The sequence below is a fragment of the Campylobacter sp. CN_NE2 genome (assembly GCF_027797465.1).
Classification (GTDB): domain Bacteria; phylum Campylobacterota; class Campylobacteria; order Campylobacterales; family Campylobacteraceae; genus Campylobacter_B.
Genome location: NZ_CP115608.1, coordinates 1,095,414 through 1,152,705, shown reverse-complemented (window position 1 = coordinate 1,152,705; position 57,292 = coordinate 1,095,414). Strand labels below are relative to the sequence as shown.

Sequence of the window (57,292 nt, the reverse complement as noted above, 5' to 3'; positions counted from 1 at the left end):
GCGGTCTATCTCGTCCATTTCAGCAATGCCAACGGCAAATCCTGCTAAATCAAAATCTTTTCCTTCATACATCGAAGGCATTTCGGCTGTCTCGCCACCGATTAATGCGCAATCAGCCAACTTGCAACCTTCGCTAATGCCCTTTACAACGCGTTTTGCGCTTTCTATGTCAAGTTTAGCCGTGGCGTAATAATCCAAGAAAAAAATCGGTTTAGCAAAGTTGCAGATGAGATCATTTACACACATTGCGACTAAATCAATGCCCACGCCGTCAAGTTTGTTTGTGTCGATTGCAAGGCGAAGCTTTGTGCCAACCCCGTCAGTGGCACCTAAAATAGCAGGTCGCTTGTAGCCTGAGGGAAGCTCGTAAGCCCCTGAAAACGAGCCGATCCCGCCGATGACATTTTTATTAAAAGTAGATTTCACAAAAGGTTTTATCGCTTCAACAAAGCTATTTCCCGCGTCAATATCGACACCCGCTTCTTTATAACTAATCAATTTTTATCCTTATAATTTGAAAATTTGCAAATTTTAGCTAAAATTGAATAAAAAAAGGCTTTGAAATGGATAAATTTAAACACGCTTTTGTTATCACAGGCTCCATTGGTTCGGGCAAAAGCACGGTTTGTAATATTTTAAAATTATACGGATTTAAAGTGATTGACGCCGATGAAATTTCGCACCGAGTTTTAGATGATTTGCATAGCGAAGTAGCTTTGGAATTTGGCTCGGAATTTGTCGAAAACGGAAAAGTTTTGCGAAAAAAGTTAGGAAATTTGGTTTTTAACGACAAGGCAAAAATGCAAATTTTAGAAAATTTGCTCCACCCGCGCATTAAAGCTGAAATTTTGCAAACTTGCAACGAGCTTGAAAAAACGCAAATTCCTTATTTTGTCGATATTCCGTTGTTTTTTGAAAAAGCAAATTACAGCGAATTTGACAAGGTCGTGGTCGTTCATGCGCCAAAAGAAGTGCTAATTAGCAGAATTTCAAAACGAAATTCACTAACAGAAAGTGAAGCGTTAGTTAGGATAAATTTGCAAATCGATACCGAAAAAAAGAGAGAATTAGCAAACTTTGTAATCGACAATAGCTCCGATTTTAAGGCATTAAACAAAGAAATTGATAAATTTTTACTAACGCTAAAAAGCAGTTATAAAAATTTGAAAATTTAGCACTAACAAGATTTTGTTAGTTAGTGTTAGTTTAAAAAATTTAGTAAATTTTAGCAAATTTAGAAACTATTTACCGCATTAGTGCTAAATTTGCAGGATTTTTTTAAAAGAGTGAAAATGAAATATTTAAGACAATTTACCATCATCATCGCCGTTACATTTCTCGCAGAAGTCCTAGCGTGGCTGATTCCTGCGCCGATTCCGGCTAGCATTTACGGGCTTGTGATTATGTTTTTGGCGTTTTATTTTAAAGTCGTTAAAGTCGCGTGGGTGCGTGAAACGGCGACATTTTTTATAGAGATTATGCCTGTGATTTTTATCCCTGCGGGAGTAGGAATTTTAGTTGCAGGGGATTTGTTGGTTAAAAATTTGTTTCCGTTTGTTGTTATTACGCTGGTTTCGACCATCGCCGTTATCGCAAGTTGCGGCGTCATCGCGCAATATTTTTACAATCAAACGCTAAAAAAGGAAAAAGAAAGACTTTATAAAAAATTTGAAAATTCGCAAAACGAGCCGTCAAAAAATGGCGAAAATTCGCTAAATTCTGCACCTAAAAAGGACGAACTATGAGAGAAGTTTTGTTAAATTCGGTCTTTTTTGGCGTGTTTTTGTGCTTGGCAGCATTTCAAATCAGCTTAGTTTTAAAAAAACGCTTCAAATTTGCGATTTTAAATCCGCTTTTGGTTTCAAATTTGCTAGTTATCGGTGTTTTGCTCGTTTTTGATATACCTTATGAAAACTTCAACAACGGCGCAAAATATATCAGTTTTTTTCTTACACCGCTTACGATTTGCCTTGCTGTGCCACTTTACGAGCAGTTAAATTTGCTAAAAAACAACCTAAAAGCGATTTTTGCAGGTCTCATCGGTGGCGTTATCGGCGGTTTAGTTAGCATTTATATTTTGGCTTTGATTTTTGGATTAAATCACGAATTTTTTGTAACTCTACTACCAAAATCCGTAACCGCGCCAATCGGTATGGGCGTTAGCGAAAAGCTAGGCGGAGTAGTAACCATAACGGTAGCTTCTATCATCATAACGGGCATTTTTGGAAATATGTGCGGTGCGTTTTTCTTAAAGCTTTTTCGTGTGAAAAATAGCGTTGCAAAAGGATTGGCGCTTGGCGCAGCAAGTCATGCAATGGGCGTAGCAAGGGCAATCGAAATGGGAAGCATAGAAGGCGCTATGGCTTCACTTGCATTAGCTGTTACGGGGCTTTTAACCGTCGTCGGAGCAAGTATTTTTGCGATGTTTTTGTAGGTAAATTTGGTATAATTCTTAGAATTTATATTAAGGAAATGATATGAAACAAAATTCAAATTGGAAAATATTGAGAGATAAATATCCATTTGATAAACTTATAGAAGCCACATTTTTAGCTTTAAAAGCAAAAGGAAATTCTGCTTCGAATACCGAAATATTCAGCAAAACTATTGAAATATTAAATGTTGATGATAATTTTTTAGAAATTACGCATTTAGATACTCAAAGAAGTGAGCTAGACTATCAATTAGCTTGGGCTAGAACATATCTTAAATCTTTTGGTGCCATAACAAATAGTAGTCGCGGAGTATGGTCTATAACGCCGGAATTTGCAAAATTGGAAAATATAAATCCGCAAGAAATAATCGAAGAATTTAATAAAAATAAAAAAATAAAAGAAAATAAACAAAACGATAAAGTTTTGGAGCAAAAACTAGAATATGCCGAAGAAAATGAAGAATTTCAAACTTGGAAAAACAAACTATTAAATATATTAACGAATATGAATCCTTTTGCTTTCGAAAGACTTACGCAACATCTACTTAGAGAGTGTGGTTTTGTGGAAGTTGAGGTTACTAAAAAAACTGGTGATGGCGGCATAGACGGAACAGGAAAATTTAAACTAAATGGAATTTTTACATTTAATGTTGCATTTCAGTGCAAACGATATAGTGGCTCTGTTGGCGCTTCTGCGATACGGGATTTTCGCGGTTCTTTGACAACTGATATAGAAAAAGGTCTATTTATAACTACGGGAAGTTTTACGCGAGACGCCAAAGAAGAAGCTATGAAATCAGGCAAAAAACAGATTGATTTAATCGACGGCGAAGAATTTATGGAAAAATTGGCTCAATATGGGCTTGGTTTAAAAGAAATAAAAGATTATGAAATTGACGAAAAGTTTTTTAATAATATTTGAGCAAATTTAAGGGATAAGAAATGATAATCTCAATCGGTAGGCAAACAGGTGCAGGGGGCAGGGAGCTAGTCGTAAAACTAGCCAAAAAGCTTGGTTTTGAGTATTTAGATCAAGATAGATTGCTAAAAAAAGCAGACGAGTTTGGGTATTTTGAACAAGCGTATCGTTTTTACAATGAAACGCCCGTAAATTCGCTACTTCAAGCCATTTCAGGTAACGAAATGGCAGACGAGCAAAGCACAAAATTTATAAAAGAAATTTATCAAAAACTGCTTGAAAATGGCGATTATATCATTATGGGGCGTTGTGCGAACTGCTTTTTGCGTGGCAAAAAGGACTTTTTTAGCGTATTTTTGCACGCACCTAGCGAATTTAAGCAAAAACGGCTCATCGCTTCCGGTATTTCGCCGAGTAAAGTCGCCGAGTATATGAGCGAGAGCGACAACGGCAGAGCGAGATTTCATCGCTATTATACAGGCGAAGAGTGGGGCGGTTCGGCGTTTTATGATTTGTGCATAAACACGGGCGTTTGTGGCGTGGATAATGCTGTGGAGTTAATCGAGTTTTTCATTTCGCATAGGTTGTAATTCCCCCAGATTGAGGCGCAAATTTAGATGAGCAAATTTAAAAACTTTGTAGAATTAAGCAAATTTATGCTTGATACTTACGGCGTAAAGGCTGATTTTCCTTTTAGTAATAACAATGAAATTGGCGTATTTCGTCATAAAAAAAGCGGGAAATGGTTTTGCCTTTTTATGCAAATTCCACAAAGTTCTCTTGGAGTAATAGGCAATAAAACCATAAGCGTAATAAATCTTAAATGCGACCCCGAACTTGCCGTCATTTTGCATGATAATAAAGGAATTTTTCCTGCCTATCACATGAATAAAAAACACTGGATAAGTGTAATTTTAAATGTCCTGCCAAAGTCGCAAGTAGAAGATTTGATTGATGAGAGTTGGAATTTGACAAGATGATAGAAAAATTAAAAAATTTAAAAGAAAATTTTGAACCAAATATCGACGCCGTCAAATTTAGCCAAAATTTGCCAAAAATAAAAAGGCTGTTTTTGATTGAATTTATGGTTATGTTTGTTATATTTTTGTCGCTATTTTTTTTAAAATTTACTGATGACACCAAAAGTTTGGCATTCATTGTGGCACTTTTTGCAATTAGTTTGCGACTTATTTTTCAAAAAATTATCTATTATCACGCATATCGTGCAAAATTTAGACTGAATATGGAAAAATTTTTAGGAATTATTATACTATTTGCCATTATTACTTTTACTATTCCATTTATTGTAGAATCATTTGACTTAAAATTTTTATTTCTTAAATTCTTTGTATTATCCCCATATCTAGTGATGCCGATTTTCCACAAAAACCAAATTTTGCTTTTTTCTATGAGCAAAAATTACGCTTTTGTTATTTCAGCGATTTTTTCATATATTTGTATCGGATTTATTGTGCCAACCTGTATAATATCCGTGCTTAGGGTAATATTGAGTTCTCCCGCTCCATTAGAAAATCCATTAGAAAATTTATGGTCTTTCATAGTTATTATTTTGTCGGCTTTGTTGGCAAGTTTATTCGATTTAATCGGTATTTTAACCGCCACTACAAAAAAAGTTACAAAAAGATTTTTATATATAACTTTTTCTCTCGTTTATATTTTTGCTTTTTATATTTGGATATTTTTATGGGGACTCCCAAGTTTTATAAAAAATTTAAATTGGCAACTATTTGACTTTTTAAAAGAGCTATTTATAAAACTATTCTTTTAAATTTGCATTTTTTGGTTTGAAAAAGGGCGAGAAATTCAGTATAATTTCATATCTCATAAAAAGGAAAAACAATGCCCAATTCAAAAGAGTTAATCGCAAAATATATGGAAGTTTTTAACGCTAAAAACGCCGAAGCTTTGGGCGAATTTTACAACAAAAACGCAGTTATCCAAAGAACGAACGGCGAACCGATGTTTGGTTGGGACGAACTTTTTGGCTATATCAAAAAAGATTTGCAAAGCGCAAAAGCTAGAAAAGCCGATAATATCTTTGAAGATGGCGAGTGGGTGATTTTGGAGTGGAGCGAAACAGGCGGAAAACGGGGTTGTAAAATTTTTAAAATCGTAGCCGAAAAGATTTTGGTTCAAAAAAATTATCAATCAATCTGATTTTGTAAATTTATTATTTTGTCACGATAATTTTGTAAATTTATTATATAAATGTAGCCAAATTTATATAATTTTCTTGCCTAATTCTATAAATTTACTTTAACTTAAATTTAAAATTATATAATTTTAAAAATTTTAAGGAGCCAAAAATGGAAAATAGCGTAGAATTTTATAGAAAAGAAATTTATAATTTTATCACTTCAAAGTTTGATTTTAGCGGTATTTTAGAAACAGAAATTCCGTCTTTGAGTTTTTATAAAACGCTTGAAACTACAAATTTTTCTTGCTCTATTTATGAGCCGTCTTTATGCATAATTCTACAAGGTTCAAAAGAGGTTAGTTTTGGCGACGAGCTTGCAAGTTATGGTCGCCAAAGGTATCTACTTTCGTGCGCTCATTTGCCGATAAATGTTAAAATTCAGGAAGCTTCAAAAGATGAGCCTTTTGTATCTTTGGTTATCAAATTTAGTCTTGCCGATGTCTATGATGTCATCAAAAGTGTCGGAGAATTTAGAACTAGCACAAATGCGAAAAGCGAAAAAGGAATACTTTTAGGCACTATAAATTCGGAGCTTTTAGAGCTTGTTTATCGTCTTGTTAGCTTGTGTGGAAAAGATAAAAAATATGTCAAAAATATGTCAAATTTGATACTCAAAGAGATACTTTATCATTTAGTTTTGAGCGAAAATAGTGGTGATTTTTTGGCTAAATTTGCCGTTAGCGGAAGTATTCCAAACAAAATTTCTATGGCTGTTGCTGAAATTCGCACGAATTTCAGCGAAAAACTTAACATAAAAGAACTAGCAAATTTGGTCGATATGAGTGAATCGTCTTTGTATCAAAATTTTAAAATCGTAACTTCGCTCTCGCCGATACAATTTCAAAAAAGAATTCGTCTTGAAGAGGCGCGAAATATGCTAAATTCACAAAAAGCAAAGGTTTCTGACATTGCCTTTGCGGTGGGCTATGAAAGTCCGTCGCAGTTCAATAGAGAATACGCTAGAATGTATGGAATTTCACCGAAAGCCCACGCTAGTTTAGGTTTGTAGGCTAAATTCCATAGCAAATTTGCTATGGAATTATCTCTTTTATGATAAGTTCAGGCGTGATGACGCCTTTAAAGTTATTTTTCGTTACTGATACGACCGCTCGTATGCTTTCGCCGATTTGTGGCATATAATCATAATGAAAAAATAGCGCTTCTGCCTGATTTTCGTTTTTTTCAAGTAAAATTTTTATATGTTTTCCGTCTCGTCCGATGGGCCTTACACTTTTGACAACGGCATTTTCTACCGAAAAAATAGGTCTTGGGTTTTTTTGTCCGTAAGGTTCAAAAAACTCCAAAATATCGAGCAATTCGTTGTCTAATTCGCCTATGTCAAGTTCGCCTAATAAATCATCTTGTGACGAAAAATCGTCTAAATTTTGTAAAAAACAACTCGAATTTACCCGTTTTTTAAACTCTTCTAAATTCGCAGGTTCTATAACAAGTCCTGCTGCCCCCTTGTGTCCGCCAAAACCGATCAAAATATCTTCTTGCGAAGCAATCAAATCCAAAATATCAAATTTTCCTACACTTCTAGCGCTTCCTTTGGCTCTGTTTTCATCTATACTAAAAACGATTGCAGGTTTTTTGTATGTTTTACTTAGTCTGCTAGCGACTATGCCGATGACGCCTTCGTGCCAGTTTTGCCCCCAAGTTACGATAATATTGTCATTTTCGTTGATTTCGATGAGAGAATTTTCATATAAATTTTTCTCTTCTTCTTTGCGTGAATTATTGATTTCGTTTATCATTTCAAGGTAATGATTTGCTTCTCTAATATTTTTTGAGCAAAGGAATTTATACGAAATGGTCGCATCGTCCATTCTGCCTGTTGAGTTGATTAAAGGTGCGATTAGATAGCTAATATCGTCAAATTCAAAGCTTTTTTTGAAATAATGCTCTTTTATGGCTTTAAAACATGCTCGTTTGGACGAATTTAGCTTTTTAATGCCAAATTTAACTAACACCCTATTTAGATCCCTTAGCTCCATCATATCGGCGATTATGGCGATGATTAAAATGTCTAAAACATCGCTCATATCGTAGTTTATTTTTAGTGTTTCTTTTAATGCTCCGATTAGATACCATGCCACTTCTGCACCGCAAATTTCGACATTTGGAAATGTGCAGTCTTCTTGCTTTGGATTTATAATCGCATAGGCATTTGGTAGCACCGGTGGTGGCATGTGATGATCTGTGATGATAAGATCAATGCCTTTTGCTTTGCAAATTTCGGCTGCTTCGTTAGCCGAAATTCCGTTATCAACCGTGATTATCAGGCTAACGCCGTCTAGTTCGTTTAGAATTTCAGGGTTTAAGCCATATCCGTCCGTGAAGCGATTTGGAATCTTAACGACATAATCAACGCCAAGTTCATCGAAAAAATCGCTAATAACAACGCTACTGACAATCCCATCAACATCGTAATCACCCACAATGGCGATTTGCTCGTTATTTTCAATGGCAGTTTTTATACGAGCTGCTGCCTTGTAGGTGTCTTTTAAATCCTTTGGTAAGGGAATTTCCGAAAGCTTCGTATGAATATCTTTACTAAATCTACTTTCTAAAATTTCCCTTATCTCTTTTTTACCTAACATTGTCGTGTGAGGCTTTGATAAAGCCCAAAATCGCAGGATTTGGGCATACTAAACGGCTAGTAAATTCAGGGTGAAACTGCACACCGAGAAAAAACGGATGATTTTTTAACTCAACTGCTTCGATTAGTCCGTCGCTTTCGCCACTGACAATCATACCTTTGTTTTCAAATTCGGCTCTAAATTTAGGATTTGCTTCGTATCTGTGGCGGTGGCGTTCTTTGATTTTTTTCGCTCCGCCATAAACGCTACTTAAAAGCGAACCGGCTTTTATATTGCAATTATATCCGCCAAGCCGCATAGTGCCACCTAACGGGCTTTGATGAGTGCGAATTTGCTTTTTGCCGCTACTATCGATAAAACTATCGATTAGATAAATAATCGGATTTTTGGTATTTTCATCAAATTCGACAGAATTTGCGTCTTTTAAATTTAGCTCATTTCTTGCAAATTCAACCATCGCAAGCTGCATGCCAAGACAAATTCCTAAAAACGGAATTTTGTTTTTTCGAGCGTAGTTTATCGCCGTGATTTTGCCTTCTACACCGCGACTGCCAAAACCGCCTGCAACCAAAATTCCATTTACATCTTTTAAAATCTCATCTGCGTTGCCTTCTTCGATTTTTTCGCTATCGCACCATTTGAGATTTACTTTTATGTCCAAATTTGCACCTGCGTGGATAATGCCTTCGGTTAGACTTTTGTAGCTTTCTTTAAGATCGACATATTTGCCTACAAATGCGATCGTGGTCTCGCCGGTAGGGGCGATAACTCTTTTAACAAGGCTATCCCATTTGCTCATATCTGGTTTTAACTCGCCTAAATTTAGAGTTTGGGCAATCGGCGTAAGAATATCTTGTTTTAAAAATGCTAAGGGAATTTGATAAATACTTGCGCTATCAGGACTTTCGATAACGCAGTTTTTATCCACGCCACAACTCGCTGCGATTTTATCTTTCAAGCCCCTATTAAGCGGCATTTCAGAACGACAAATAATCATATCCGGGCTTATACCTATGCGTCTAAGTTCGCCAACGCTGTGTTGGGTTGGTTTTGTTTTTAGCTCACCTGCGACTTTGATATAAGGAACAAGCGTTAAATGGATATTCATCGTATTTGTTCTGCCAAGCTCCACTCTCATAGCTCGAATAGCTTCTAAAAACGGCAGTCCTTCGATATCGCCGACCGTTCCGCCGATTTCGACAATCAAAATGTCATGCCCGTTTCCTGCTTTTTTGATTCTTCGAACGATTTCGCCGACGATATGAGGAATAACTTGAATAGTTTTTCCCAAATAATCGCCCTTGCGTTCTTTTTCGATAACCGTGCTATAAACTTTTCCTGTTGTGAAATTGTTATCTTGCGATAAATTTTCATCTAAAAATCTTTCATAATGCCCCAAGTCCAAATCAGTTTCTGCTCCGTCATCGGTTACAAAAACTTCGCCGTGCTCTAACGGACTCATGGTGCCTGGATCGACATTTATGTAAGGATCTGCTTTTAGCATACTAACTTTTTGACCCGAATTTTTAAGAAGCGTAGCAATCGAAGCTGCCGCGATTCCCTTTCCGAGCGAACTTAAAACCCCGCCTGTAACGAAAATATACTTCGTTTGTTTCGTTTGATCTTTCGCCATAGTTTTCCTATTCTTTTTAAATTATTTAATGGCGTGATTATACCTTTTTTAAGGTTATAAAAGGTTTATATTGGAAATTTATAAAATTTTAGTAAAATTATGGCTTCAAATTTAAAAAAAGGAAAATGATGAAAAAAATTCTTGCCGTTGTGGTTGTTTTGGTTTTATTAGGTCTTGGTGCGACATATTTTTTGGGCGGTGGCGTGCAAAATGAAGTCGAAAATTTTATCACTCAAAATAGCGAATTTGAAGTTAAAAAAAGCGAATTTAATCGCGGTTTTGGTGCGTCAGAGGGCGTAGTTGAGGGCTTGGTAAAAAAAGAAAAAATTTATGCTGTAATTGACGAAAATGTGGAAAAATTTTTAATGGGCGAAGAAAAAGAGATTGTAAGCGAAATAAAAAACGAAATCAAAAGCTATTTTAAAGACGACTTTGAATTTAGATATGATTATGAAGTAAATCACTCTATTTTGGGCGTTGCAAACGGATTTGAAAGCAAAGGAAAAGTTACGATTTTAACGCCAAGTTATGCAAAAATTTCAAACGAGCTTTTTAATACTGCCACGCCGTTAGAAATAAATTCAAAAGTAGGCGTAAGTGGAAGTGAAATTTTAGCAAATTTAGCCGATTTAAAAAGCGATAAATTCGCATTTAGCGGCATTTCACTTTTATCAAATTTAAATACTAACAACGAACTAAAAGATGTCAAATTTATGCTAGAAGATGGCGAATTTAAGCTTAGTGATTTAGGCAAAGAATTAGGTATAAAAGAGAGTAAAATGGCATTTGGCGGGGTGGATTACGCAATCAAATTTGCAAATCCTGAGAGTTTGGCAAATTTAAGCAATGATTTAATTCCTATGGGAAATTACGAATATGATATTAGCGCAAAAAACTTTGGCATAATCGCAGATAACAGCAATCTTTTTATGTTAAAAGATATTTCAAGTATCGGTAAAAGCGAGATTGGTAGCGAATTTGGCATTTTAAATGACAAGAGCAAAATCGGCTCATTTGAGCTTTACGGCACCGAGATAAAAAATATAAATTCAGATATAAATTTTCAAATCGATAAAAATTTTATCGAGTATATTGCCAAAAACGGCGTGAATTTTAAAGAATTAGGCAAGGAAGAAACTGAAAAAATCATGGCTGAGATTTTCAAAAAAGGTATGAAAATTTCGCTAAATAACCTTAGCCTAGAAAATACAAAAAGCGATAAATTATCGCTAAAATCGGATTTTGATATGAGTAATTTTGTAGGCGGAGAGAAAATTTTTGATAACATAAATTTTAAAGGTTCGTTCGTTTCTAGCGCAAGTGCGAGTGAATTTTTAAGTGCTTATCCGCATTTGGCACTTTTTGGAATTTTGGTAGAATCTCAGCTTAAAGAATTTGCAAAACCGCAAGGCGATGGATTTATTATAGATTTTTCGCTAGATCCAAAAACAAAAGAATTTATCGTTGGAGATAAGCGAATTCCTTCGCCGTTAAATGAATACAACGACGATAAAATCGTAGCTCTTAGCGTAGGCGATTTTATGGCGATGAGAAATGATTTGTTTGCGTATCATCTCTCACAAGGCAGATTTGCCCAAAGTTTTGATAAGATGACAAATGTTAAATTTGAAGCGATTTCAGCGAATTCGGTGCATTTATTGACCAAAAATAAAAAGTGCATAAAAATTTCGATTTTTGAAAAAACAGATGAAAAAGAGGCGTATATAAAATTTGAAAAAGGCGACGACGAAGAAGCGCAAATTTGCCAAAAAATTTATGAAAGCGAAACTATAAAATCCAATTTAGAACAATCCGAAGTAGAAGTTTTTTAAAGATAAAATTTGCAAATTTGGCATAAATTTTAAAGCCGAATTTGCAAATTTGCTACAAATTTACTCAAATTCTTTTTATTTAAATCTAAATTATCCAAAAAAATAACAATTTTTTTTTAATAAAAAATTTATAATTGACTTTAAAATTTTCCAAAGTGTTACAATTTGTAATATTTAAAATTAAATTTTGCTTAAATTGATTTAAATTTATTAGCAAATTAGTATTTGTTTTATAGAATTTGATTTAAAATTTTACGAAAGGAAAAAAATGGAAGAAAACAAAAATGAAAATTCTACTGTCTCTGCTATGGAGATCGATAATTCTCCGCACGGGGTAGAAGAAATGGTTCATGAGACGCATTATTCTCGACCATTTCCAGTTCGCAGTATCGTTATAATGGCGATTGCGGCGGTTTTGTCGTTTGGTTTGTATGCGATTTTGCCGTTTGAACCAAATCCAAGCAAGGGTTTAGCGTTGTTGCTATTTATTGCCATTATGTGGCTAACTGAGGCTGTGCATATTACGATTACTGCGTTGATGGTGCCAATTCTTGGCGTTTTAATCGGAGTTGGTAAGGTAACTGATGGCAAATTTACGCCAATGACAATAAAATCGGCCATGGCGACATTTGCAGATCCTACGATTTATGTATTTTTTGGCGGTTTTGCACTAGCGGCAGCTCTTCATGTTCAAAAACTAGATCGCAAACTTGCAATGTGGCTAATCTCAAAAGCAGGTGGCAGACTTGGCGTTTCTGCGATTTTAATCTGTATCGCAACTGCGTTTTTGTCAATGTGGGTTTCAAATACCGCAACTGCTGCGATTATGCTTCCTTTGGCTTTGGGAATTTGTTCAAATATGGACGAAAAAGATAGAGGCACAAAACTATTTTTGCTAATCGGAATTGCATATTCTGCTAGTATCGGCGGGCTTGGAACGCTAGTTGGCTCACCGCCAAATATGATTGCTGCAAAAGAGCTTGATTTTAGCTTTTTTGACTGGTTCAAAGTTGGTTTGCCGATAATGTTGATTTTATTTCCAACAATGCTTGCTGTTATGTATTTTGCGTTTAAACCAAATTTAAACTATAAAATCGAAATGAAAATCGAGCAAATTCCTTGGAATAGAGATAGGGTTTTTACTACAATAGTATTTTGCATAACTGCATTTTTGTGGATATTCTCAAAACCGTTAAACGGCGTTTTAACAGATATGGGTGTACCATTTAGACTAAGTGATGCTTGGATTGCTATTGCTGCTGCCATTAGCGTTGTAGTAGGAGGACTTGCAACTTGGAAGGAAGTTTCAGATAATACCGAGTGGGGCGTATTGTTGCTATTTGGCGGCGGTTTAACTCTAAGTGCGATTTTGGGTCAAACAGGAGCTTCATTTGTGCTAGGAAATGCCGTTGCTAGCGTTATTGGTGGCTTACCAAAAATCGTTGTAATCTTCTGCGTTGCTCTATTTATCATCGGAACGACTGAATTTACAAGCAATACTGCCAGTGCCGCGCTTTTGGTGCCTGTTTTTGCGGCGATTGCAGATTCTCTTGGAATGCCAAAAGAAACGCTTGTTATCATTATCGGAATTGGAGCAAGTTGTGCATTTATTATGCCGGTTGCAACTCCGCCAAATGCACTTGTATTTGGAACGGGCGAGATAAAACAAAGAGATCTTAGAAGATCAGGTCTTCGCCTAGCACCTTGCGCAGCGATTATTTTAACACTTTATACTTACATATTCTTTGCATAATATGCAAATTTTCGGGCGATTAAATTCGCTCGAAAATTTAAATTTATTCGAGAATTTATCATTGAAAAATAGAAAAAATAATTTGTGAAAATAATTTAAATTAAAAATTTAGAGTGCAAAAATTTGCACTCTAATGCAATTTATTTAAGGATATTTTTGTAAATTTGTAGTTACGAGTTGCAACTACATGCACAACCGCAACTTCCGCCGAGTGCTTGTTTGATAGCGTCATAGTTTGGCTCTGAACTTACTTCGCTAACGATTTCTTTGTGGATAATCTTTCCGTCTGTATCGATAACAAAAATCGCTCTTGCTAAAAGCCCTGCTAGTTTTCCATCGCTCATCAAAACGCCGTAAGCCTTGCCGAAGTCTTTATTTCTAAAATCACTTGCAACGCTTATGTTTTCGATACCTTCTGTTGAACAAAATCTACCCATAGCAAACGGCAAATCCATAGAAATCACGCTTAGTGCGACATTTTCTTTTCCTGCCATATTTTGGTTAAATTTGCGAGTTTCTGTTGCGCAAACGCCGGTATCAAGAGATGGAACTACGGCTAAAATTTGAATTTTATCGCTTTTTCCGCCTACTTTAATAGTGCCTAAATCTTTTCCCACAACTTCAACCACAGGGGCATTATCGCCAACTTTTAGTTCTGTTCCGCTCAAATTTACGGTATTTCCACCGACTGTTACAGTTACCATTTCTTCTCCTTTACAAAAATTAGAGTAATTTTATCCAAATAATTTAAAAATAAGATTAAATTACTATGATTTTTTGATTACAGGTGCAGTTTGTGTGAGTAGATCGTGTAAATTTAGCTTGTCTTTGCGGAAAAAACATAAAAATAATCCCACAATGCTAAATCCTGCTAAAATAAAACAAACAAAGCGTAAAAATGCCTTTAAAAAGCTGATTTTTCGCCCTGTTTTTAGATCTATTAGATAAATTTGCGAAAATTTATATCCCGGAGTTTGGGCTGATTTTGCGATGAAAATGGAAGTTATAAAGCCGTAAATTGCCCACACGATTGCGATTGCGAATTGGTTTTCTTGAAAGGCTTCTTTTGAGCCTAAAATGAGATAAGTCGTGATATACAAAAGTGGCATTGCGATGAAAAACATATCGACGATGAACGCTTTTATGCGTAAAAAAATCGGTGCAATGCCTGCTTTTGTCTTTGCCAAATTTGCTCTTTCTTCGTTTAGTTTCCGCGACTGCCCGGTTTTACGGCAACTGAGCCTGATTTACAAAGCGGACAGGAACCCGGTTCATAAATGTCAAAATCGAAATTTCCAAGCGTAAAAAGCGGTTTATCAAAAGGAAGTTTGCAACTTTCTTTACGAGAATTTCCTAAATTTGCAACCGCACAAAATCCGCGATTTGCAAGGGCTGCGTAAGCCACCACTTCGCCGCCTAGGCTTTCGATGATTTTAGCGCTTTCCAGTGCCGATCCGCCTGTTGTGATAATGTCTTCGCAAATGATAAATTTCTCGCCTTTTTTGACTTCAAAACCGCGACGGAGAGTCATAATTTTATCAACTCGCTCGGTAAAAATAAATCTTTTTTTGGAAGATTTCGCAAGTTCGTATCCTGCTAGAATTCCACCCAAAGCAGGAGAGCAAACGCTATCAAATTTAATGCCTGAATTTGCTATTATTTTAGCAAGTTCGTCGGCTAGTTTTCCTGCAAGTTCAGGGTATTCTAGCACTTTTGCGCTTTGGAGATAAAACTCAGAGTGATTTCCGCTACTTAGCAAAAAATGCCCTTGCAGATACGCTCCGTTTTCTAGGTAAATTTTTTCAATATCCATTATCAAACCTTTAAAAGTTCGGCTTCTTTTGCTTTGACGGCGTCATCGATTTTAGCTGAGTAATTATCGGTGATTTTTTGCACTTCGTCGTAGCCTTTTTTAGCTTCATCTTCGCTGATAGCCTTATCTTTTTCTAGTTTTTTAATCTCGTCGTTTGCGTCTTTTCTGATGTTTCTAATGCTAATTTTTGCTTTTTCGCCCATTGCTTTGGCTTTTTTAGCATTTTCTTGTCGTTGCTCGACTGTCATTGGTGGGAAAAATAGTTTTATGCTTTCGCCGTCGTTGTTTGGATTTACGCCGATATTTGCCGCAGCGATTGCGCTTTCTATCGTTTTTAGCATAGGTTTTTCCCATGGGCTAATGGTGATTGTTACGGCATCCGTTGCTAAAACTGTTGCGACTTGGTTTAGCGGGGTTTGACTTCCGTAATAATCAACCGTGATATGATCTAAAATATTTATATTTACTTTGCCTGTTCGTAGTGTTGTAAAGTCCTTTTTAAGGGCTTCCATAGCCTTTTCGCCACCTGCTTTTTGGTTAGCATAAATTTGATCTAACATTTGTATCCTTTTTGGTAAAAATTTTTTAATTATATCATTAAAAAAATAAGAATTTAATAATTTAAAAGTGCCGAAGCACTTTTAAATTTAGAATTTAATTATTTGTTGAGTTTGTTTCGATTGAAATAGCAGGTGCGATTGTGGCATTGATTTCAGATATGATTTCATCTGCTTTTTGTTCTGCTTTATCGATTTGTGTAGTTACGGCTTGATTGATTTGATTTGCTGTATCGTTAGCTTCGCTCATAACTTTTTCTGCTACTGAATTTGCCGTATCTTTTGCTTGTTCTATTGTTTGGTTGGCTTCTTCTACTATTTTCTCCACCGTTGCATTAAATTCGGCTACTAAATTTTGAGCGGTTTCGTTTGCTTCTGCTACGACACTATCTATAACAGGTGCGATTGGAGCAATCGGCGAGATACCGCTTTGTGGTGCCATAGGAGCACTAGGTGCGTTTGTCTGTGGAACACTTGGCACACTTGGGCTGCTTGGAACGGCATTTTGTTCTATCATTTTACTTGTATCAACGCTATCAATAATCGAACTTTTTGCATCTTTTTGATAAAAATATGCCAAAGCCAAAGTATTTATAACAAATAAAATTCCCATAACCGCCGTAAATTTAGCCAAAAATCCCGCAGGTCCTTTTGCACCAAATAGACTTTCGTTACTTCCGCTGTATTGTCCTAGCCCGATAGATGAGCTTTTTTGTAACAAAACTGAAATCGTAATCACGATAACAAGTATAACTTGAAGAATTAATAACAATGTTGTCACGATTGAAACCTTTTAATTTTAAATTGAACCTGTGATTATACAAAAAGTAAGATAAATTTAAGTTAAAATTTAAGTGCCGTTTGTGAATTTAAAACGGCACTATCAAATTTAATCTCTATTTGTAACACCCAAAATGTGTAGTAACGACATAAAAAGGTTGTAGATATTTAGATACATACCAACAGCTGCCATGATAGGTGATGTGTATTCGCCTCTGATGATTTTTTGTGTATCAAAAAGTATGTAAGCTGAAAATAGCACAGCACAAACAGCTGAAACGCCAAGAGCTAAAACGCTGCTTTTAAACAAAAATACATTTAAAAGGCTAACAACGACAACGCCGATAAGCGTCCAAAACAAAGGCTTTGTCCAAGAGCTAAAATCTGCCTTTGTTCTCATCGCATAGATAGTTAGTGCGCCAAATGCAACCGCAGTGGCAACAAAAGCTTGTGTTACGACATGACCAGCTCCGGCGCTCACAAAGGCTGTTATTATCGCTCCAACCGTCATACCTGTGATAAATGTAAATGCAAAAAGTAGCACAAGCGCTAGTGTGTTTGCGCCACGACTTACTGCAAATTGCATACCAAGGATTAAACCAAAAATCACAACTAGATAAATAAGCGGACTAGTGGCAAGTGAAATGCCTGTATTCATCGCTACAAAAGCACCCGCTGCTGCTGCTATCATAGAAGCAGTCAAAAGCGCATAAGTGTCTTTGATGATAGTTGAAATTCTCGAACTATCATATTCGGCGTAGTTTTCATATTTTTCGCCTAGCACATCGATGTTTTGTAGGTCTTTTCCATAGTCTTTGTTGAAAAGTGCCATATTTTTCTCCTTTTAGATTTAAATTTGCGAGTGAGTATATCGGAAAAATGGTAAATAATAAATTAAAATAAAATAAATTTAGATGAATTTGACAAGACAAAAAGCAAATTTATTCAACATTAATTCTAAATTGTTATAATCCTACACTTTTAAAGGAGAACTATGAACGACAGAATCATTAGCGGTGCCGTTAAATTTATGGAAGAAAACTTTTTAGAACATAAGGAACTTTTTGAAAATTTGGCAAATCATCAAACTCCACACACGCTTTTTGTGGGCTGTGCCGATTCTAGGGTTGTGCCAAATTTGATAACTTCCACGCTACCGGGAGAGCTTTTTGTCGTGCGAAATATCGCAAATATCGTTCCGCCGTATCGTGTGAGTAATGACTTTGTCGCTACAACGGCCGCGATAGAATACGCTCTTTACGCGCTAGAAATCAAAAATATAATCATCTGCGGACATAGCAACTGCGGTGGTTGCGCGGCACTTTATTATGAAAGTGAAAAGTTAGAAAAAATTCCAAATGTCAAAAAGTGGCTAAATTTGTTAGATCCTGTTAAAAAGGAAATTTCAGAAATCAAAAATTTAGAAATTTCCAAAAGAGAGTGGATAACAGAACGGCTAAATATCATAAATTCGATAAAAAATTTGCTAACTTTTCCAAATTTAGCAAATTTGCACGAAAAAGGCGAGATAAAAATTTACGGCTGGCACTATATCATCGAAACGGGCGAACTTTTTGACTACGATCACACCAGCGGACATTTTAAAATTTTAACAAAGGAAAAGGATTATGAAAAAGTTTATAATCAGCTTTTTAGCGATTATTAGTTTTATTTTTGCAGATACAAATTCTAGCGATACAAACATAACAAAAGAAGAAGTTATAGAAGCGATTTCAAAAAATTCAGATAGCAATGAAAGTGAAGTTAGAGATTTAATAGTTGAAAAAATTGAAAAAAGCGAGAACTCTGATTCGCTCGATAATGATACTATTAGGCTTTCAGCTGTGGTAAATGATATTAGAAAATTAAACGCTATACATAAAACTCTTCTAGCCAAAGGCGATACGAACGCTACCGGCGAAGAAGCAAAAAATTTAGCTAAAAGCAAAGAAGCACTTTTTGATACAATTCCTTATGCTATAACGAAACAAAAAATTAATAAAGAAGGTATTGTAAAATATTTAGAGCACAAAAATTCGTTATTAGAAAGTATAGAAAAAAATAAAAACAAACAAGGCTCAAAAGAGTATATTGAAGCTTCATTTTCACTTGAAAATATGAATTTAGCCGAAATATTTTATGGTTCTTTGCTAAAAGTAGATGATTTATTTACCAAAGGCTCAGGAAGCAAGGCGCTCGAAAAAGAGTTACAAAGTTCGATTTTAACGCTTCAAACGCTTGATTTTTCGAATTTATTGCTTTTAAAAGAAAAATTAAAAACAGACGAAGAAAAATTAAATTTCGATAATAAATTTGGCGAACTTGAAAACAGCAAACAAACCTATGAAGAGGTATTAAATTATCTTTTAACAAATAAGGATTTACTAACTAGCAATGCCATTGTTACAAGGCTAAATTTAAACACTGCGATTGATTATATCAATGAAAAAAGTCCAAAAATCGGTAAAATCAATGTCGGAAAAACCATTTTGGTGCTTTTTATTATCGGATTTTTCTATTCGCTTAGAAGGTTTTTAGCGAATTTGCTATATTTCATCTTTAAGCCGTTTTCAAAAAACCAAAGCATAGATTTAAAAACGCAAGTTGTTGATATTTTGAAACGACCGCTTGGAATTTTGCTGATTGCTTATGCGATAAGCATTTGTTTAAGCATTATTTCGTATCCTGCGCCGCTTCCTGTAAAAGTGGCAAATGCTTTATCGATAGCCTATATTATCTTAAATGCTTGGTTGATTTTGGTTATTATTGACGGATACGGCATTATTTTGCTTGGAAATCTTGCCAAAAAAAGTGCAAGAAAAGAAATCGTAAATTTGATGATAAAAATTTTATATATATTTGTCGTAATCGTAGCGATTTTACTAATTTTAAGACGACTTGGATTTAATATCTCTGCACTTTTGGCTTCTCTTGGAATCGGAGGTTTGGCTATCGCTCTTGCTACAAAAGATATAATCGCAAATTTCTTTACTTCGATTATGCTTTTGTTTGATAACTCATTTTCGCAAGGCGATTATGTCGCAATTAACGGTGTAGAAGGGCATGTTGTGGAAATCGGCATGCGAAAAACTACCATTAGGACAATGGATAACGCACTAGTTTCGGTGCCAAATGCAAACATTGTAGCACAAAATATTATAAATTGGAGTAGGCGAAAAATCGGCAGACATCTTAAAATCGTTATCGGTGTAGAATATTTATCGCCGAAAGATAAAATTCAAAAAGCTATTAGTGAAATAAAAGATATGCTAGAAGATCACCCTGAAATCGCCGCAACGCACGATAATGCAAAAAATGCAAAAGATCATCGCATAAGACATAAACAAAAAATGGTTTCGATTGATGATTTGGCAGGTTATAAAAATTTGCTTTATGTTGTTTTGGACGAATTTGCAGATTCGTCGATAAATATTTTGATTTATTGTTACACAAAAACGACGAATTTTGGCGAATTTTTGGAAGTAAAACAAGATATTTTATTTAAAATAATGGAAATTTTAGAGCAAAATTCGCTAAGTTTTGCATTTCCGTCACAAAGTTTATATGTTGAAAAGTTACCAAAATTTGAATATGATAACAAAACAGAAAATTCTAACAACAAAGGAGCACAAAATGGCTGAATTTGATGATGAAATGGAATTTGACGAATTCGACGACGAAAACGAAAACGATTTCGATATGGACGATTATCGCTACTCTTACGATGAAGATGATTATAGCTTCGATGAAGATGACGGCGAAGATGAATTTTATGAATAAATTTAGCCAAATTTGCTAATTTATTTTCAAAGGAGCAATTTATGTTTAAGTTACGAACACTGCCGTTTGACGGCGCAAAAAATGCAGTTATAAGCGAAGAAGCCTGTAAATTTCACTACGGAAAACATCATCAGGCTTATGTTACAAATCTAAATAATCTTATAAACGATACGGAATTTAAAGATTGTCATCTATTTGACATTATAAATAAATCGCAAGGAGCGATTTTTAATAACGCAGCGCAAATTTACAACCACGATTTTTATTTTGATTGTATCGCCGAAAAAAGCGAAATTTCAAACGAACTAAGAGAAGCTTTGCGTGAAGAATTCGATGATTTTAAGGCTAAATTTTTAACCGTCGCAACTACTCTTTTTGGGAGCGGTTGGTGCTGGCTAGTTTATGATTTAAATGATAGTAGGCTAAAAATCGTGCAAACGCAAAATGCCGCTACGCCGATAATAGAAAATCAGGTTCCGCTTTTGGTGGTTGATGTCTGGGAGCATGCTTATTATATTGATTTTAAAAATGCAAGGGCTAGTTATTTGGAAAAGTTTTATGAAAATATCAACTGGCATTTTGTTAGTGAAGCATACTCTTGGGCGATAAAAGAAGGGCTAAATTCGGTGAGATTTTACATAGATGAAATTCACCCAGAGTGCAAAAAATAGCAAATTTAAGGATAAAAAATGAAAAAAATTTTAGTTTTTTGTGCGGTTTTGGCTTTTGCTTTTGGAGCTGAATTTACTGCTGTGAAATTTAGCCCTGAGCAGACCGAAAAAATGATGAAAGAGCTTCGCTCTCGTTTAGAAAAGTGCCAAACTGATGAACGCACAAAAAAGCTTATACGCGATTTAGAAGATGCGTTTTATCCGCTTGAAGATATGGATTTTTCGCATGATTATGACCCACAAATAATCGAAAAACTCCGCAGACTAAATGCGCAAAATCAGCGATTTTTGACGCATTTTGTTTTGACTTCGGGTTGTAAATTGGATTAGAGATTTATAAATTCGGCAAATTTGCTTTTAAATTCGCCGAATTTTGGAATTTGTGGTGTTAAGCTTTTAGCGAACGCCAAATTTATTTTTTTATAAATTGGCAAATTACCCCATTTCGCGTTATGAAAAGCACTTTTCCTTTGGCTTTTTTCTTAAATTTATCATAAAGTCTCCCGCCGCTTACACTCTCGCCAATAACCGTTTTAGTGCTATTTGCAACATAACCGATGGTTCCAAGACCTTTTAAAGTTACTTTGATTGCCTCTTTATCATACCTATTTTTAGGCTCTTTTTTCAGTTTTACACGCATACCTTTTTTAAGAAAATCATCGCCATAGTAAAAATTAAGCCCCGTGATTGTAAAAAATATTTTTTTCATCTCTTAATCCTTTCTTTTAATATTTCATATTCAAATATAACGATTTAAATATGTTAAAAACTATAACAGATAAAACTAGGCTGGAATTTAAAGTAAAATAATCCCCAAAAGCAAAAGCCTTCGGGGTTTGAAGTTTAAAAATTTATTTTTTAAGTGCGTCTTTTGCTTGTTTTGCAACAACAGCAAAGGCGTCGCTATCGTTCATAGCAAGATTTGCTAGAACTTTTCTATCTAGCTCGATTCCTGCTAATTTTAGTCCGTTCATAAATTTAGAATAGCTTATGTCATTTAGTCTGCAAGCCGCATTTATACGGATAATCCATAGTCTTCTAAAATCTCGCTTTTTCGCTTTTCTATCGCGGAAAGCATAGACTAAACTTCTTTCTAATTGCTCTTTCGCTTTTCTAAAATGTTTTCTGCGACCGCTATAAAAACCGCGCGCTAGTTTTAGAACTTTTTTGTGGCGTCTTCTGCGAACTACGCCTGTTTTAACTCTTGCCATAATTTTTCCTTTTTAAAATTTGGCGTCCGCCTTGCGGAACTTTTCCTAAATTTGGCAAATTTAGGAGGTTTGAATGACTTTTTTCGTCAAAAACTTATTTGCAAAGCATTTTTTTGACAGCTTTTTCGTTTGTGCTATCTACAAAATGCGGGCCTCTTAAATCTCTTTTGCGTGTGCTAGACATTTTTGTCAAAATGTGGCTTCTAAAAGCTGAGCCTCTTTTGATCTTATTTTTGCCTACTTTAAAGCGTTTAGCAGCACCGCGAACTGATTTCATTTTAGGCATACTAATCCTTTGTTTAAAGTGAAATTGTGATTATACAAAATTTATTCTTTGAAATTTTTGAATTTTGTAAAATTTATGAATTTAGGCGATAAATTTTGCCTAAATTCATTTTTAAATTTGAAAAATTTACGCTTTTTTCGGCGTAATAAGCATACTTACATATCGCCCTTCTAAAACAGGAGCTTTTTCTCGCTCAGCTGCTTCAAGTAGATACTCTTGCCAAATTTTTTCTAGCAAATTTACACCGATTTCCGGCGTATTCATCTCTCTACCTTTTAGAAAAACGCGAAGTTTTACATGTTTTCCGCTTTGCAAAAATTCAATCGCATGTTTGATTTTGTAGTTAATATCGTTTTGAGCGATCTTAGCAGATAGCTTGATTTCTTTGATTTCAATGCTTTTTTGCTTTTTCTTGGCTTCTTTTAGCTTTTTTTCTTGTTGATAGCGAAATTTGCTATAATTCATAACTTTACAAACCGGCGGTTTTGCATCAGGGGCGATTAAAACCAAATCCACGCCGTTTTTGTTTGCTATTTCTAGTGCTTCGTCCAATGAGATAACGCCGTAAGCTTCGCCATCATCTCCAATACACCTTACCTCGTCAAAAGGTATGTTTTCGTTGAGTAAAACCTCTTTTTCTTTGCTCAAAAATTCACCTCGCTTGATTTTTGTTTGCATAAATTTAAAAACTCTTCAAGACTTAAATTTGACTGAGTTCGCTCTCGTCTGTCCCTTAGAGCAACGCTTTTTTCATTAACTTCATTATCCCCAAGAACGATTATCATAGGGACTTTTTGTTTTTCTGCTGTTCGAATTCTTTTATTTAGCGTTTCGTTTTTGCTAAAAATTTCACTATCAATCTCTAAATTTCTTAGTTTATCGGCGATTTCGTTTGCGTAAGCTAAATGATTTTCGCTAATCGGAATTATTGCGATTTGAGTTGGACATAGCCAAAACGGAAGCTCGCCGGCAGTGTGTTCGATCAAAATACCAATAAATCTCTCAAAGCTACCTAAAATCGCTCTATGAAGCATGACAGGTTGTTTTTTCTCATTATTTTCATCGATATAGCCTAGCTCAAAGCGATTTGGCAGATTAAAATCCACTTGCACGGTGCCGCATTGCCATTTTCGTTTTAGGGCATCTGTGATTTTTATATCGATTTTTGGTCCATAAAATGCACCGCCGCCTTCGTCAATGCCGTATTTTAAGCCTCTCTCATCAAGTGCGTCTTTAAGTGCTTGTGTGGCGATTTCCCACACTTCATCGTCGCCGACAGCTTTTTCCGGCTTAGTTGAAATTTCCATTTCGTAGTTAAAACCAAAAGATTTCATAAGCAAATCAACAAAATCTAAAATTTCATAAACATTTTCTTTGATTTGGCTTGGCATACAAAAGATATGAGCATCATCTTGTGTAAATTCGCGCACTCTAAATAGTCCATGTAAGACGCCTGATTTTTCGTGTCTATGCACGACGCCATATTCGCAAAATTTAAGCGGCAAATCACGATATGAGCGAATTTCGTTTTGATAAACTTTGATATGACCTACGCAGTTCATCGGCTTAATGCCGTATTCTTGCTCTTCAATCATCGTAAAATACATATTTTCTTTGTAATTTGCATAATGTCCGCTAGTTTTCCAAGCGTCTGATTTTAGGATTTCAGGACCTCTGACTGGCTCATAGCCGCGTCTGCGAAGCCCACGATAAAGTTTTTCTTCAAGTTTTACGCGCATTTTTGTGCCGTTTGGTAGCCAAATCGGAAGTCCCATGCCGATTTCTTCATCAAATGTGAAAAATTTCATTTCCGCGCCAAGTTTTCTATGGTCGCGTTTTTTGGCTTCTTCAAGCATTGTTAAATGCTCTTTTAGGCTATCTTTGTCGGCAAATGCTGTGCCGTAAATGCGAGTTAGCATTTCTCTTTTTTCATCACCGCCAAGATAAGCTCCTGCTATACGAGTGAGTTTGAAAAATTTAAGCATTTTTGTATTTGGCAGGTGCGGGCCACGGCAAATATCTTCAAATTCGCCTTGTCTGTATAGACTAACTGCGCCATCAGGTATGCGTTTTAAAACTTCTTGTTTTAAATCATCATTAGCGTATTTTGCGCTAACTTCTGCTTTGGTTGAGTTTATTTTTATGATTTCATCGCCGTTTTTGGCAAGTTCTTTCATCTTTTCTTCGATGATTTTTAGATCTTCTTCGCCAAGTTTTTCGCCGTCAGGTTTAATCACACGCATATCGTAGTAAAATCCGTCTTCGATAGCAGGTCCTACGAAAAATTTAGCGTCTTTATACAGGCTTTTGACTGCTGCTGCTAATAAGTGCGCCGCCGAGTGTCTGATGACATCTAGTGCGTCATTTGAATTATCAAAATAGATTGGCTCTCCGCTACCTGCGTAGCTTTGAGTGTCAATAATCTCTTCACCTAATTTGTATGCGATAATATCGCTCATTTGTATGTTTTCCTTTTTTACCAAATTGTCTTTTTTACGATAAAAGAACGATTTATCATTTTATCTTATTAAATTTTAATATTTACTTAGTTTTTGATTTAAGAACTATTTATTTTGATAAATTTGTGTTTAAATTTGAGAATTTTGTATGTAAATTCTTGCAATAATACTTTTGTCGTTATTCTGAGTATCGTAGGGTGGGCATCCTTGCCCACCAAAAATTATGCAAATTTAAAAATTCAATTAAATTTGGTATTGCAATTATTTTCTAAATTTAATCCGCTCGAAAGTTGCCTTGCAGGGGGAAAGGGGGCTTGAATTGCGAAGTCGCTCCCCTTTCCCCCTGCAACCCCCTTACCCCCGACGACGCTTTACAAGGTTGCAAATTTAAAAGCTGTCGCTTTTAAATTTGCGAATTAATGAAAAATTTGCTTCGCAAATTTTTAAATTTACAAAATAATTCAATGGAAAATTTGATAAATTTATGCCGACGATTTTGCGTGTTTTGTAGTAAATTTCGAGTGAGATAAGGCTGGTATGCCTATCGAACGAGAAATTTACAAAATCACGCAAAAGCTAGGCTGAATTCAACTTAAATTTGGTAACTAAATGCCGACGATTTCACGCCAAATTTGCAAAAGATAAGACTTTTTTCGTCTATCGTTACAAATTTGGCGTGAAAGCTAGGCTCGTTTCAACTTAAATTTTCTAAGAAATCTTTTGCTTACACACAAGTATGTTACAAACCCCGCCACTATGCAAACCGCCATCACGCACGATAGCAAAAACGGGTGGTTTGCGCCGATTGCGCCTACGACAACGGAGATAAATCCTGCCATTGCCATTTGGATTGCCCCAAGCACAGCAGAAGCCGAGCCTGATTTGCCTTTAAATCTAGCCATTGCCAAAACTACGGCATTTGGTATGATAAATCCTTTCATGCCAAGCGTTAAAAATAGGCAAATTTCAAAAGGCAAAAATCCAAAATCAAAAAATCCGCAAACAAGTAATAAAATAGCTCCCACAATCATCGCTAAAAAGGCATTTTTTAAGATTATATAAGGCGAAATTTTTTGCACGATTTTTGCATTTATAGCTGAAAATATGGTCATCGAAAGCGCATTTAACCCAAAAACTATGCCAAAAGCCTTACTAGAAAGCCCAAAATGCTCTCTAAAAACAAACGGCGAACCCGTGATATAGGCAAACATCGCCGCCATACAAAGGGCGGATGAAAGGGTAAAAATAAAAAATTTGCGATTTTTTAAAATCGAAATATAATTAGCCAAAACCGATTTCGGGCTTAAATTTAGCGATTTATCGATAATAGCACTTTCTTTTAAGCCTAAAAAAATCATCCAAAAAAGCAAAATTCCAAGCAAAAATAGTGTTGTAAAAATGAGCTTCCAACCGCCAAAATCCGATATAAAAGCCCCGACGGTTGGAGCTAACATAGGAGCAAGAGAACCCACTATCATCATCAAGGCTAAAACTGCTGCGCCTTCTTGGACGCTAAATTTATCATTTATCACGGCTCTTGCGATAACCACTCCCGCGCAACCGCCCAAAGCTTGGGTAAATCTAAAAAATATAAAAGCATAAATGTTATCAATCGCCACGCATAAAATGCTAGAAAATATAAAAACGCAAATTCCCACAAGTAGGGGTTTTCTGCGTCCGTAGATGTCGCTAAGTGGTCCGTAAATGAGCTGGCCGAGCGCAAAAGCGACGAAAAATGCCGTTAGCGAAAGTTGAGTATAAAATTCACTCGTGGCAAATGTGGCTTGAACATTTTTTAAAGCAGGTAGATACATATCGGTCGAAAGTGGCGCAACAGCCGACATATAGGCTAAAACTAAGATTAAATACGGCCTTGCGATTTTTGGTGAATTTAAAAATTCCGTGATTTTGGCAAACATAAATTTCCTTGAAAAATTTTAAAAAGTGATTGTAACGAAAAAAACTTAGAGTGAAACTTAAATTTGAGATTAAAAGTGGTGACCCCTACGAGATTCGAACTCGTGTTACCGCCGTGAAAGGGCGATGTCCTAACCGTTAGACGAAGGGGCCACAATCGGTTAAACAAAAAAGGAACTCGTATTTTATACGAAAGTTGCTTAAATTTCACTTAATAAAGTGCTATTTTTTGTAAATTTTGCTAAAATACCATTTTAAATTTTTAAAAGGATAACTCTATGAAAAAAATAAATTTGTTTATGTGTGGAATTTTGGCTTTTGTTAGTTTTTTCTCAGGCTGTGCGAAAAATTCTCCACAAAATTCCCAAGCAGTTAGTTTTACGGTGATTTCGCCTAGTTTAAAAATCAGCGATGCAGGTTTTATCCATAAATTCACAAATAAAACTGAACTTCAAATTTATAACTCAGGCGTTAGTATCCTAAAAATGGATATTTCAGAAAATAAAATTTGTCTAAATTCTGCTTGTGATGACGAAGCGACATTTAATAGAAAATTCTTTAAAAACAGCCATTACAACGGCTTTTTTAGCGATATTTTAAACCATAAGCCGATTTACAACGGAAAAAATTTGCAAAAGAGCGATTGTGGATTTTTGCAAAATCTAAGCGATAATTTTATACAATACGAATTTTGTAACAATTTGGTAGAATTTGCCGATACAAAAAACAAAATAAAAATCAAATTAAAAGAGATAAATTGAAACGAATCGGAGCGCATGTAAGCGCAAGCGGCGGGGTTTTTAACGCGCCGATTAATGCCAAAAATATCGGAGCAGATGCATTTGCGCTTTTTGTGAAAAATCAACGCCAATGGAGCGCAAAACCACTCAGCGATGACGATATAGCGAAATTTAAAGCAAATTTAGCTACTAGCGGTATAAAAAGCGATCATATCTTAGCACATGATAGTTATCTTATAAATTTAGGACACCCTGACGAGATTTTACGCAAAAAAAGCGTTGAAGCGTTTATCGATGAAGTGGAGCGTTGCGAAAAACTAGGCATTAAGCTTTTAAATTTTCACCCAGGATCCCATTTAAATGAAATTTCAGCCGAGATTTGTTTGCAAAATATCGCAAATTCGCTAAATTTTGCTATCGCAAACACTAGCGGCGTAAAACTTGTCATCGAAAACACCGCAGGGCAAGGCTCGAATTTGGGCTTTAAATTTGAACAAATCGCTTATATCATAGAGCGGGTGGAAAACAAAAATCGCATTGGCGTTTGTATCGATACCTGTCATGCTTTTGCGGGTGGGTATGATTTTCGCACGAAAGAATCTTACGAAAAAACTATGAGCGAATTTGACCGAATTATCGGCTATAAATTTTTAAGCGGTATGCACTTAAATGACACCAAAAACGAGCTTGGTGTTCGCAAAGATCGCCACGAAAGCCTTGGGCGTGGATTTTTGGGGCTTTCTAGCTTTGAAAATATTATGAACGATAAACAAATAGACGAAATTCCGCTTATCTTAGAGACTATCGACGAGAGTATTTGGGCGGACGAGATAAAAATTTTAAGAAATATGATAAAAGGATAAATTTTGAATTTACAAAAAGTGTTTTTATTTGGTTTGACGGCTAGTTTGGCTGTGAATTTTGCCTGTGCTTCGGGTTTTAAAATACCTGAGCAAAGTGGCGATTCTGTGGCGATGGCTACATCAAACATAGCTTATAGTTTTGGTGCGGACGCGGCGTATTATAACCCTGCAAATATGGTTTTTATGCACGCAGGGCATGAATTTGCTTTATCGGGTCAGTATTTAAGGCTCGGAAGCCTTAAATATAGCAACCACTCAACCACTTTTGGCAATGCAAACTACGACACAAGCTCAGAAGTAGGACATTTTTTTGTGCCGGGACTTCACATGTTTTCTCCGTTTATCGGCGAAAATACAAGATTTGGTTTTAGTATTTCGGTTCCGGCAGGAATGACGATGAAATGGGAAGATCCGTTTCCAAAATCAATCGCCGAGCATTTTGAAATTCAGGTTGTCGAACTTGCTCCAAGCATCGCGTATCTTATAAATGATCAGCTTTCTTTTGCGGTTGGCGCAAGGGCTGTTTATACCAGCGGTGTTGTTAAAAACGAAGTAAGCAATGCTACTATTTCAGCGCAAATTCCGATCGTTGGCACACAAAGTGTAAATTTGAGTGCTAGGCGTGAGCTAACGGGTGATTCGTGGGATTTTGGTTATAATCTTGCCTTAACTTATAAACCAACACAAAATTTAAGCCTAGCTGCAACTTATCGCTCAAAAGTAAATTTAACCGTCGAAGGCGATGCTAAAATAAAATCAAGCCTAGATACATCAAATTTATCGGCACTTATCGCGACTTATCCGCAGTTGGCACCGCTTTTAACGCAACTAAAAGCTGGTTATGAAGGTGAGTATAGCGGCGATGTAAGTATCGACATACCGCTTCCTGCGATTTTAACTTTGGGTGCGGCATATCAGTGGAACGACTGGACTTTTAGCTTTGCTTATGATAGAACTTTTTGGTCGGCTTTGAAAGAATTTGACTTTGAATATGCCCGTGCAATACCTGTTTCAGCGATGTTTGATAAACCTGTGGAAAAAGACTGGCACGATACCGATACTTTCCGCTTCGGTGTGGCGTATCAATATAATAAAGATTTACGATTAATGGGCGGTTTTGCCATCGATGAAGCAGCTGCTGATGCAAATAAGGTTCGATTTGAGTTGCCTGATACAAAATCTTATATCTATTCACTCGGAGCAAATTATAAATTTAGCGATAGCTTTGATTTAACGGGAGCTGCGCTTTATCAAGATCGCCAAGCAAGAGAGATAAATTCTCCGGATTCCATTGCTTTTAATAACCTTGTTGGTGAATTTGGAAGAACAAATATTTTGATACTAAATTTAACGGCAAGTTATAAATTTTAAAGGAGTTTTATGCAAGAAATTATAAATTTTATCAATCAAAATCCAAAAGACTCTCAAATACAAAAAATTTTGGAAGTCAGTGATGACGAGATAAAAATTTTACAATTTTTGCTAAAAAACTACCTTGACGGAAATCCACAATCTAGTGTATTTTCACTGCTTTGTGCTGTTTTTGGAGAAAAAGATTATAGTTACTTAAACTATTTAAAAAATATAAAATCTCTTATTGATTTAGGGCTTGTAACTCAAATCGCAAGTGTTTTTAAAAATGTAGAATTAGGCAAAAAAACGGCTTTATTGTCTTTGTTAAATTCTGAAATCGAACCAAGCGAATATTTTTTAAAAATTCTTGAAGACGGCGAGATAAAATTTGATTTACCACAAATTTTGCCCTATAATGATAATTTGGAGTATCTAAAAGATCAATTTTTTCGCATAAATTTATATGCCAAAAAACTGCATACTAGTTCAGAATTATCGATAAATAAAATCGATGAGCGAATTAAAAATTTAGAAAAAATCATCGCAAAACGGATAAGATTAACCAAAATTTCACTCCCAATCGAGCAAATTTTCAAATCAAATTCACTAAATTCAAAAGAGCAACTCATATTTTTGGCACTTTTAAAAGAAGAGTATTCAGCTGAATTTGAAAATTTCAGGGATTTAAACACGCTAATTGCCTTAATTAGCGAAGATGAAATCTCTCGTTTTAAAAATCGAGCTTTGCTCGAAGAGGGCGCAAATCTCATCATTAGCGGTTTGATTGATTATGACGAGACTATCGGCGGTTTTGGCGGTATCATGCGAAGTTTTTATATAAATGAAGATATTTTGCAAACCATAATGCACCCAAAATCAGGCAAAAAAAATAAAAAAGCACTCATCGAAACAATCGTAAAAGAGAGCGAAATTTTCGAGCTAATCGAGCCTGTAACGGACATCGACGATGTCGTGCTAAATGAAAAAACAAAAGAGTTGCTTAGCCAAATTCTAAAACAGGTCGATAAAAAGGTCATAAACCGCTTAAATTCGTGGGGTATAAAATCTCGCAAGGGCGTCGATGCGAAGATTATTTTTTATGGAGCGCCGGGGACGGGTAAGACTATGAGCGCACTTAGCCTTGCAAAGAGCCTTAAAAAGCAGGTTATTAGCTTTGATTGCTCCAAAATTTTAAGCAAATATGTCGGCGAGAGCGAACAAAATGTGCGAAAAATTTTTGATACTTACAACAAAATCAAAAACGAAAGCAAAACCGAACCCGTGCTTTTACTAAATGAAGCAGATCAGTTTCTTTCATCTCGCATAGAAGCAGCAGGTGGCGGAAGCGATAAAATGCACAATCAAATGCAAAATATTTTCCTTGATCAAATCGAAAAATTTGAAGGCGTTTTAATCGCCACGACGAATTTGCTAAAAAATATCGACACTGCCTTTTCTAGGCGGTTTGATTATAAAATCGAATTTAAAAAGCCGACAATGAGCGAACGCCTTGCCATTTGGCGAAAAATACTGCCAGAAAATGCGAGTTTTGAAGAGAATTTTAGCGTGGAAAAACTCGCCGAATTTGAGCTAAGTGGTGCTCAAATCGTAATGACGATGAAAAATACCGCTTTAAAAGTCGCCGTTAAAGATGACGGAATTTTCACTTTTGAAGACTTCGCAAACGAGATAAAACGAGAAATTTCATCGAATTTCGATACCGACAAAAAAGTCGGACTTTTATAAAATTTTTTATCCAGTTTTCGTAGGGTGGGCATTTTGCCCACCATAAGGTTACCGAATTTTTCGGTGGGCAAGGATGCCCACCCTACGAAGCTACAAATTTAATAAACCAAAACAATCCAATTCAAAAATTTGCGAAGCAAATTTTTCATAAAACTAAATTTAAAAAAAGTGAAAGCTTTTTTTAAATTTGTCACGATAGAAGCGTGCAGGGTATAGGGGTTGTTAAGGGGGAAAGTGGAGCGACTTCGCAAAACAAGCGTAGCGATGACACGCACAAAGTGCGTGGCAGGTTTCTTGCGAGTGCGAAGCACGAAGCAGAGTAAGTCAGCCCCTTTCCCCCTTAAAAAGCAACTTGCAAGATGGTTAAATTCACAAAAATAATTGCAATACCAAATTTGATTGAATTTATAGAATTTTTAAATTTGCATAATTTGTGGTGGGCAAGGATGCCCGCCCTACGAAAATGTAAAACAAAAATCTAACTCTATTGACAATCTGTTTTTTTTTTTTTTTGTATCATTTCAAAAACATATCGGAGAAAAAGATGAGAAAAATATTTTTAATTTTATTTGGTTTATTTTTAAATTTTTCATTTGCCGATATTTATCAAGCGGCTGTTGGCAATGGTAAATTTTGCTACGAATCGCATATATATAATTTTAAAGAAGAATTATATGTAGATATTTACTCGGAAGCCTGTAATTATGATATTGTTTATTATGATATTAACAGCAAAGATATACGACCAGGAAAGATTATGGAAATTTATGATTATAATGCCAGTAAATATAGAAAGGTCAAGGTTGAACGAATGATTATGAATAAAGATGGGATAGGAGTTGAAAAATATTTTGTTTTACACGATTTAAAAACAAACGAAAAACTGCATTTTTCTAATCTACAAATCAATAATTCAAAAAATTTAAATTTGCCACCAAAGCCTATAAATAAAAAATATATTATCTATGGAATTTTATTTTTATTACTAATTTTTGTTATATTTAAAAAATAATTTTGGAGAAAAAATGAGTAGAATTTTGCTATTTTGTTTAATTATTTTTGTTACCAGTGCCACCGGCACATGCATAGGTCAGTGGGGTGGCGAAGGGTCGTGTGGTGGCGAAGGGTCGTATGGTGGCGAAAATATAAACCCCACTTATGAAAAAATTTATTCTCATTATGAGAATAAAGAATTTGATAAAGTTTTAGATATAGCCTTACCATTGTGTAAAAATAATGAAATTATTCCTTGTAAATATGCAGCTGCTTCTTTGATAGGAAAAGAAAAGCAATGCGATGAAAGGTGTATAGAAATATCAAAAAAGGTTTGCGATTTGGGCGAAATTATGGATTGCGATTTTTATGCTTTATACACAAAAAATTTAGATAAAAGTCGCGAAATTTGTGACAATGCTACGAAAATAGTCATAGATTTAATAAAAGAAAGTAGGACATACGGCGGTCGGGAAGATAAAGGTTTTTGTGCATTTACTGGTAATTTATATCAACAAAACAGAGATTATAGAAACGCAGTAAAATATTATGCAGTTTCTTGCGAATTATTTAGCGACTGGGGTAGTGCTTGTGTATTATTAGAAGAAGCTAAAAATAATGAAATGAGCTATTATTATGACGATTTTGTAAATTCATGCAAAACAGACCCTGATATGGTAGGTTGCAAAGCTTATAAAAATTTTTATAACCAAGAATAGCAATTCTAGGTTTCCAAATTTTCGGTGGGCAAGGTTGCCCACTCTACAATAGTTTTAAAAATTATTAAAAACTTGGTATAGGAAAAGCAGAATTTGACGGAGCGATTTCTTCTTTTGAATTTATCAAATTTATCGTAGCATTGTCATCTACTTTAAAGCCGCCGCCAAGAGCCTTGTAGGCATTTACCGTGCTTGTTAGCGTTTCTAAATTCGCATTTGCTAATGAAAGTTTAGAATTTAAAAGTCCCCTTTGAGCGTCTAAAAACTCCAAGTGGTCGCTATAACCCTCGTCGTAGCGTTTCGAAGCCATGTTAAAAACTCTTTGTTGAGCCGAAACTAGCTTTTTCATACTTTCTTGTTTGATTTTAGCGTTTTCTATGCCGACTAATGCGTCTTTAACCTCGCCAAAAGCCGTTTTTAAGGTCTTATCATAGGCGATAAAACTTGCGTTTTGATCCAGATTTGCCAAATCCACTCGCTTTTTGGTGCGACCAAAGTCGATTAGCGGCCCCACTAGCGAACCGGCTATGCTCCAAGCAGGGTTATTTAAAAGCGTGTCAAACTCGCCGCTAGCATAACCTAGACTTCCTGTTAGCGAGATAGACGGAAAATACTGCGCCTTTGCCACGCCGACAAGGAAATTTGTAGCTTTTAGGCGTTCAAGCGCACTTGCGACATCGGGTCTGTGAAGTAAGATGTCCGATGAAATCCCGCTTGGAATCGCAGGTGCATTTGGCAATGAATTTGCCGAATTTACCACGCCGTGTAGAATTTCGTTGTAGCTTTTACCTGTAAGTATGTTTAGCGAAGTCGAAATTTGCGAAAGGTTGTTTTGAACGCCGATTAAATTTGCTCTTGCGTTTTCTTGTGTCGCTAATGCTTGATAATAAACAATATCGCTAATGGCCCCTGCATTTAGCTGTTTTTTGCGAAAATTTGCCGTGCTAGTGTAGCTATCTAGGCTGGATTTTAAAATTTGCTCTTGTTCTTTTAGCGAAATCAGCGTGAAATAAAGGTTTGCAACGGTGCTAACGATTGTGTTTTTTGCTGTTTCGTAATCATATTTTGTGGCGTTAAATTTAGCATTTGCAGCTCTGACTGAGTTGCGAATTTTGCCCCAAAAATCGATTTCATAGCTCATAGAAGCCCCAAGCGAATAGGCTTCGTGCGAGTTTCTATCAGGCAGATTTCCAAAGTTATTTTGGCGACCTGCGCCGCCTTGAATTTGCGAATTTGGTAAAAACTCCAAGCGTGAAAGTCCAAGCGAAGTTCTCGCTATTTCGATATTATTTAGAGCTAAATTCAAATCAGAATTGTTTTGTAGCGCACTTTCAACTAGCTCATTTAGATAGCTATCGCCAAATTCAGCCCACCAAGCTTTATCTATACGAATTTCGCCGTAGTCTGCGATAAATTCGGTATTTTTTTGCGGAAGCGTCGGCTTAAACGAACAACCACTAAACAAAACGGCACTTGCAATCACGCTATATAAAAATTTATTCATCACTCGTCCTCCGCACTTTTGTTTTCTGCTCGTTTTTTGTCTATCCACTCATTAAGGCTTTCTAAAAGGTAGAAAAACAGCGGAACAAAGAAAATCGCAATCGTAGAAGCTGCTATCATACCGCCCATAACACCCGTTCCTATGGCATGGCGGCTTGCGGCACCTGCTCCTGTGGCGATAACCATAGGGAAAACGCCAAGTGTAAAAGCAAGACTTGTCATACAAATCGGGCGAAAGCGCATTCTAGCGGCTTCAATGGCTGCTTCTGTTATCGAGCGGTTATTATGCAAATGCTGTTGCATAGCAAATTCGACAATCAAAATGGCATTTTTAGCAGCCAAACCGATAAGTAATAAAAGTCCGATTTGAAAATATATATCGTTATTTAATCCCCTAGCCCAGTTAAAGAGTAGCGCTCCAAAAACTGAAAACGGCACGGCTGTCAAAACTGCCAAAGGCATTAGCCACCTTTCATACTGAGCCGCTAAAATCAAAAATACGAAAATTAAACCAAAAATGAAAGCCTGTGCGCCTTTTCCTGTGGCTGCGACTTCTTGGTAGGCAGAACCTGACCAGCCGATTGAATACTCATCGCCTAGTTCTTCTTTCATAACTTCTTGTATAGCTTGTATGGCTTGACCAGATGTAAAGCCCGGTTTTGGCTCTCCCATAAGTTTAGCAGCAGAAAAGCCGTTAAATCTATCAACCGTATCAGGACCTAAGCTTCGTTGCAGGCTAACTAGTGCATCAAGTGGAACTAAATGTCCTGTTTTTGAGCGAACATATAAAAATTTAATGTCTTCCGGAGATGTTCTATACTCTTGATCTGCCCTAATATAAACGCGGAAATTTTTGCCAAGCAGGTTAAAATCATTTACATAATACTTTCCGATAGTCGCCGATAGGGTTGAAAAAATATCGTTGATATTAATACCCATCATTTTGATTTTTTCGGTATTCATCGTTAGAGTATATTGCGGAAACTGCGTATCTAGCGTGGTTCGCACTAAATTTAGCATTGGGTGAGCGTTTGCTTTGGCTGCAACCCTTTGCATATCGGCTTCGATTTCGTGATATGTTTTTCCTGTTAGGCTTTGGGCATATAATTCAAAACCACCGGTCAAAGAAAGCCCGTTTATAGGCGGTGGCGTAACGACATAGGTCATCGAATTTCTATCTGCAAAATATAATTTTCCGTTTAGTTCATTTGCCATAGCAAAATTTGAATTTTCATAACCTTTTCTTTTATCCCAATCTTTAAGCATCATAAACATAGCTCCGCCGTTTTCTTTCATGCTACCGCTAATCATATCATAACCTGCGATTTCGGTTACGGCTTCTACATTTGGGTTTTGTTCGACAATACTTTTAATAAAATTTGTTGTTTGTTGCGTATGTCCTAGCGTCATGGCTGACGGTAAATTCACCATGGTTAAAACTGCGCCTTTATCTTCATTTGGCACAAGCGCACCTGGAGTTGCTTTAAACAGCGCAACTACAAGACCCATAAAAACGGCTACAATTAACAAACTCGGAATCACATGGCGTAAAACTTTTGCAACACCTGCTGTAAAAACTCGCGTAGAAAAATCAAAAAATTCGTTGTATTTTTTTACTAACCAAAACGGCTCACCCTCTTTTTTGCGTAAAATAAGCGCACAAAGTGATGGTGTAAGAGTAAGTGCTACAAAGCCGGAAAATGCGACAGAAGCAACAAGCGTTAGGGCAAATTGTTTTTGTATAACGCCCGTAAAACCGCCCATAAAGGCAATCGGAATAAAAACAGCGCTCAAAACTAGCACGATAGAAATAACAGGGCTTGTTATTTCTCGCATTGCTTTAATCGTGGCTTCTTTTACGCTTAAATGCCTTTCTTCGTGCAAAATTCGCTCGACATTTTCGATAACGATAATAGCATCATCAACAACGATACCGATAGCTAAAACAAGCGCAAAAAGAGTAATCAAATTTATAGAAAATCCAAGCAGATGAATTCCGATAAATGCCCCACAAATCGAAACCGGCACGGCAAGCATTGTAATAAAAGTAGAGCGGAAATTTCCTAAAAACATATACATGATGAAAATAACAAAAAGAAGGGCTTCTGCGAATGTTTTCATAACTTCCTTAACTGAAACGGCAACAAATTTTGTAGTGTCATAGCCGACTGAATATGTCAAATTTCCGGGGAAATTTTTTGAGAGCTCTTCGACTTTTTTATTTACTTTTTCAACGGTAGCAAGGGCGTTTGCACCGTTTTTTAGGAAAATCATCGTAGGAACCATGCTGTGTCCGTTGTATTTACCTTGTATAGAGTAATCATCAGCCCCAAGCTCAACTCTTGCTACATCTTTTACGCGCAAAAAACTGCCCTTATCGTCGCTTCTGATGATAATATTTTCAAACTGCTCAACGGTTTTAAGTCTGCCTTCCGGGCGAATAGCAAAAACATAAGGATTGCCTAAATCATTTGGTTGTTGTCCGATTTTTCCTGCTGTTCGCTGTGAATTTTGCTCTCCTATTGCAGCGATGACCTCAGATGTGGTAAGGTTATATTTATGCAAAAGTTCAGGGTTTAACCAAATTCGCATAGCATAGTTTCTCACCATAGCAAATGCTTCGCCGACACCTTCAACTCGTTTTAGCTCTTCGACGATATTGATTTTGACATAGTTGTTCATCTCTATGCGATCCATTTCATTGCTAGGATCGTAAAATGTCAAAAGTTCGAGTAGCGATCCGCTTCGCTCATAAACCGAAAGCCCGTATCTTCTAACTTCATCAGGCAAAGTATTTAGAGCAGGTGCTACGCGGTTATTTACATTTACCCTTGCATCAGCCGGATCTGTGCCAATTTCAAAGAAAACATTGATATTAAGTTCGCCGGCAGAACTTGAAGTGCTCTGCATATAAATCATATTTTCAACGCCGTTTATGGCGTTTTCAAGTGGTGCGGCAACGCTATCGGCGATAGTTTGCGCATCGGCTCCTGAGTATGTAGCACGAACGACGATTTGTGGCGGGGTAAGTTGCGGATACTCTTCTACTGCCGAAGTTATCGCCGAAATTACACCTGCAATTACGATGATTATAGAAACAACACTCGCAAAAACAGGTCTTTCGATAAAAAATTTAGAAAACATTATCTTTGACCTTCCGTTTGTGCTTGTTGCATTTGAGCCTGCATTTTAGCAGCTTCGGCTGCCCTTGCTTCTTCATTTAGCGGAGCGACATCAAGCCCTACACGAATTTTTTTGAAATTATCGATAACGACCAAATCTCCGTCATTTATGCCTTCTGAGATGATCGCTTCTGTGGCTGTTTGGGAGATAACTTTTACGATTTTTTTTGCGATTTTTCCGTTTTCAACTACATAAACAAAAGGGTTGCTTAAATCTTGCAAAACAGCGACTTGCGGTAGTTTTGCGCCATTTTTTTGATGAAAACCGCCGACCTTTACCCTAGCGTAAGTCCCCGGTTTTAGTTCTAAATTTGGATTATCAAATTCAGCCTTTGCATCGACCGTTGCAGTGTTTGAATTTACGACATTATCTATAAATTTAAGCGTTCCGTTATAATCTTTTCCAGCTACGCTTATGCTAACGCTTGAATTTTTCTTTTCCCACTCGCCGTTAGCTAAATTTGTATCGATTTTTAGCTTTTCGACATCGGAAATCCCGAATTTAACATAAATCGGATCGAGTTTTGTAAGTCTTACTAAATCAGAATCTGCCCCGCTTACATAGGCTCCGACATCTTTTAGATTATCGCCTACGACACCCGAAAACGGCACTTTTACCTTTGAATAATCTAAATCAATTTTCGCATTTGTCAAATTTGCGTTTGTTATGTTGTATGCAGCAACGGCAGCGTCATATTCTCTTTGGGAAATCGCATTTGAAGCTCTTAAATTTTTCGCTCTTTTTAAATCGGCGTTGGCGTTGTCAAAATTTGCCTTTGCGATGTTATATGCTGCTTCATATTTTGCAGAATCGATTTCAAACAAAATATCGCCTTCATTGACCGCTTGACCGGGAGTAAAGTTTTGCTTTTCTATCGTTCCTACGACTTTGGCTTTGACTACGACATCAAGTTCGCCGACTATTTGTCCGTTAAAAGAAAGCGCAACTTCCATATCGCCTGTTTTGGCTGTTATTACTCCCACAGGCAAAGGCGGCATTTGTTGTTGTGCGGCGTTTGCGTTTTTATCTTTTTTTTCAAATAAAGAACAACCCGATAATAATATCGCTAATATCGCTAAATTCGCTAATTTACTCATAAATTTACCTTTTTTAATAATGTATAAACAAATACTCATTTTATCCAAAATTTTCTTAAATTTAGTTAATTGATTTTTAATAAAAAATATTAAAAAATATCCGAATTTTGGCACAAATAAGCTAAATTTAGATAGAATTTGCCTTATTAAAATTCAAAGGCAAAAAATGGAAAAAATTTTAACGATTGCAGGGAGCGATTGTAGTGGCGGAGCAGGAATTCAGGCTGACATTAAAACGATAACGGCTCACAAAATGTATGCTATGAGTGTTATTACGGCTTTGACAGCACAAAACACAACGGGCGTTTTTGGCGTTTTTGAAACTCCAAGCGAATTTGTGGAAGCGCAGATTAAGGCGTGTTTTGACGACATCGTCCCAAATGCCGTTAAAATCGGAATGGTATCAAATTCGCAAATCATAAAATCAATCGCAAAAATGCTTAAATTTTATAATGCCAAAAATGTTGTAGTAGATCCCGTTATGGTCGCCACCAGCGGCGGGGTTTTGATGAAAAATGATGCCGTAAATTCGCTAATAGACGAACTTTTTGCATTAGCGACAATCGTAACGCCGAATTTAAGCGAAGCCGAAGTTTTAAGCGAAATGAAAATCAAAAATATAGATGATATGAAAAAATCAGCCCAAAAAATCGCAAAACTAACAAACGGCGCGGTTTTAGTCAAAGGCGGACATTTAGGCGAAGAAGCGGTTGATATTTTGTATGAAAACGGCGAATTTAGCGAATTTAGAGCGCCTAAAATCAACACAAAAAACTCTCACGGCACGGGCTGCACACTTTCAAGTGCAATCGCGTGTGGTTTGGGAGCAAATTTAAGCCTAAACGAAGCAGTCAAAAATGCGAAAGAATTTGTATTTAACGCACTTTCGTGGAGTGAGCAAATAGGACACGGAAACGGAGCGATAAATCACTATTTTGGGATTGAAAAAAGGTTTTAAGAGCAAATTTACGCATTTTGATTTTAAATAAGTAAAAAATTATATTTTGTGTTATTTGGTTTTTATGGCTATTTTGTAGGCTTAGAACTTTGTCCCCAAATATAGTAACTCAAAACTTCCAAAGCGTAATCGCTGTTGTTTAAATCAATTCTTGGCATTGCCGTCTCCTTGTAAATTTAGATTTTTATTAAAATTGTTGTTTTTTAAAATTTGGTATTGTTCAAATAAAACATTGTATTCATCGTGGTCATTATATAATCCTGTATATTTATCAAATTGTGGCGAACAATAAAAATGTCCGCTATTATAACCGTAAGTATTTTTATGTAAAAGTATATCTCGCAAAGTCAGTATATCGTATGCACCATTTTCTATTAATTTTATTGGTATATATGCAAAATCGACAGTCGCAAGTTCGCTAAGATAATCTTTATAGTAAGGTAATCTATCATCAAATTTTGTAAGAATATCATTATGTGTTTGACAAAAGTATTCGGGATTTTTGTTTATTGCAAAAAATAATCTTTTAAACCCAGCATTTGCAGATATTATAATATCAAAATTTTTATTTGTATGTGTAAAAATATTTTTATTTATAAAAACTTTACCATAAAATAATGCGTAATCTCGGTAAATTCCTTCTGCGAAAAAATCATAAAAGAAATTAGTTATAAAATTCCCATTTTCATCTACAAGTGCTTTTTCATCTTGCGGATAAAAAGGTTTTTTATTTTGTAAAATTTCATCGTTTTTTATTATTTCTTCGGCGTTTTCTATCGGTTTGCCATTTATACAAATTTTTTCTCCTAAATTCATCAAATACTCTAAATTTAGTCTTTTATCAAATGTCATAAATTCACATTTGTCATCGTGTTTTTTATCTCCGTTACATTTTTCAAATATATTAATAGCAGCAGATTGACCGTGCAAAAAAAGCCTACTTTGTTTTTTAATGTCGGCTTCGCTAAAATTATGAAACCTATGTATTTTATCAAGGTAAATTTTAAGACTTTTATTTATGATTTCAATCTCATCATTTGGATTGTCTATTTTGAATTCAACAAAATCTTCGTGTTCTAATTTATTTAAATTTTGAAATTTATCAAATGCTATAATTACACAAATAACTGCTAATAAGATAGTAAAACCTAAGAATTTACTTTTATTCATTTTAATCCTTTTTATAAAATTTCCTTGCAAATTTAAATTCAGGTCGTATCGCCAAAGACAATATAAAATTGTGTTTTAAATTTGCAAATTTAAAAACGCCTGTCGGCGTCGCTAGATTGCTTTGTTTGTTTTGCTCGTCTTGCAATGGCAAATTATAGCAAATTTTGTTTTTGTATAAATTTGGGATTAAAAACTAAATTCTGCCGTCAAATTTAACGGCAGAATTCGGATTTATTTTCCAGCTTTTTTAGCTTCGATGACTTCTTGTTTTGGGTATGAAAAGATTGTTTTTCTTGTGATAGCGATATTTTCTTTATCGTCAGTCGCATAAGCCTTTATGACAATCGGGATAATCAAATCTTTTCGCTCGTTTTGTCCGTTTGCTAAATCTTGTTTTGTAACAAGTCTAACGACGGTTCGGCGTTTTGCTCCTGCGCCAACTTTGATAGCCTCTTTTGGTTTTAAAATCTCAATTCCCGGATTATCGACTTCAAAGAAATAGCTATGCTCTTTTTTATCGGTGTTTTGGAACATAAATGTGTAGTCGTTTATAACGCGTAAATCATCATTATCAAAGGAAATGCTATAAAGTTCGGTTGTTCGGTTTATGTTTAAAAGCATATTTTCTTTTTTGGTGCTCATTAGCATAAGAGCGATGAAAACTATACACAAAACAACGATATAGCCAATCGTTCTAAATCTAAAAAATTTGACCTTATTTCCTGTTTCGACGCTGTTTTCGCTAGTCCAGTTTATAAGCGATTTTTTGCCAAGTTTTGACATAATGTTGCTACACGCGTCGGCGCATTCTAGGCAGTTGATACAATCAAGCTGCATACCTTTTCTAATGTCAATGTGCGTTGGGCAAATTCTAACACAGCTTTGACAGCCGGTGCAATCGCCGTTTTGCGGCTTATTTGCGATTAAATTTTTGCTTTCGTCATAAATTTTGCCGCCTCTTTTCTCATCGTAAATGACCTGAACCGTGTCGTTATCAAACATTGTGCTTTGAACTCTTGCGTAAGGACAGACATATACGCAGAATTTCTCTTTTAAAAATGTTACAAGAAAAGTCAAAAATATCGTAAATCCAAGCACAATGCCGACTAGAAGTTTGTGTTCGCTAGGATTTTTTATATAAGCGAAAAAATCTTCCGGCGGGACAAAAAACCAGAGCAAATTCGAAGCCGCAACCAAAGCGATAAAGAAAAAAATCACAACAGCAAGAACGCTTTTAAAACCTTTTTCGCTTCCTTGTTGTTTGTTTGCGATATTTTTGCGAATTCCTAAAAGTTTTGTTTGGATTAAATCTCTATAAATCGTCCTAAATATAGTCTGTGGGCAGCCCCAACCACACCAAATTCGACCCGCTAAGGTGGTTATAAAAAATATAAACAAAAAGAATAAAATCAAACAAAACGGCATTAAATAAAGCTCTTGCGTTGAAAATGCCGTAAAGAAAAGATGAAGCTCTTTTTTGTCAAAGCTTAACAAAAATAGATGATTGCCGTTTATGCGTAAAAACGGCATTAACAAAACCAGGGCGGTTATAATAAAAAAACCTATGTATCTTTTTTTGGTGTAGTTTAAAATTTTTTCACTCCCACTCATAAATTCTCCTAAAAATGTTATCAAAATCAAACAAAATTATACAACTTTTTTCTTATATTATCAATAACTTTGTTACAAATATTTATAAAAAATATTATTTTTATATATTTTTAAATTTACTAACGGCTTGTTAGTAAATTTAATCCCTATTTTAGCCTAAATTTGCAATAATACTAACAAATTATTCAAAGGTTAGTTATGAAAAAGTTATCTATCAACGAAGCTGCCGATATTTTGGGCATTTCGAAGGAAGCTATTTATAACAGGATTAGAAGAAATACTATCAAATCTGTTGAAGAAAACGGCGTGAGATTTGTTATTTTGGACGAAATTTCAACTAACAAACAAACACAAACTACTACTAACACAAAAAATTTCTCTTCAAATTTTGTTTTACCTAAAAAAGAGACAAAAAAAGATCCGCACAAGAGCGATTTTATCGAGTATCTCATAAAAGAAATCGATGAGCTAAAAGATAAAATCAAAGAGTTAGAGCAAGATAAAGAGAAACTTTTTAGGGAAAAAGAGAAAATTTTAGTCGATACAAAAGACGAAATCAAGGCAATGTATGAAGAACGAGACGAAAAACTCAAATATTTTCTTTCGTTTTTTGAAAAACCGCTTTTGCAAAAAAAAGAGACTTTTAAGAGTGAGCCGATTGATTTGGCAGTCAAAGAAAGTAGCGACGAATTTTTCGACGACAGCGAGTGGCTCAGCATAGGCAGTTTTTTAAATTCGCTAGATATTAAACGAAAAAAGAAGTTAAAAATTCAAAATTTGCTTATCGAAAATATCGGTAAAAGCGAATTTGTTAAGGTCAAAAACGATACGATTTTGATAAATAAAAATATTGATTTAAATTTATTAAAAGCGAATTTTCAAAATGATGAATTTGAAAATTTAGAAGAAGATAGCGAAAATTTACTCTAATTAAAGGAAAAAATATGAAAATAGTATGTTTAGATGCCGATACTCTTGGCAAAGACGCAAATTTAGAGTTATTTAAAGAATTTGGCGAGTTTGTTAGTTATAACATAACAAAACCTGAGCAAACTATCGAAAGATTACAAAGTGCCGATGTCGTCATAACTAACAAAGTATTGATAACAGATGAGGTTATGGCTAACACTAACTTAAAACTCATCTGTGTTAGCGCAACGGGAATTAATAATATCGACGCCAACGCCGCAAAAGAACGCGGAATTCCTGTTAAAAATGTTGCCGGTTATTCTACTAACAGCGTCGTGCAACAAACCTTTGCTTCGCTATTGGCGCTTACTAACGCTGTTAGTTATTACGGCGCTTACGGCACTAACGGCGAGTGGGTAAAAAGCGAAATTTTTACAAATTTAGATAGACCTATAAGCGAAATTGCAGGTAAAGAATTCGGTATTATCGGGCTTGGCACGATAGGCAAAAAAGTTGCAACTATCGCCGAAGCTTTTGGTGCGAAAGTGCGTTATTATTCCACAAGCGGCGCTAACACTAACAACGAATATGTTAGAGTTAGCTTGGATTCTTTGCTTAAAACCTGCGATATAATCTCAATCCACGCTCCTCTAAATGATAAAACTGCAAATTTAATCGGTGAAGAAGAGTTAAATAAAATGAAAAACGGAGCGATTTTGATGAATTTTGGACGCGGTGGCATAGTCGATGAAAATGCCCTTGCAAAGGCGATTGACGAGAAAAATTTAAAGGTAGCCCTTGATGTGTTAGAAAAAGAGCCGATGATAGAAAATCACCCGCTACTTAGCGTTAAAAACAAAGAAAATTTGATTATCACACCGCACATTGCGTGGGCTAGTAACGAAGCTAGGGCTACACTGGTTGAACTAGTAGCAAAAAATATAAAGGATTTTGTAAATGGCAAGTGAGCATAGCTTTGATATAAGCGCAAGTGTAGATTTAATGGAAGTTAAAAACGCACTTGAAACTGCGAAAAAGGAAGTTGCTGCAAGGTATGATTTTAAGGGGCTAACAGCTGAGATTTCGCTAAATGAAAAGGATAAAACTATCACACTTTTAAGTTCGAGCGATAATAAAATCGACGCGCTTAAAGACATAGTCATTTCAAAACTTATCAAGCGAGAAATCCCGCCCGTGGCGATAAAAGAGCTAAAAAGAGAGGCGGCAAGCGGAGCTAATACTAGGGCGATTTTAAAGCTAAATGATACCCTTGAAACCGAAGATGCCAAAAAAATCACAAAGGCGATAAAAGATGCCAAAATGAAAGTAAATGCGCAAATTCGTGGCGAAGAAGTGCGTGTTAGCTCAAAGTCAATCGACGATCTTCAAGAGTGCATAAAGCTTGTAAAGTCGCTAAATTTGGAGCTTCCGATAAGTTTTAGGAATTTAAAATAGTAAAAATTGCAAAATTTAAAATAAAGGAAAAAAATGAAACCAGAAATTTTAGACAAAGAAAAACATGCAGATTTAAAGTATCATCAAGATACTTTACCAAAAAATCCGTTTGTGCCAGTTATCGCACCGGAAGCAGGAATTTGCGCTAACAATTTCGTCTTAGTTTTTACAGACGAAGAAGAGTCAAAGCTAGTCGCGCTTTTAGGCAAAACCGAAAATATTTTAATCGATAAAGATTTCAAAGGTGCGATTCCGGCAAGCGTGCTAAATTATCCGTTTTTCTTAGCCAAAATCGGAGATCAAAATTTGCTCTGTATCGACAGCGAAGCAAAACAGCTTCAAGGTGATGGCGAAAAGCTCTTTGAAAACGGGGAACCTAGCAAATTTACCGAAAATCTAATCTCAGTTATGAAAAACTATAATGACATGGATATGCGAACCAAAATCGCTGTAAGTGAAATCAAAAAAGCAGGAATTTTAGAAAGTAAAGAGTTGGGCGTCGAAAAAGACGGCGTCAAAGAGACGCTTTTGAGCGGTTTTTTGGTTGTAAATCCGCAAAAATTATACGAACTTGATGATAAAACTTTGGCAGATTTTGCAAGACGGGGTTATTTAGAGCTTATCTATAACCACTTGCGAAGCTTAGGAAATTTGCAAATTTTAGTCGATAAAATCGTAGAAAATAAAAAATAATTTTTGGTTGAATTTGCCTTGATTTTGGCAAATTCAACATAAATTTTTAGTGCAATAAAGCGTTATATCGGCATCACACGGATATTTGCGCTTAAATTTTCTTTTAAAACGCTCTCAATGGCAAACAGCGTTCCACCGGCTCCACTAGCACAACCGCTACAAGCACCTAAATAGCGAATATAAATGTCGGTTTTGCCGTCATCTGCCGTTTTTATATCGATGATTTCTAAATCTCCGCCGTCCATTTGCAACATAGGGCGAATTTCGGCATTTATTAGCTCTTCGACGGCTTTAAATTTACCGATTGTATTTAATTCTTCAAAACTTAGATCGATTTTTTTCTCGCCTGTTTTAGCGTCCGCCAAAGCTTTTAATCGTTCTTGCTCCATTTCAGCTCTTGTTTGTTCTAAAATATCGACTAAATAATACTCTCTTTTTTCATGTCCGCCCGGTTTTATACAGCTTTTACAAAATGCCCCTGCTTTGGTAAATCTAGTTATATCTTCAACCGTTTTTAAATCATTTAGTTTAATAACTTCTTTTATCGTGCCAAGCGAAACTCTTGCGCACTCACAAACGATAATCTCATCTTCGAAATGCTCAGGATCTATGCCTTTATAACTAGCAGCAGCAGCCTTTATAACATCATACGCCATAACCGAGCAGTGCATTTTTTGAGGCGGGACTGCCGGAGTATCAGGGTTATCTCGCATCGCTCTTTCGACATCTAAATTTGTGATTTTTACGGCTTCATCGACCGTTTTGCCGATACAAAGCTCAGCCATAGTATCGCTACTAGCGATCGCCGTTCCACAGCCAAAACTTTTAAATTTAGCATCTTTAATAATATCGGTTTTCTCATCGACCAACCAATAAAGCCTTACAGCGTCCCCGCAGCTTTCTGCACCAAAATCAGCGATAATCAGCTTACAGCCTTTTTCCTTAGCTTCTTCTTCTGTTATCTCGCCCATAAATCTAGGGTTGTTCATTCTATCTTGCACGATTTGTGAGTATTCGTCCCAGATAGAGCCGTTGATTAAATCATTTTTCGCCATTTTTTTCCTTTACGGCTTGTCTTTTGAGTGCTTTTTTGGGAGATTTGCTTTCGTTTCACTGCGACGCACGAATTAGTGCGTCTCATTCGCCAAAAGCTTCACAACCCAAAAAATCATCTCAAAATACTTCGCCTTACCTTTCTTTTATCTTTTTATTTTTTAAATTTAAAATTTTTACAATCCACTTTTGTGCCAACTTGGCGCATAAGCAAATGTGCTTGAAATCGCCCTTAATCTATCGACTGCCTTTTTGATAACTTCGATTGTATAGTCGATTTCGGCTTCTGTGTTAAAGCGTGAAAGCGACAAACGAAGTGCCGTATGGGCTAGTTCTTTATCTGCTCCGATTGCTTCCATGATTGGATTGCTCTCTAATGTTTCACTAGCACATGCTGAGCCGGTTGAAGCTGCAATCCCAGCTTTATTTAAATCCCAAAGCATAGCTTCGCCTTCAATGCCTTTGATAGAAGCTAAAATGGTATTTGGCACACGGATACTTCTATCGCCGACTACGCTTACATCAGAAATTTGCAAAAGTGCATCTTCGAGCTTATCTCTAAGTCGTCTTACATGCGAATTTTCGTAAGCTATAAATTTATTTGCTAATTCAAGCGCTTTTCCCATGCCAACAATTCCTGCTACATTTAGCGTTCCGCTTCTCCTACCACCCATGTGTTCGCCGCCGTGAAGTAGGCTAGTAAGCGGTTTGCTATCTTTTATAAATAACCCGCCAACGCCCTTTGGAGCGTGAAATTTATGCCCTGAAAAGCTTAAAAAATCAACTCCCATTTCAGCGACATTGATACTTATTTTACCGACTGCTTGAACAGCGTCTGTGTGAAATAATGCGCCAAATTCGTGAGCGATTTCACAGGCCCCGTGAATAGGAAAAATCGTTCCTGTTTCGTTATTTGCCCACATTATGCTAACAAGGGCGGTTTTGTCGTTGATTTTTTCGCGTAATTCGTCTAAATTTATCAGCCCATTGTTATCAACGCTAAGTTTTGTGATTTTAACGCCAAGAGTAGATAAAAATTCACAGGTTGCGCTGATTGCAGGGTGTTCTACTGAGCTAATTATAATGTTATCTTTTTCGCCTGTTATGATTTTGTCAAAATAAATTCCTTTTAAAACCCAGTTGTTGCTTTCGGTTGCACAGCTTGTGATGACTATGTCGTCGCTATCTTTTGCGCCAATGCCTTCATATAGCTCGTCCATTGCCCGTCTTAGTGCAGGGTGTGTTTCGCTACCGAAATCATGCAAAGAATTTGGATTTCCGAATTTTTCGCAAAAAAACGGCTTCATCGCTTCATAAACTTCGGGATCAACCGGAGTTGTTGCATTATTGTCTAAATAAACTCTGTTCATTTGCCCTCATTTCTTAATTAGGATTTTTTTTATCTGTTTTTGCAAATTCGCCAAAATATATAACAAATTTACTAAATTTAACTTTAAAATTTTAAATTTAATAGCTAAAATTTTTCGGCGAATTTATGAGATCAAAAAATTCCTTTCTTGTGTTTGCATTTTTTATAAAAATTCCACGAAGTGCAGAAGTTGTCGTTAGCGAATTTATCTTTTGCACACCACGCATCTCAACGCACATGTGTCTTGCTTGAACCACAACGCCAACACCCAAAGGTTTAACTACTTCTTGTATGGCATTTGCGATCTGCTCGGTCATTTGCTCTTGAATTTGCAAACGCCTAGCAAAAATATTTACCATGCGTGGAATTTTTGATAATCCAACGACTTTTCCGTTTGGTATATATGCCACATGAACGCGCCCGATAATCGGCAATAAATGGTGTTCGCAAAGGCTATAAAATTCAATATCTTTAATCAAAACCATTTCGTTATTTGAGCTAGAAAACAAAGCGTCATTTAGCACATCTTTTGGATTTTGCGAGTAACCGCTTGTTAAAAATTCATACGCCTTAGCAACCCTAGCAGGGGTTTTTAACAAACCTTCGCGGTTAGAATCTTCGCCGAGTATTTCAAGCATTTGCTTAACCAAATTTTCAAATTTTATTCTTGAATTTTCGTCCATGTTTTTACCTTTTATATGAAAATGTGATTTTATTGCAAATTTGCTTTTATACTCATAAATTTAAAAAATTTATACTTTTAATAAGAAAAGTTTTGGTATATTAACAACCATTTTTTAAATTTTTTAAAGGAATTTTATGGAAGTTAATGCAAAACTTATCAATTCGGCTAACGCAACTGCCGATGTTAAAGTCAGTGCGGACGACATTGCAAAACGCACAGAAAAACTAGCTGTAAATGCAGCCAAAAAAATGAAAATCGACGGATTTAGACAAGGAAAAGTTCCTGTGGCTGTCGTTATGAAACGATACGGCAAAGATTTAGAACAAGATGCCAAAGGCGAGATTTTTAGAGATGCTATAAATGAATCTTTAAAATCATTAGGTAAAAATCAAAAAGATATGCTTGGCGAGCCGATTTTTGCTAAATTTGACGAAAAAGACGGCGCAATCGATACCACAATCGAAATGTCATTTCGCCCTGAAATCAAAATCGACGGATATGAAAAGCTAATCCCTGAATTCTCAACTCCAAGAGTTACAAAAAAAGAGATCGAAGCAAAAGTAAATGAATTTTTAAATTTAATCGCTCCGCTTGAAAAAGTAGAAAAAGATAGCCTAGAAAAAGATGATTTTGCTAAATTTGATTTCGAAGGCTTTGTCGATGGCGTAGCATTTGACGGCGGAAAAGCCGAAAACTATGTTCTTCAAATCGGCTCAAATCAATTTATCCCGGGTTTTGAAGACGGTATGATTGGTCTTAAAGTCGGCGAAGAAAGAGATGTTAAGGTTAAATTTCCTGATGAATACGGCGCAAGAAATTTAGCAGGAAAAGATGCGGTTTTCAAAGTAAAACTACACGAAATTCAAGGTAAAAATCCTGCAAAAGAGCTTAGTGAAGAAGATTTAAAACGAGCATTGCCGGGCGAAAAAGAGCCAAGCAAGGAAAAATTTGAAGCTAAAATCAAAGAGCAACTCAAAAATGAAAAATTGCAAAAATTAATCCAAGAAGATTTAAAACCAAAACTAGCAGACGCTCTAAGCGAAAACTATGATTTTGATTTGCCAAAAGTAATCGTCGAACAAGAGATCGATTTACAATTTAGAAACGCTTGGGGAACATTTAGCAAAGAAGAGATCGAAAGCTTCCAAAAAGACAAAGACGCTCTTAGCAAAAAAAGAGAAGAATTTAGAGATCAAGCGCAAAAAAGCGTTAAAATCACATTTTTGATTGATGAGTTAGCAAAAGCAAGAGGCGTTAGCGTTAGCGATCAAGAAGTTGTTCAAGCGATTTATTTTGAAGCTTATAGCTATGGTATGGATCCAAAAGCACATTTAGAACAATACAAAAACGGCGGAATGCTTCCTGCTATCAAAATGGCACTGACAGAAGAAAAACTTTTCAATAACATTTTCTCAAAAGATAAAAAAGACGAAAAAGAGGCAGAATAATGGTGATTCCTTATGTCATAGAACAAACCAGCAGAGGCGAGAGAAGCTATGATATTTACTCTCGTTTGCTTAAAGATAGAATAATTATGCTTAGCGGCGAGATTGAAGATAGTATGGCAAGTGCGATTGTGGCACAACTTCTATTTTTAGAAGCAGAAGATCCGGATAAAGATATTTATCTGTATATAAATTCTCCCGGCGGCGTAGTTACAAGCGGTTTTAGTATCTATGACACTATGAATTACATTAAGCCTGATGTTTGCACGATTTGCATAGGTCAGGCTGCTTCTATGGGTGCATTTTTGCTAAGTTGTGGCGCAAAAGGCAAACGATACGCACTTCCAAATTCACGCATTATGATTCATCAGCCCCTAGGTGGCGCACAAGGTCAGGCAACTGATATGGAAATAACGGTTAAAGAAATTTTGCGTATAAAAGAGAATTTAAACAAAATTCTAGCCCAAAATACAGGACAAAAACTAGCAAAAATCGAAAAAGACACCGACAGAGACTTTTTTATGAGCGCAAAAGAAGCCGCCGAATACGGCATTATTGATAAAGTTTTGGAAAAGAGTTTTAAATAATGGTTTTAGAAGTTTTAACATATCCGAATAAAATTTTATTTGAAAAATCAAAAAAAGTAGCCAAATTTGATGAAAATTTGGCTAAATTTTTAGATGATATGTATGAAACTATGATTGCAAAAAACGGAATCGGACTAGCTGCTATCCAAGTAGGAAATCCTATCCAAGCCCTTGTGATAAATTTGGCAGATGAAGACGGAAAACAAGATAAAAAAGATTTGCTTGAAATCATAAATCCACAAATTTTAAAAGCTGACGGAGAGCAAATTTATCAAGAGGGCTGTTTATCGGTTCCCGGGTTTTACGAAGATGTCAAAAGGGCTGAAAATATCGTCTTAAAATATCAAAATAGGAACGGCGAAAGCTGTGAGCTAAAAGCAGACGGACTTCTAGCAGTGTGTATCCAGCACGAAATCGACCACCTAAACGGACATCTTTTTATCGAACGCATAGGCTACAACAAACGCAAAAAATTCAATCAAGAATTTAAGAAAAAACAAAAAGAAAAATGAAATCTCTAAAAAGTGCCGCTTTTACCGATACTCTTGTTAAAGTTGAGGTAGAATCAAGCTTTGTTAGGGGGTTGCCGGGTTTTGGCGTTGTCGGGTTAGCAGGAACGACCATAAAAGAGAGCGAAAGCAGGGTAAAATCGGCACTTTTAAGCCTAAATTTTAAATTCCCGCCCTCAAAAATCATTATAAATTTATCCCCGTCCGATGTCCCAAAAAATGGCTCACATTTTGACCTGCCAATCGCACTTTTAATAGCTTTGCAAAAGGAAAAAATCGATAACGAATTTTTTGTTTTTGGAGAGCTTGGGCTTGGCGGAGATTTAAAAAGCACGGCGTCGCTTTTTTCGATTTTACTTTTTTTAAGCACAAAGGTCGAAAAAGCGAAAATTCTTGTTCCCTACGACATCGCCGAAAAGGCGTGTATGATACCAAATTATGAAGTTTATGCAGTTAAAAATTTAAATCAAGCTGTTAGATTTTTTTTAGATGAAGAATTTGCTAATAGCGTTAAATTTGAAAAAATTCACCCACTTTTTGAAAATGTTATCGAAATTTGCGGAGAAAAATTTGTTCCAAATCGCGATTTTTCGCTAAATTTTAAAGATATAAAAGGGCAGAGCAGGGCAAAAAGAGCAAGTCTAATCGCGGCTTGTGGTATGCACAATATCTTATTTGAAGGAAGTCCGGGCTGTGGTAAAAGTATGTGCGCTAAACGCATTGCAAAAATTTTACCGCCGCAAAGCCTAAATGAGATAATGTTGGCTTCGGCTTACGAATCGTTAAATAATAAAAATAGCGATTTTAGCGCGTTGCGTCCGTTTCGTAGCCCACACCACACAAGTACCAGAAGTTCCATTTTTGGGGGCGGTTCAGGGACGGCTAAAATCGGCGAAGTAGCCCTTGCAAACGGCGGAGAGCTGTTTTTTGATGAATTTCCGCATTTTGGAAAGCAAATTTTAGAAAGCCTTAGAGAACCACTCGAAGATAACCGAATTTTAGTTTCGCGCGTAAATTCAAAGGTCGAATACCAAACCAAATTCATCTTTGTAGCAGCACAAAACCCTTGTCCGTGCGGAAATTTGTTTGCAAAAAATGCAGATTGTATCTGCTCTGTGAGCGAAATAAAACGCTACAAAAATGCCATTTCATCGCCTTTGTTAGATAGGATTGATTTATATGTGGCGATGGACGAAGTAAGTCCAAGCGACAAAAGCGACATGACAAGCGAAGATATGTATAAAACCGTGCTAAGTGTTTTTAAAATTCAAAAAATGCGTGGGCAAAAAGAGCTAAACGGCAAACTTAGCGATGAAGAGATTGCGAAATTTTGCATTTTAGATGACGGGGCTAAAAATGTGTTAAATTCGGCAGTTGCAAAGTATAATCTCTCACAGCGGGGCATAAATAAAACGCTAAAAGTCGCTAGAAGCATAGCAGATATTGATAAAAGTGATATAATTACGAAAAATCATATTTTAGAAAGTTTAAGTTATAGAATAAGGAGTGAGTTATGAAAAATGTCTATTTTGATACTAACGAGCTTGATAACAGAGTTGTTAGTGAATTTGGAATTTCACAAGAAATTTTGTTAGAAAATGCCGGTGGAAATTTGGAAAGATTAGTGCGAAAAAAACTTAAAAAAGGTAGTAAAATTCTAGCTCTTTGTGGCACAGGAAATAACGGTGCTGACGCGCTTTGTGCTTTGCGAAAGTTAAGCGGGGATTATGAGTGCTATGCTTTGCTTATCGGCGAAAAACAAAACAAACTAAATCAAAAACAAGCTAACACAGCTAAGATAGCAAATGTGAAGTTTGTTAGTAAGTTAGGACTAGCTGATTGTTATATAGACGGAATTTTTGGCACAGGGTTAAATAAAGAATTAGATCCGGAACTTTGCAAAATTTTAAAAACGATAAATAAAACAAATGCCCTTAAAATCGCAGTCGATATTCCAAGCGGAATTTATAAAGACGGCAAAATCGGCAAAATCGCTTTTGAAGCCGATTATACTATGACAATGGGAGCATTAAAAGCAGGGCTTTTTAGCGACGCGGCGAAAGATTTTGTCGGTAAAATCAAAGTAGCAAATTTAGGACTTAGCGAGAAAAATTTTCAAAACAACAGCGATATGTTTTTACTAACAAAACAGGATTTAAATTTGCCGTTTAGAAAAACACAAAACACTAACAAAGGCGAATTTGGTCATACATTTGTTATAGCAGGAGATATGCTCGGAGCAGCGCAGATAGCAGGTCTTGCTTCTAGTGCAATCGGAAGCGGACTTGTTAGCGTTGTTAGTGAAGAGCCGTTAGTAAATTTAAATCCGCTTTTAATGCAAAAAAAATCGCTTCAAGGCGCAAAAGTGGTAGTTTGCGGTCCGGGCTTGGGTAACAAAAAAGTAGATTTAGCTCAGTTAAAAGATAAAATTTGCGTTATTGACGCTGATTTGTGTTATAACAAAGAAGTTATCGAGCTGCTTAGCAAAAACGAAAATATCGTCCTAACCCCGCACCCAAAAGAATTTGTTTCGCTTTTGAAGTTAGCTAACATTGCCGATGTTAGTGTTAGCGAACTTCAAGAAAATCGCTTCAAATACGCCAAAATGTGGAGCGAGAAGTTTAAAGGCGTGTTAGTGCTAAAAGGAGCTAACGCAATCATAGCTCAAAATTCACAAATTTATATCTCAAATTTAGGCTCGTGCGCTCTTGCCAAAGGCGGAAGCGGCGATGTTTTAGCAGGAATAATCGCAGGGCTTTTAGCGCAAGGTTATACGCCGCTTGATGCGGCTACTAACGGCGTGTTAGCTCACGCGTTATCGGCAAAAAAATTCAAACAAAACGATTATTCGCTAAATTCGCTTGATATTATAAAAGGTTTAAAATGGTTGTAAAAAAAATCGCCGTGCTTTTTAGCGGTTCAGGTTCAAATTTGCAAAGCATTTTAGATAAATTGCACGGCAAAATTTTTGACGATATTAAAATCGAAGTCGTGCTAACGCTAACTAACAAACCTAACGCTTACGGCATACAAAGAGCCGCTAAATTCGGACTAACAAGCGTTGTTATTGATAACAAAAATTTTGTTAGTAGAGAGGAATTTGATAAAAAAGTGGTTGAAGAGATTAAAAAAAGCGGTGCAGAGCTAACCGTCTTAGCTGGATTTATGCGAATTCTAACGCCGTTTTTTTGCGACAATATCAAAGCCATAAATTTGCACCCTAGCATTTTGCCACTTTTTAAAGGCGCTCACGCGATTGACGAGAGTTTTGATAGTGATATGCAAGTAGGCGGTGTTAGTGTGCATTGGGTTAGTGCTGAGCTTGACGGTGGAAAAATCATAGCTCAACAAACTTTTCAGCGAGAAAACAAAACGCGCGACGAGTGGGAAGCGAAAATTCACGAGATCGAACACGAACTTTTACCAAAAACTATAATTCAAATTTTAAAGGACACAAATGTTTGACTGGCTTGCTTCGCCTGAGGCGTGGATCAGCCTTGCCACGCTAACGGGCTTAGAGATTGTTTTAGGGATTGATAATATCATTTTTATCGCCATTTTATGTGGCAAATTGCCGGAAAATCAACGGGACAAAGCCCGAATTTTAGGGCTAGGTTTAGCGATGATAACGCGAATTTTACTTTTAATGAGCTTAGCTTGGATTATGAGCCTTACAAAACCGCTGTTTTCGCTGTTTTCGCACGAATTTAGCGGACGAGATTTGGTGCTTATTTTGGGTGGATTATTTTTGCTTGTGAAATCCACAACCGAAATTCACTCAGGCGTTACCGGCGAAACGCACGAAGAAAGGGCGACTAAGGCGGCTAGTTTTGGCGGAGTTTTGTTTCAAATCGCACTTTTGGATATTATTTTCTCGCTTGATAGCGTTATTACCGCTGTCGGTATGGCTAAACACCTGCCTGTCATGATACTTGCCGTTATTTTAGCTGTGTGTGTGATGATGTTTGCAAGTGGTGCGATTAGCCGTTTTGTCGATAATAACCCGACCATAAAAATTCTTGCGCTTTCGTTTTTGATACTCGTCGGCGTTGCGCTCATCGGGGACGGGCTTGGATTTCATATTCCAAAGGGTTATATTTATTTTTCTATGGCATTTTCGCTTGTCGTGGAGCTTATAAATATACAAATGCGCAAAAAATCAAATCAATAAAATACTAAGCCAAAAAATTCGCTATCAAAAATTCTTTTAATTTTTCTTTTGATAGCGAATTTTCAGCTATTTGTATTACTATTTCTTCCATTTTTGCAAAAAAACTATCATCAAAATCAAACCCATTTAATCTAGCAAAATGTTCGCCCAAATAAATAGCACTTCTTTTATTCCCGTCTAAAAACGGATGAAATTTAACACAAGCAAAGATTAGATGAGTGAGTTTATCGGTAAATTCTGGGTAAAATTCATCATTTTGAATTTGCTCCAATGCAGAAATCAAATACCCAATTTGAACTTTATTATATCCTTTTAGACCGCCGATTTCATCGATAATATCATCGTGCAGTCTAGTAGCAAATTCGATACCAAAATATTTCACTATTTATCTCTTAATCTTACAAAAACTTCACGATTGCACGGCTTTTTAAGTTTTTTTAAGCCATCTTGGCGCAATTTTTCAAGTTCTACCTTTGTAGCCATATTAACCTGTGTATCTTGTTTTTTTGTAGATGTTTTATTTTGCATAAATTTTCCTTTGATTTTTTGATATGATATAGTTTATACGCTTTAAATGTGTTTAAATTTTACAAATCAAATTTATCTAAATTTTTAAATAAACTATGATAAAAATTTGAAAAATTTAGTATTTTTTCGAATTTTATATAAAATTTCAAGCTATGTGTGTGACATTTTTTTTAAAATTTTCAAAAAATGTTACAAATTTACACACTAAAAACTGCAAATTTTGATAAATTTGCAAAAATTTTCTAAAAAGAGTTAAAATTTATAAAAATTTAAGTTTCGCATAAAAAATCAAAAAATAAACTCAAATTTATCTTATTTTTTTTAAAAAACAAAAAAAATAAAATTTAAAAATTTTTCTAAAAATTTCCAAAATATCGCTAAATTCGACTATATAAAATCAAATTTCGCTAACTTCGAAACAAATTTGACACAAAATTTATCAAAAAAGTATATAAAAAAGAAAATGTTAAATTTCGCTCAAAAATTTACAAATAAATTTTTTCGTGCAAATTTTTTCTAAATTTTTAAAATTTCTAAAATATCCTAAAAATCGCTATTTGTAAGGACTAAAAATTTCAAATTTAGCTTATTACAAAATCGTTTTTTTTTTTTTTGTTCGACTAGCAATTTTAAAGCCAAATTGTAGTATAATCAAGGGATTTATCTGATTTTAGAAAGAGTTCTAAAAGCAAGTAAAGTGAATTCACACAAAGGAAATCTTAAATGAACAAGATTTTTAAACTTAAAAAGGGCTCACACGGTGTCAAAGTCGTTAGTGAGATAGCTAAAAGCCACAGTGGCGAAAAAGCCGTTACAAGTGGTTTTGGCGGTAGTTTAGGCTGTGCGTTTGCTAGATTTGCCGACTTTTGGGGCGGTAGCGGAGCTGATGCTTTTTATATAAATGCAGGTTTTAACAAAGTAGTTTTATCACTAGCTACGGCTATTGCATTGGGCTCAGCATTTATGCCTACACAAGCACAGGCAGATGTATTGTGTCAAAACAATAATACCCAACTAATAACACAAAGATCAACTCGGTGTAATAATAATGAAACCGACATAACAGCAACAACGGAACAAAAATAT

59 protein-coding genes, 1 tRNA gene and 1 pseudogene (2 of these 61 only partly in view) are annotated in these 57,292 nt (G+C 35.8%); 35 read left to right on the top strand and 26 right to left on the bottom strand.

Annotated features, from left to right (window positions below):
- Window positions 1-498: the 5' portion of a phosphoribosylformylglycinamidine cyclo-ligase gene (purM, locus tag PF028_RS05670; protein WP_270861012.1), read on the bottom strand. It extends 486 nt beyond the left edge of the window; 498 of the gene's 984 nt are visible here — the first part of the coding sequence; it begins with the start codon at window positions 496-498; its stop codon lies off the left edge, out of view.
- Between the two features lie 65 nt (window positions 499-563).
- On the opposite strand from purM, the gene coaE reads away from it, so the two are divergent.
- The 9 genes from coaE to PF028_RS05625 all read left to right on the top strand — a co-directional run bounded on the left by coaE (window position 564) and on the right by PF028_RS05625 (window position 6,580).
- A complete protein-coding gene (coaE, locus tag PF028_RS05665; protein WP_270861011.1) occupies window positions 564-1,175 on the top strand; it encodes a dephospho-CoA kinase in 612 nt (203 codons plus the stop codon).
- 117 nt (window positions 1,176-1,292) lie between these two features.
- On the top strand, window positions 1,293-1,745 hold the full coding sequence (locus tag PF028_RS05660) for a CidA/LrgA family protein (protein WP_270861010.1): 453 nt from the start codon (window positions 1,293-1,295) through the stop codon (window positions 1,743-1,745).
- Window positions 1,742-2,434 carry an LrgB family protein gene (locus PF028_RS05655; RefSeq protein ID WP_270861009.1) on the top strand — a complete coding sequence of 231 codons (693 nt, stop codon included), beginning with the start codon at window positions 1,742-1,744 and terminating at the stop codon, window positions 2,432-2,434. The genes PF028_RS05660 and PF028_RS05655 overlap by 4 nt, the downstream gene beginning before the upstream one ends.
- A gap of 43 nt (window positions 2,435-2,477) precedes the next feature.
- A complete protein-coding gene (locus tag PF028_RS05650; protein WP_270861008.1) occupies window positions 2,478-3,356 on the top strand; it encodes a restriction endonuclease in 879 nt (292 codons plus the stop codon).
- Between the two features lie 20 nt (window positions 3,357-3,376).
- Entirely contained in the window at window positions 3,377-3,943 is a 567-nt protein-coding gene (locus PF028_RS05645) for a cytidylate kinase-like family protein (protein WP_270861007.1), read from the top strand.
- Between the two features lie 27 nt (window positions 3,944-3,970).
- On the top strand, window positions 3,971-4,333 hold the full coding sequence (locus tag PF028_RS05640) for an MmcQ/YjbR family DNA-binding protein (RefSeq protein ID WP_270861006.1): 363 nt from the start codon (window positions 3,971-3,973) through the stop codon (window positions 4,331-4,333).
- A 92-nt stretch (window positions 4,334-4,425) separates the two neighbouring features.
- On the top strand, window positions 4,426-5,142 hold the full coding sequence (locus tag PF028_RS05635; RefSeq protein ID WP_270861005.1) for a hypothetical protein: 717 nt from the start codon (window positions 4,426-4,428) through the stop codon (window positions 5,140-5,142).
- Window positions 5,143-5,213: 71 nt separating this feature from the next.
- On the top strand, window positions 5,214-5,531 hold the full coding sequence (locus PF028_RS05630) for a nuclear transport factor 2 family protein (protein WP_270861004.1): 318 nt from the start codon (window positions 5,214-5,216) through the stop codon (window positions 5,529-5,531).
- Between the two features lie 149 nt (window positions 5,532-5,680).
- Window positions 5,681-6,580 (top strand): AraC family transcriptional regulator, encoded by a 900-nt coding sequence (locus PF028_RS05625; protein ID WP_270861003.1) that lies wholly within the window; start codon window positions 5,681-5,683, stop codon window positions 6,578-6,580.
- A 22-nt stretch (window positions 6,581-6,602) separates the two neighbouring features.
- Here the strand turns inward: PF028_RS05625 and recJ are convergent, their stop codons facing one another.
- Entirely contained in the window at window positions 6,603-8,174 is a 1,572-nt protein-coding gene (gene recJ, locus PF028_RS05620; RefSeq protein ID WP_270861002.1) for a single-stranded-DNA-specific exonuclease RecJ, read from the bottom strand.
- A complete protein-coding gene (locus PF028_RS05615) occupies window positions 8,164-9,807 on the bottom strand; it encodes a CTP synthase (RefSeq protein WP_270861001.1) in 1,644 nt (547 codons plus the stop codon). The genes recJ and PF028_RS05615 overlap by 11 nt, the downstream gene beginning before the upstream one ends.
- Before the next feature lie 128 nt (window positions 9,808-9,935).
- Here PF028_RS05615 and PF028_RS05610 point away from each other — a divergent pair, with 128 nt between their 5' ends.
- Both PF028_RS05610 and PF028_RS05605 read left to right on the top strand, forming a co-directional pair.
- The gene (locus PF028_RS05610; protein ID WP_270861000.1) at window positions 9,936-11,639 is read left to right on the top strand and encodes a DUF945 family protein; all 1,704 of its coding nucleotides are present in this window, start codon (window positions 9,936-9,938) and stop codon (window positions 11,637-11,639) included.
- 397 nt (window positions 11,640-12,036) lie between these two features.
- On the top strand, window positions 12,037-13,392 hold the full coding sequence (locus PF028_RS05605) for an SLC13 family permease (protein ID WP_443101250.1): 1,356 nt from the start codon (window positions 12,037-12,039) through the stop codon (window positions 13,390-13,392).
- A 170-nt stretch (window positions 13,393-13,562) separates the two neighbouring features.
- On the opposite strand, the gene tpx is transcribed toward PF028_RS05605, so the two are convergent.
- The 6 genes and pseudogenes from tpx to PF028_RS05575 form a co-directional block, all read right to left on the bottom strand.
- Entirely contained in the window at window positions 13,563-14,096 is a 534-nt protein-coding gene (gene tpx, locus PF028_RS05600) for a thiol peroxidase (protein WP_270860999.1), read from the bottom strand.
- 63 nt (window positions 14,097-14,159) lie between these two features.
- A complete protein-coding gene (locus tag PF028_RS05595; protein WP_270860998.1) occupies window positions 14,160-14,579 on the bottom strand; it encodes an RDD family protein in 420 nt (139 codons plus the stop codon).
- A gap of 17 nt (window positions 14,580-14,596) precedes the next feature.
- Window positions 14,597-15,205 (bottom strand): orotate phosphoribosyltransferase, encoded by a 609-nt coding sequence (gene pyrE / locus PF028_RS05590; protein ID WP_270860997.1) that lies wholly within the window; start codon window positions 15,203-15,205, stop codon window positions 14,597-14,599.
- A gap of 2 nt (window positions 15,206-15,207) precedes the next feature.
- Window positions 15,208-15,765 (bottom strand): ribosome recycling factor, encoded by a 558-nt coding sequence (frr, locus tag PF028_RS05585; protein WP_270860996.1) that lies wholly within the window; start codon window positions 15,763-15,765, stop codon window positions 15,208-15,210.
- A 439-nt stretch (window positions 15,766-16,204) separates the two neighbouring features.
- Window positions 16,205-16,543: pseudogene (secG, locus tag PF028_RS05580) on the bottom strand (preprotein translocase subunit SecG); the annotation flags it as partial.
- A gap of 108 nt (window positions 16,544-16,651) precedes the next feature.
- Entirely contained in the window at window positions 16,652-17,374 is a 723-nt protein-coding gene (locus PF028_RS05575) for a Bax inhibitor-1/YccA family protein (protein ID WP_270860995.1), read from the bottom strand.
- 162 nt (window positions 17,375-17,536) lie between these two features.
- On the opposite strand from PF028_RS05575, the gene PF028_RS05570 reads away from it, so the two are divergent.
- The 5 genes from PF028_RS05570 to PF028_RS05550 are packed head-to-tail and all read left to right on the top strand — an operon-like array spanning window position 17,537 to window position 21,323.
- Window positions 17,537-18,208, top strand: a complete 672-nt coding sequence (locus PF028_RS05570) for a carbonic anhydrase (RefSeq protein WP_270860994.1) — start codon at window positions 17,537-17,539, stop codon at window positions 18,206-18,208.
- The gene (locus PF028_RS05565) at window positions 18,171-20,183 is read left to right on the top strand and encodes a mechanosensitive ion channel family protein (RefSeq protein ID WP_270860993.1); all 2,013 of its coding nucleotides are present in this window, start codon (window positions 18,171-18,173) and stop codon (window positions 20,181-20,183) included. The genes PF028_RS05570 and PF028_RS05565 overlap by 38 nt, the downstream gene beginning before the upstream one ends.
- On the top strand, window positions 20,176-20,322 hold the full coding sequence (locus PF028_RS05560) for a hypothetical protein (protein ID WP_270860992.1): 147 nt from the start codon (window positions 20,176-20,178) through the stop codon (window positions 20,320-20,322). Before PF028_RS05565 ends, PF028_RS05560 begins: the two co-directional genes overlap by 8 nt.
- A gap of 41 nt (window positions 20,323-20,363) precedes the next feature.
- Window positions 20,364-20,993, top strand: a complete 630-nt coding sequence (locus tag PF028_RS05555) for a superoxide dismutase (RefSeq protein ID WP_270860991.1) — start codon at window positions 20,364-20,366, stop codon at window positions 20,991-20,993.
- 18 nt (window positions 20,994-21,011) lie between these two features.
- Window positions 21,012-21,323: a hypothetical protein gene (locus PF028_RS05550; protein ID WP_270860990.1), complete on the top strand. Its 312-nt coding sequence runs from the start codon at window positions 21,012-21,014 to the stop codon at window positions 21,321-21,323.
- Between the two features lie 82 nt (window positions 21,324-21,405).
- Here the strand turns inward: PF028_RS05550 and PF028_RS05545 are convergent, their stop codons facing one another.
- The 7 genes from PF028_RS05545 to PF028_RS05515 form a co-directional block, all read right to left on the bottom strand.
- Entirely contained in the window at window positions 21,406-21,702 is a 297-nt protein-coding gene (locus PF028_RS05545) for an HIRAN domain-containing protein (RefSeq protein WP_270860989.1), read from the bottom strand.
- Between the two features lie 142 nt (window positions 21,703-21,844).
- Window positions 21,845-22,204, bottom strand: coding sequence for a 50S ribosomal protein L20 (gene rplT, locus PF028_RS05540; RefSeq protein ID WP_270860988.1), 360 nt, complete (start codon window positions 22,202-22,204; stop codon window positions 21,845-21,847).
- A gap of 94 nt (window positions 22,205-22,298) precedes the next feature.
- Window positions 22,299-22,490 (bottom strand): 50S ribosomal protein L35, encoded by a 192-nt coding sequence (rpmI, locus tag PF028_RS05535; protein WP_270860987.1) that lies wholly within the window; start codon window positions 22,488-22,490, stop codon window positions 22,299-22,301.
- A gap of 126 nt (window positions 22,491-22,616) precedes the next feature.
- Window positions 22,617-23,138: a translation initiation factor IF-3 gene (gene infC, locus PF028_RS05530; RefSeq protein ID WP_270860986.1), complete on the bottom strand. Its 522-nt coding sequence runs from the start codon at window positions 23,136-23,138 to the stop codon at window positions 22,617-22,619.
- Window positions 23,135-24,949 carry a threonine--tRNA ligase gene (gene thrS / locus PF028_RS05525; protein WP_270860985.1) on the bottom strand — a complete coding sequence of 605 codons (1,815 nt, stop codon included), beginning with the start codon at window positions 24,947-24,949 and terminating at the stop codon, window positions 23,135-23,137. The genes infC and thrS overlap by 4 nt, the downstream gene beginning before the upstream one ends.
- 683 nt (window positions 24,950-25,632) lie before the next feature.
- Window positions 25,633-26,868: a multidrug effflux MFS transporter gene (locus PF028_RS05520; RefSeq protein ID WP_270860984.1), complete on the bottom strand. Its 1,236-nt coding sequence runs from the start codon at window positions 26,866-26,868 to the stop codon at window positions 25,633-25,635.
- Window positions 26,869-26,944: 76 nt separating this feature from the next.
- Window positions 26,945-27,019, bottom strand: a tRNA-Glu gene (locus PF028_RS05515).
- 125 nt (window positions 27,020-27,144) lie between these two features.
- Here PF028_RS05515 and PF028_RS05510 point away from each other — a divergent pair.
- The 6 genes from PF028_RS05510 (at window position 27,145) to PF028_RS05485 (ending at window position 33,280) form a co-directional block, all read left to right on the top strand.
- A complete protein-coding gene (locus PF028_RS05510; RefSeq protein WP_270860983.1) occupies window positions 27,145-27,627 on the top strand; it encodes a hypothetical protein in 483 nt (160 codons plus the stop codon).
- Window positions 27,624-28,469, top strand: a complete 846-nt coding sequence (gene nfo / locus PF028_RS05505) for a deoxyribonuclease IV (protein ID WP_270860982.1) — start codon at window positions 27,624-27,626, stop codon at window positions 28,467-28,469. Before PF028_RS05510 ends, nfo begins: the two co-directional genes overlap by 4 nt.
- Window positions 28,470-28,472: 3 nt before the next feature.
- Entirely contained in the window at window positions 28,473-29,840 is a 1,368-nt protein-coding gene (locus PF028_RS05500; protein WP_270860981.1) for an OmpP1/FadL family transporter, read from the top strand.
- Between the two features lie 9 nt (window positions 29,841-29,849).
- On the top strand, window positions 29,850-31,568 hold the full coding sequence (locus PF028_RS05495; RefSeq protein ID WP_270860980.1) for an ATP-binding protein: 1,719 nt from the start codon (window positions 29,850-29,852) through the stop codon (window positions 31,566-31,568).
- A gap of 544 nt (window positions 31,569-32,112) precedes the next feature.
- Complete coding sequence (locus PF028_RS05490; RefSeq protein WP_270860979.1) at window positions 32,113-32,580, top strand: hypothetical protein; 468 nt, start codon at window positions 32,113-32,115, stop codon at window positions 32,578-32,580.
- A gap of 13 nt (window positions 32,581-32,593) precedes the next feature.
- Window positions 32,594-33,280, top strand: a complete 687-nt coding sequence (locus tag PF028_RS05485) for a hypothetical protein (RefSeq protein WP_270860978.1) — start codon at window positions 32,594-32,596, stop codon at window positions 33,278-33,280.
- A 64-nt stretch (window positions 33,281-33,344) separates the two neighbouring features.
- Here the strand turns inward: PF028_RS05485 and PF028_RS05480 are convergent, their stop codons facing one another.
- The 3 genes from PF028_RS05480 to PF028_RS05470 are packed head-to-tail and all read right to left on the bottom strand — an operon-like array spanning window position 33,345 to window position 39,063.
- Complete coding sequence (locus PF028_RS05480; RefSeq protein WP_270860977.1) at window positions 33,345-34,784, bottom strand: TolC family protein; 1,440 nt, start codon at window positions 34,782-34,784, stop codon at window positions 33,345-33,347.
- Window positions 34,784-37,927 (bottom strand): efflux RND transporter permease subunit, encoded by a 3,144-nt coding sequence (locus PF028_RS05475; RefSeq protein ID WP_270860976.1) that lies wholly within the window; start codon window positions 37,925-37,927, stop codon window positions 34,784-34,786. The genes PF028_RS05480 and PF028_RS05475 overlap by 1 nt, the downstream gene beginning before the upstream one ends.
- Window positions 37,927-39,063: an efflux RND transporter periplasmic adaptor subunit gene (locus PF028_RS05470; protein ID WP_270860975.1), complete on the bottom strand. Its 1,137-nt coding sequence runs from the start codon at window positions 39,061-39,063 to the stop codon at window positions 37,927-37,929. Before PF028_RS05470 ends, PF028_RS05475 begins: the two co-directional genes overlap by 1 nt.
- Window positions 39,064-39,229: 166 nt before the next feature.
- On the opposite strand from PF028_RS05470, the gene thiD reads away from it, so the two are divergent.
- Window positions 39,230-40,021 (top strand): bifunctional hydroxymethylpyrimidine kinase/phosphomethylpyrimidine kinase, encoded by a 792-nt coding sequence (gene thiD / locus PF028_RS05465; RefSeq protein ID WP_270860974.1) that lies wholly within the window; start codon window positions 39,230-39,232, stop codon window positions 40,019-40,021.
- Between the two features lie 144 nt (window positions 40,022-40,165).
- Here thiD and PF028_RS05460 read toward each other — a convergent pair whose 3' ends face one another.
- Together PF028_RS05460 and ccoG are read right to left on the bottom strand one after the other, a co-directional pair.
- On the bottom strand, window positions 40,166-41,191 hold the full coding sequence (locus tag PF028_RS05460) for a hypothetical protein (protein ID WP_270860973.1): 1,026 nt from the start codon (window positions 41,189-41,191) through the stop codon (window positions 40,166-40,168).
- Between the two features lie 231 nt (window positions 41,192-41,422).
- A complete protein-coding gene (gene ccoG / locus PF028_RS05455; RefSeq protein ID WP_270860972.1) occupies window positions 41,423-42,802 on the bottom strand; it encodes a cytochrome c oxidase accessory protein CcoG in 1,380 nt (459 codons plus the stop codon).
- Between the two features lie 198 nt (window positions 42,803-43,000).
- On the opposite strand from ccoG, the gene PF028_RS05450 reads away from it, so the two are divergent.
- From PF028_RS05450 to PF028_RS05435, 4 genes are read left to right on the top strand one after another with little or no spacing between them, the layout of a single operon-like run.
- Window positions 43,001-43,732, top strand: a complete 732-nt coding sequence (locus PF028_RS05450; RefSeq protein WP_270860971.1) for a helix-turn-helix domain-containing protein — start codon at window positions 43,001-43,003, stop codon at window positions 43,730-43,732.
- A gap of 14 nt (window positions 43,733-43,746) precedes the next feature.
- Window positions 43,747-44,679, top strand: coding sequence for a D-2-hydroxyacid dehydrogenase (locus PF028_RS05445; RefSeq protein WP_270860970.1), 933 nt, complete (start codon window positions 43,747-43,749; stop codon window positions 44,677-44,679).
- Window positions 44,669-45,166, top strand: coding sequence for a YajQ family cyclic di-GMP-binding protein (locus PF028_RS05440; protein WP_270860969.1), 498 nt, complete (start codon window positions 44,669-44,671; stop codon window positions 45,164-45,166). Before PF028_RS05445 ends, PF028_RS05440 begins: the two co-directional genes overlap by 11 nt.
- Window positions 45,167-45,199: 33 nt before the next feature.
- The gene (locus tag PF028_RS05435; protein WP_270860968.1) at window positions 45,200-45,859 is read left to right on the top strand and encodes a SapC family protein; all 660 of its coding nucleotides are present in this window, start codon (window positions 45,200-45,202) and stop codon (window positions 45,857-45,859) included.
- A 62-nt stretch (window positions 45,860-45,921) separates the two neighbouring features.
- On the opposite strand, the gene PF028_RS05430 is transcribed toward PF028_RS05435, so the two are convergent.
- The 3 genes from PF028_RS05430 to folE all read right to left on the bottom strand — a co-directional run bounded on the left by PF028_RS05430 (window position 45,922) and on the right by folE (window position 48,964).
- Window positions 45,922-46,914, bottom strand: a complete 993-nt coding sequence (locus PF028_RS05430) for an iron-sulfur cluster assembly scaffold protein (RefSeq protein WP_270860967.1) — start codon at window positions 46,912-46,914, stop codon at window positions 45,922-45,924.
- A 174-nt stretch (window positions 46,915-47,088) separates the two neighbouring features.
- Window positions 47,089-48,282: a NifS family cysteine desulfurase gene (locus PF028_RS05425; protein ID WP_270860966.1), complete on the bottom strand. Its 1,194-nt coding sequence runs from the start codon at window positions 48,280-48,282 to the stop codon at window positions 47,089-47,091.
- A 97-nt stretch (window positions 48,283-48,379) separates the two neighbouring features.
- A complete protein-coding gene (gene folE, locus PF028_RS05420; protein ID WP_270860965.1) occupies window positions 48,380-48,964 on the bottom strand; it encodes a GTP cyclohydrolase I FolE in 585 nt (194 codons plus the stop codon).
- 136 nt (window positions 48,965-49,100) lie between these two features.
- Here folE and tig point away from each other — a divergent pair, with 136 nt between their 5' ends.
- Genes tig through PF028_RS05385 form a run of 7 tightly spaced genes read left to right on the top strand, consistent with a single transcriptional unit; the run spans window position 49,101 to window position 55,678 of the window.
- Window positions 49,101-50,414 carry a trigger factor gene (gene tig, locus PF028_RS05415; RefSeq protein WP_270860964.1) on the top strand — a complete coding sequence of 438 codons (1,314 nt, stop codon included), beginning with the start codon at window positions 49,101-49,103 and terminating at the stop codon, window positions 50,412-50,414.
- The gene (clpP, locus tag PF028_RS05410; RefSeq protein WP_270860963.1) at window positions 50,414-50,998 is read left to right on the top strand and encodes an ATP-dependent Clp endopeptidase proteolytic subunit ClpP; all 585 of its coding nucleotides are present in this window, start codon (window positions 50,414-50,416) and stop codon (window positions 50,996-50,998) included. Before tig ends, clpP begins: the two co-directional genes overlap by 1 nt.
- On the top strand, window positions 50,998-51,510 hold the full coding sequence (def, locus tag PF028_RS05405; RefSeq protein ID WP_270860962.1) for a peptide deformylase: 513 nt from the start codon (window positions 50,998-51,000) through the stop codon (window positions 51,508-51,510). Before clpP ends, def begins: the two co-directional genes overlap by 1 nt.
- Window positions 51,507-53,024, top strand: coding sequence for a YifB family Mg chelatase-like AAA ATPase (locus tag PF028_RS05400; RefSeq protein WP_270860961.1), 1,518 nt, complete (start codon window positions 51,507-51,509; stop codon window positions 53,022-53,024). The genes def and PF028_RS05400 overlap by 4 nt, the downstream gene beginning before the upstream one ends.
- Window positions 53,021-54,400 carry an NAD(P)H-hydrate dehydratase gene (locus PF028_RS05395; RefSeq protein ID WP_270860960.1) on the top strand — a complete coding sequence of 460 codons (1,380 nt, stop codon included), beginning with the start codon at window positions 53,021-53,023 and terminating at the stop codon, window positions 54,398-54,400. The genes PF028_RS05400 and PF028_RS05395 overlap by 4 nt, the downstream gene beginning before the upstream one ends.
- On the top strand, window positions 54,391-54,972 hold the full coding sequence (gene purN / locus PF028_RS05390) for a phosphoribosylglycinamide formyltransferase (RefSeq protein ID WP_270860959.1): 582 nt from the start codon (window positions 54,391-54,393) through the stop codon (window positions 54,970-54,972). The genes PF028_RS05395 and purN overlap by 10 nt, the downstream gene beginning before the upstream one ends.
- Window positions 54,965-55,678 carry a TerC family protein gene (locus tag PF028_RS05385; RefSeq protein WP_270860958.1) on the top strand — a complete coding sequence of 238 codons (714 nt, stop codon included), beginning with the start codon at window positions 54,965-54,967 and terminating at the stop codon, window positions 55,676-55,678. Before purN ends, PF028_RS05385 begins: the two co-directional genes overlap by 8 nt.
- Window positions 55,679-55,682: 4 nt before the next feature.
- Here PF028_RS05385 and PF028_RS05380 read toward each other — a convergent pair whose 3' ends face one another.
- Both PF028_RS05380 and PF028_RS05375 read right to left on the bottom strand, forming a co-directional pair.
- A complete protein-coding gene (locus PF028_RS05380; RefSeq protein ID WP_270860957.1) occupies window positions 55,683-56,060 on the bottom strand; it encodes a type II toxin-antitoxin system death-on-curing family toxin in 378 nt (125 codons plus the stop codon).
- The gene (locus PF028_RS05375) at window positions 56,060-56,206 is read right to left on the bottom strand and encodes a hypothetical protein (protein WP_270860956.1); all 147 of its coding nucleotides are present in this window, start codon (window positions 56,204-56,206) and stop codon (window positions 56,060-56,062) included. The genes PF028_RS05380 and PF028_RS05375 overlap by 1 nt, the downstream gene beginning before the upstream one ends.
- Window positions 56,207-56,929: 723 nt before the next feature.
- Here PF028_RS05375 and PF028_RS05370 point away from each other — a divergent pair.
- Window positions 56,930-57,292, top strand: partial view of a YadA-like family protein gene (locus PF028_RS05370; protein WP_270877200.1) — the beginning only. It continues 13,110 nt past the right edge of the window; 363 of the gene's 13,473 nt are visible here — the first part of the coding sequence; the start codon lies at window positions 56,930-56,932; its stop codon lies beyond the right edge, outside the window.

Coding starts and splice junctions, on each gene's coding strand:
- coaE (WP_270861011.1), top strand. CDS start 564: ATGGATAAATTTAAACACGCTTTTGTTATCACAGGCTCCATTGGTTCG.
- PF028_RS05660 (WP_270861010.1), top strand. CDS start 1,293: ATGAAATATTTAAGACAATTTACCATCATCATCGCCGTTACATTTCTC.
- PF028_RS05655 (WP_270861009.1), top strand. CDS start 1,742: ATGAGAGAAGTTTTGTTAAATTCGGTCTTTTTTGGCGTGTTTTTGTGC.
- PF028_RS05650 (WP_270861008.1), top strand. CDS start 2,478: ATGAAACAAAATTCAAATTGGAAAATATTGAGAGATAAATATCCATTT.
- PF028_RS05645 (WP_270861007.1), top strand. CDS start 3,377: ATGATAATCTCAATCGGTAGGCAAACAGGTGCAGGGGGCAGGGAGCTA.
- PF028_RS05640 (WP_270861006.1), top strand. CDS start 3,971: ATGAGCAAATTTAAAAACTTTGTAGAATTAAGCAAATTTATGCTTGAT.
- PF028_RS05630 (WP_270861004.1), top strand. CDS start 5,214: ATGCCCAATTCAAAAGAGTTAATCGCAAAATATATGGAAGTTTTTAAC.
- PF028_RS05625 (WP_270861003.1), top strand. CDS start 5,681: ATGGAAAATAGCGTAGAATTTTATAGAAAAGAAATTTATAATTTTATC.
- recJ (WP_270861002.1), bottom strand. CDS start 8,174: ATGTTAGGTAAAAAAGAGATAAGGGAAATTTTAGAAAGTAGATTTAGT.
- PF028_RS05615 (WP_270861001.1), bottom strand. CDS start 9,807: ATGGCGAAAGATCAAACGAAACAAACGAAGTATATTTTCGTTACAGGC.
- PF028_RS05610 (WP_270861000.1), top strand. CDS start 9,936: ATGAAAAAAATTCTTGCCGTTGTGGTTGTTTTGGTTTTATTAGGTCTT.
- PF028_RS05605 (WP_443101250.1), top strand. CDS start 12,037: ATGGCGATTGCGGCGGTTTTGTCGTTTGGTTTGTATGCGATTTTGCCG.
- tpx (WP_270860999.1), bottom strand. CDS start 14,096: ATGGTAACTGTAACAGTCGGTGGAAATACCGTAAATTTGAGCGGAACA.
- pyrE (WP_270860997.1), bottom strand. CDS start 15,205: ATGGATATTGAAAAAATTTACCTAGAAAACGGAGCGTATCTGCAAGGG.
- frr (WP_270860996.1), bottom strand. CDS start 15,765: ATGTTAGATCAAATTTATGCTAACCAAAAAGCAGGTGGCGAAAAGGCT.
- PF028_RS05575 (WP_270860995.1), bottom strand. CDS start 17,374: ATGGCACTTTTCAACAAAGACTATGGAAAAGACCTACAAAACATCGAT.
- PF028_RS05570 (WP_270860994.1), top strand. CDS start 17,537: ATGAACGACAGAATCATTAGCGGTGCCGTTAAATTTATGGAAGAAAAC.
- PF028_RS05565 (WP_270860993.1), top strand. CDS start 18,171: ATGAAAAAGTTTATAATCAGCTTTTTAGCGATTATTAGTTTTATTTTT.
- PF028_RS05560 (WP_270860992.1), top strand. CDS start 20,176: ATGGCTGAATTTGATGATGAAATGGAATTTGACGAATTCGACGACGAA.
- PF028_RS05555 (WP_270860991.1), top strand. CDS start 20,364: ATGTTTAAGTTACGAACACTGCCGTTTGACGGCGCAAAAAATGCAGTT.
- PF028_RS05550 (WP_270860990.1), top strand. CDS start 21,012: ATGAAAAAAATTTTAGTTTTTTGTGCGGTTTTGGCTTTTGCTTTTGGA.
- PF028_RS05545 (WP_270860989.1), bottom strand. CDS start 21,702: ATGAAAAAAATATTTTTTACAATCACGGGGCTTAATTTTTACTATGGC.
- rplT (WP_270860988.1), bottom strand. CDS start 22,204: ATGGCAAGAGTTAAAACAGGCGTAGTTCGCAGAAGACGCCACAAAAAA.
- rpmI (WP_270860987.1), bottom strand. CDS start 22,490: ATGCCTAAAATGAAATCAGTTCGCGGTGCTGCTAAACGCTTTAAAGTA.
- thrS (WP_270860985.1), bottom strand. CDS start 24,949: ATGAGCGATATTATCGCATACAAATTAGGTGAAGAGATTATTGACACT.
- PF028_RS05520 (WP_270860984.1), bottom strand. CDS start 26,868: ATGTTTGCCAAAATCACGGAATTTTTAAATTCACCAAAAATCGCAAGG.
- PF028_RS05510 (WP_270860983.1), top strand. CDS start 27,145: ATGAAAAAAATAAATTTGTTTATGTGTGGAATTTTGGCTTTTGTTAGT.
- PF028_RS05495 (WP_270860980.1), top strand. CDS start 29,850: ATGCAAGAAATTATAAATTTTATCAATCAAAATCCAAAAGACTCTCAA.
- PF028_RS05490 (WP_270860979.1), top strand. CDS start 32,113: ATGAGAAAAATATTTTTAATTTTATTTGGTTTATTTTTAAATTTTTCA.
- PF028_RS05485 (WP_270860978.1), top strand. CDS start 32,594: ATGAGTAGAATTTTGCTATTTTGTTTAATTATTTTTGTTACCAGTGCC.
- PF028_RS05480 (WP_270860977.1), bottom strand. CDS start 34,784: ATGAATAAATTTTTATATAGCGTGATTGCAAGTGCCGTTTTGTTTAGT.
- PF028_RS05475 (WP_270860976.1), bottom strand. CDS start 37,927: ATGTTTTCTAAATTTTTTATCGAAAGACCTGTTTTTGCGAGTGTTGTT.
- PF028_RS05470 (WP_270860975.1), bottom strand. CDS start 39,063: ATGAGTAAATTAGCGAATTTAGCGATATTAGCGATATTATTATCGGGT.
- thiD (WP_270860974.1), top strand. CDS start 39,230: ATGGAAAAAATTTTAACGATTGCAGGGAGCGATTGTAGTGGCGGAGCA.
- PF028_RS05460 (WP_270860973.1), bottom strand. CDS start 41,191: ATGAATAAAAGTAAATTCTTAGGTTTTACTATCTTATTAGCAGTTATT.
- ccoG (WP_270860972.1), bottom strand. CDS start 42,802: ATGAGTGGGAGTGAAAAAATTTTAAACTACACCAAAAAAAGATACATA.
- PF028_RS05450 (WP_270860971.1), top strand. CDS start 43,001: ATGAAAAAGTTATCTATCAACGAAGCTGCCGATATTTTGGGCATTTCG.
- PF028_RS05445 (WP_270860970.1), top strand. CDS start 43,747: ATGAAAATAGTATGTTTAGATGCCGATACTCTTGGCAAAGACGCAAAT.
- PF028_RS05440 (WP_270860969.1), top strand. CDS start 44,669: ATGGCAAGTGAGCATAGCTTTGATATAAGCGCAAGTGTAGATTTAATG.
- PF028_RS05435 (WP_270860968.1), top strand. CDS start 45,200: ATGAAACCAGAAATTTTAGACAAAGAAAAACATGCAGATTTAAAGTAT.
- PF028_RS05430 (WP_270860967.1), bottom strand. CDS start 46,914: ATGGCGAAAAATGATTTAATCAACGGCTCTATCTGGGACGAATACTCA.
- PF028_RS05425 (WP_270860966.1), bottom strand. CDS start 48,282: ATGAACAGAGTTTATTTAGACAATAATGCAACAACTCCGGTTGATCCC.
- folE (WP_270860965.1), bottom strand. CDS start 48,964: ATGGACGAAAATTCAAGAATAAAATTTGAAAATTTGGTTAAGCAAATG.
- tig (WP_270860964.1), top strand. CDS start 49,101: ATGGAAGTTAATGCAAAACTTATCAATTCGGCTAACGCAACTGCCGAT.
- clpP (WP_270860963.1), top strand. CDS start 50,414: ATGGTGATTCCTTATGTCATAGAACAAACCAGCAGAGGCGAGAGAAGC.
- def (WP_270860962.1), top strand. CDS start 50,998: ATGGTTTTAGAAGTTTTAACATATCCGAATAAAATTTTATTTGAAAAA.
- PF028_RS05400 (WP_270860961.1), top strand. CDS start 51,507: ATGAAATCTCTAAAAAGTGCCGCTTTTACCGATACTCTTGTTAAAGTT.
- PF028_RS05395 (WP_270860960.1), top strand. CDS start 53,021: ATGAAAAATGTCTATTTTGATACTAACGAGCTTGATAACAGAGTTGTT.
- purN (WP_270860959.1), top strand. CDS start 54,391: ATGGTTGTAAAAAAAATCGCCGTGCTTTTTAGCGGTTCAGGTTCAAAT.
- PF028_RS05385 (WP_270860958.1), top strand. CDS start 54,965: ATGTTTGACTGGCTTGCTTCGCCTGAGGCGTGGATCAGCCTTGCCACG.
- PF028_RS05375 (WP_270860956.1), bottom strand. CDS start 56,206: ATGCAAAATAAAACATCTACAAAAAAACAAGATACACAGGTTAATATG.